44 protein-coding genes and 1 tRNA gene (1 of these 45 cut by a window edge) are annotated in these 55,367 nt (G+C 64.4%); 35 read left to right on the top strand and 10 right to left on the bottom strand.

The genetic code is table 11. From position 1 onward, the window contains the following. The first annotated feature begins 234 nt into the window (after positions 1 to 234). The gene (locus MPN20_RS01670; protein WP_242778663.1) at positions 235 to 1,323 is read left to right on the top strand and encodes a GNAT family N-acetyltransferase; all 1,089 of its coding nucleotides are present in this window, start codon (positions 235 to 237) and stop codon (positions 1,321 to 1,323) included. A gap of 13 nt (positions 1,324 to 1,336) precedes the next feature. Here MPN20_RS01670 and MPN20_RS01665 read toward each other — a convergent pair whose 3' ends face one another. Together MPN20_RS01665 and MPN20_RS01660 are read right to left on the bottom strand one after the other, a co-directional pair. Continuing rightward, the gene (locus MPN20_RS01665) at positions 1,337 to 1,843 is read right to left on the bottom strand and encodes a GNAT family N-acetyltransferase (protein WP_242778661.1); all 507 of its coding nucleotides are present in this window, start codon (positions 1,841 to 1,843) and stop codon (positions 1,337 to 1,339) included. A gap of 82 nt (positions 1,844 to 1,925) precedes the next feature. Then, complete coding sequence (locus tag MPN20_RS01660; protein WP_242778659.1) at positions 1,926 to 2,681, bottom strand: lipoate--protein ligase family protein; 756 nt, start codon at positions 2,679 to 2,681, stop codon at positions 1,926 to 1,928. Positions 2,682 to 2,774: 93 nt separating this feature from the next. On the opposite strand from MPN20_RS01660, the gene tmk reads away from it, so the two are divergent. Continuing rightward, the gene (gene tmk, locus MPN20_RS01655) at positions 2,775 to 5,531 is read left to right on the top strand and encodes a dTMP kinase (protein ID WP_242778680.1); all 2,757 of its coding nucleotides are present in this window, start codon (positions 2,775 to 2,777) and stop codon (positions 5,529 to 5,531) included. Continuing rightward, positions 5,532 to 6,689 carry a DNA polymerase III subunit delta' gene (locus MPN20_RS01650; protein ID WP_242778656.1) on the top strand — a complete coding sequence of 386 codons (1,158 nt, stop codon included), beginning with the start codon at positions 5,532 to 5,534 and terminating at the stop codon, positions 6,687 to 6,689. A 53-nt stretch (positions 6,690 to 6,742) separates the two neighbouring features. Here the strand turns inward: MPN20_RS01650 and MPN20_RS01645 are convergent, their stop codons facing one another. Together MPN20_RS01645 and MPN20_RS01640 are read right to left on the bottom strand one after the other, a co-directional pair. Then, positions 6,743 to 7,834, bottom strand: a complete 1,092-nt coding sequence (locus tag MPN20_RS01645) for a M20/M25/M40 family metallo-hydrolase (protein WP_242778653.1) — start codon at positions 7,832 to 7,834, stop codon at positions 6,743 to 6,745. Positions 7,835 to 7,946: 112 nt separating this feature from the next. Continuing rightward, the gene (locus tag MPN20_RS01640; protein ID WP_242778650.1) at positions 7,947 to 8,837 is read right to left on the bottom strand and encodes a GNAT family N-acetyltransferase; all 891 of its coding nucleotides are present in this window, start codon (positions 8,835 to 8,837) and stop codon (positions 7,947 to 7,949) included. Between the two features lie 126 nt (positions 8,838 to 8,963). On the opposite strand from MPN20_RS01640, the gene MPN20_RS01635 reads away from it, so the two are divergent. Next, positions 8,964 to 9,036, top strand: a tRNA-Thr gene (locus tag MPN20_RS01635). A 219-nt stretch (positions 9,037 to 9,255) separates the two neighbouring features. Here the strand turns inward: MPN20_RS01635 and MPN20_RS01630 are convergent. Further along, complete coding sequence (locus tag MPN20_RS01630) at positions 9,256 to 9,675, bottom strand: hypothetical protein (RefSeq protein WP_242778647.1); 420 nt, start codon at positions 9,673 to 9,675, stop codon at positions 9,256 to 9,258. 332 nt (positions 9,676 to 10,007) lie between these two features. Between MPN20_RS01630 and MPN20_RS01625 the strand changes: the two genes are divergently transcribed. From MPN20_RS01625 to MPN20_RS01615, 3 genes are all read left to right on the top strand, one after another. Continuing rightward, complete coding sequence (locus MPN20_RS01625; RefSeq protein ID WP_242778644.1) at positions 10,008 to 11,216, top strand: acetyl-CoA C-acetyltransferase; 1,209 nt, start codon at positions 10,008 to 10,010, stop codon at positions 11,214 to 11,216. 1 nt (position 11,217) lies between these two features. Continuing rightward, the gene (locus tag MPN20_RS01620) at positions 11,218 to 13,383 is read left to right on the top strand and encodes a 3-hydroxyacyl-CoA dehydrogenase NAD-binding domain-containing protein (protein ID WP_242778639.1); all 2,166 of its coding nucleotides are present in this window, start codon (positions 11,218 to 11,220) and stop codon (positions 13,381 to 13,383) included. Between the two features lie 188 nt (positions 13,384 to 13,571). Continuing rightward, positions 13,572 to 14,492, top strand: coding sequence for an NADP-dependent oxidoreductase (locus MPN20_RS01615; RefSeq protein WP_242778636.1), 921 nt, complete (start codon positions 13,572 to 13,574; stop codon positions 14,490 to 14,492). Positions 14,493 to 14,544: 52 nt separating this feature from the next. On the opposite strand, the gene MPN20_RS01610 is transcribed toward MPN20_RS01615, so the two are convergent. Further along, positions 14,545 to 15,183 carry a TetR/AcrR family transcriptional regulator gene (locus MPN20_RS01610; RefSeq protein ID WP_242778678.1) on the bottom strand — a complete coding sequence of 213 codons (639 nt, stop codon included), beginning with the start codon at positions 15,181 to 15,183 and terminating at the stop codon, positions 14,545 to 14,547. Between the two features lie 166 nt (positions 15,184 to 15,349). Between MPN20_RS01610 and MPN20_RS01605 the strand changes: the two genes are divergently transcribed. The 4 genes from MPN20_RS01605 to cls all read left to right on the top strand — a co-directional run bounded on the left by MPN20_RS01605 (position 15,350) and on the right by cls (position 21,890). Next, positions 15,350 to 16,963, top strand: a complete 1,614-nt coding sequence (locus MPN20_RS01605; RefSeq protein ID WP_242778633.1) for a carboxyl transferase domain-containing protein — start codon at positions 15,350 to 15,352, stop codon at positions 16,961 to 16,963. 8 nt (positions 16,964 to 16,971) lie between these two features. Beyond that, positions 16,972 to 19,002 (top strand): acetyl-CoA carboxylase biotin carboxylase subunit, encoded by a 2,031-nt coding sequence (locus tag MPN20_RS01600; protein ID WP_242778630.1) that lies wholly within the window; start codon positions 16,972 to 16,974, stop codon positions 19,000 to 19,002. A 60-nt stretch (positions 19,003 to 19,062) separates the two neighbouring features. Next, entirely contained in the window at positions 19,063 to 20,235 is a 1,173-nt protein-coding gene (locus tag MPN20_RS01595; RefSeq protein WP_242778627.1) for an acyl-CoA dehydrogenase family protein, read from the top strand. 182 nt (positions 20,236 to 20,417) lie between these two features. Further along, positions 20,418 to 21,890: a cardiolipin synthase gene (gene cls, locus MPN20_RS01590; protein WP_242778624.1), complete on the top strand. Its 1,473-nt coding sequence runs from the start codon at positions 20,418 to 20,420 to the stop codon at positions 21,888 to 21,890. A gap of 6 nt (positions 21,891 to 21,896) precedes the next feature. Here the strand turns inward: cls and MPN20_RS01585 are convergent, their stop codons facing one another. Further along, positions 21,897 to 22,718, bottom strand: coding sequence for an HAD-IIA family hydrolase (locus MPN20_RS01585; RefSeq protein WP_242778621.1), 822 nt, complete (start codon positions 22,716 to 22,718; stop codon positions 21,897 to 21,899). A 251-nt stretch (positions 22,719 to 22,969) separates the two neighbouring features. Here MPN20_RS01585 and MPN20_RS01580 point away from each other — a divergent pair, with 251 nt between their 5' ends. From MPN20_RS01580 to MPN20_RS01535, 10 genes are all read left to right on the top strand, one after another. Beyond that, complete coding sequence (locus tag MPN20_RS01580) at positions 22,970 to 23,539, top strand: MaoC family dehydratase (protein WP_242778618.1); 570 nt, start codon at positions 22,970 to 22,972, stop codon at positions 23,537 to 23,539. 8 nt (positions 23,540 to 23,547) lie between these two features. Next, a complete protein-coding gene (locus MPN20_RS01575; protein WP_242778615.1) occupies positions 23,548 to 24,351 on the top strand; it encodes a CoA ester lyase in 804 nt (267 codons plus the stop codon). A gap of 13 nt (positions 24,352 to 24,364) precedes the next feature. Next, positions 24,365 to 25,030 (top strand): peptide deformylase, encoded by a 666-nt coding sequence (locus MPN20_RS01570; protein WP_242778612.1) that lies wholly within the window; start codon positions 24,365 to 24,367, stop codon positions 25,028 to 25,030. Positions 25,031 to 25,041: 11 nt separating this feature from the next. Next, complete coding sequence (locus MPN20_RS01565; RefSeq protein ID WP_242778609.1) at positions 25,042 to 26,163, top strand: hypothetical protein; 1,122 nt, start codon at positions 25,042 to 25,044, stop codon at positions 26,161 to 26,163. Between the two features lie 27 nt (positions 26,164 to 26,190). Then, the gene (gene msrA, locus MPN20_RS01560; RefSeq protein WP_242778606.1) at positions 26,191 to 26,721 is read left to right on the top strand and encodes a peptide-methionine (S)-S-oxide reductase MsrA; all 531 of its coding nucleotides are present in this window, start codon (positions 26,191 to 26,193) and stop codon (positions 26,719 to 26,721) included. Further along, positions 26,722 to 27,597 (top strand): nitroreductase family protein, encoded by an 876-nt coding sequence (locus MPN20_RS01555; protein WP_242778604.1) that lies wholly within the window; start codon positions 26,722 to 26,724, stop codon positions 27,595 to 27,597. A gap of 14 nt (positions 27,598 to 27,611) precedes the next feature. Beyond that, a complete protein-coding gene (locus tag MPN20_RS01550) occupies positions 27,612 to 28,946 on the top strand; it encodes an MFS transporter (protein ID WP_242778601.1) in 1,335 nt (444 codons plus the stop codon). Positions 28,947 to 29,078: 132 nt separating this feature from the next. Continuing rightward, positions 29,079 to 32,855, top strand: coding sequence for an efflux RND transporter permease subunit (locus MPN20_RS01545; protein WP_242778598.1), 3,777 nt, complete (start codon positions 29,079 to 29,081; stop codon positions 32,853 to 32,855). A 24-nt stretch (positions 32,856 to 32,879) separates the two neighbouring features. Then, complete coding sequence (locus MPN20_RS01540; RefSeq protein WP_242778595.1) at positions 32,880 to 33,641, top strand: type II CAAX endopeptidase family protein; 762 nt, start codon at positions 32,880 to 32,882, stop codon at positions 33,639 to 33,641. 124 nt (positions 33,642 to 33,765) lie between these two features. Further along, the gene (locus MPN20_RS01535; protein ID WP_347566785.1) at positions 33,766 to 36,312 is read left to right on the top strand and encodes a PhoX family phosphatase; all 2,547 of its coding nucleotides are present in this window, start codon (positions 33,766 to 33,768) and stop codon (positions 36,310 to 36,312) included. 383 nt (positions 36,313 to 36,695) lie between these two features. Here the strand turns inward: MPN20_RS01535 and MPN20_RS01530 are convergent, their stop codons facing one another. Beyond that, positions 36,696 to 37,340, bottom strand: coding sequence for a VOC family protein (locus MPN20_RS01530; RefSeq protein WP_242778592.1), 645 nt, complete (start codon positions 37,338 to 37,340; stop codon positions 36,696 to 36,698). A gap of 106 nt (positions 37,341 to 37,446) precedes the next feature. On the opposite strand from MPN20_RS01530, the gene lysX reads away from it, so the two are divergent. Together lysX and MPN20_RS01520 are read left to right on the top strand one after the other, a co-directional pair. Further along, a complete protein-coding gene (lysX, locus tag MPN20_RS01525) occupies positions 37,447 to 40,686 on the top strand; it encodes a bifunctional lysylphosphatidylglycerol synthetase/lysine--tRNA ligase LysX (protein WP_242778589.1) in 3,240 nt (1,079 codons plus the stop codon). 1 nt (position 40,687) lies between these two features. Beyond that, positions 40,688 to 41,572: an alpha/beta fold hydrolase gene (locus MPN20_RS01520; protein ID WP_242778586.1), complete on the top strand. Its 885-nt coding sequence runs from the start codon at positions 40,688 to 40,690 to the stop codon at positions 41,570 to 41,572. A 32-nt stretch (positions 41,573 to 41,604) separates the two neighbouring features. Here the strand turns inward: MPN20_RS01520 and MPN20_RS01515 are convergent, their stop codons facing one another. Continuing rightward, positions 41,605 to 42,090 carry an inorganic diphosphatase gene (locus MPN20_RS01515; protein WP_242778583.1) on the bottom strand — a complete coding sequence of 162 codons (486 nt, stop codon included), beginning with the start codon at positions 42,088 to 42,090 and terminating at the stop codon, positions 41,605 to 41,607. A 202-nt stretch (positions 42,091 to 42,292) separates the two neighbouring features. On the opposite strand from MPN20_RS01515, the gene dacB reads away from it, so the two are divergent. The 3 genes from dacB to tilS are packed head-to-tail and all read left to right on the top strand — an operon-like array spanning position 42,293 to position 45,886. Continuing rightward, positions 42,293 to 43,777, top strand: coding sequence for a D-alanyl-D-alanine carboxypeptidase/D-alanyl-D-alanine-endopeptidase (gene dacB / locus MPN20_RS01510; RefSeq protein ID WP_242778580.1), 1,485 nt, complete (start codon positions 42,293 to 42,295; stop codon positions 43,775 to 43,777). Then, complete coding sequence (locus MPN20_RS01505) at positions 43,774 to 44,790, top strand: zinc-dependent metalloprotease (protein ID WP_242778577.1); 1,017 nt, start codon at positions 43,774 to 43,776, stop codon at positions 44,788 to 44,790. The genes dacB and MPN20_RS01505 overlap by 4 nt, the downstream gene beginning before the upstream one ends. Beyond that, on the top strand, positions 44,783 to 45,886 hold the full coding sequence (gene tilS, locus MPN20_RS01500; RefSeq protein ID WP_242778574.1) for a tRNA lysidine(34) synthetase TilS: 1,104 nt from the start codon (positions 44,783 to 44,785) through the stop codon (positions 45,884 to 45,886). Before MPN20_RS01505 ends, tilS begins: the two co-directional genes overlap by 8 nt. A 57-nt stretch (positions 45,887 to 45,943) precedes the next feature. On the opposite strand, the gene MPN20_RS01495 is transcribed toward tilS, so the two are convergent. Next, a complete protein-coding gene (locus MPN20_RS01495; RefSeq protein WP_242778571.1) occupies positions 45,944 to 47,263 on the bottom strand; it encodes an amidohydrolase family protein in 1,320 nt (439 codons plus the stop codon). Between the two features lie 153 nt (positions 47,264 to 47,416). Between MPN20_RS01495 and MPN20_RS01490 the strand changes: the two genes are divergently transcribed. The 9 genes from MPN20_RS01490 to MPN20_RS01450 form a co-directional block, all read left to right on the top strand. Beyond that, on the top strand, positions 47,417 to 48,688 hold the full coding sequence (locus MPN20_RS01490; RefSeq protein WP_242778568.1) for an MFS transporter: 1,272 nt from the start codon (positions 47,417 to 47,419) through the stop codon (positions 48,686 to 48,688). Positions 48,689 to 48,902: 214 nt separating this feature from the next. Next, positions 48,903 to 49,454 (top strand): hypoxanthine phosphoribosyltransferase, encoded by a 552-nt coding sequence (gene hpt / locus MPN20_RS01485; protein ID WP_242778565.1) that lies wholly within the window; start codon positions 48,903 to 48,905, stop codon positions 49,452 to 49,454. Positions 49,455 to 49,741: 287 nt separating this feature from the next. Next, complete coding sequence (gene ftsH / locus MPN20_RS01480) at positions 49,742 to 51,865, top strand: ATP-dependent zinc metalloprotease FtsH (RefSeq protein WP_242778562.1); 2,124 nt, start codon at positions 49,742 to 49,744, stop codon at positions 51,863 to 51,865. Further along, on the top strand, positions 51,865 to 52,488 hold the full coding sequence (gene folE / locus MPN20_RS01475) for a GTP cyclohydrolase I FolE (RefSeq protein WP_242778559.1): 624 nt from the start codon (positions 51,865 to 51,867) through the stop codon (positions 52,486 to 52,488). The genes ftsH and folE overlap by 1 nt, the downstream gene beginning before the upstream one ends. A gap of 25 nt (positions 52,489 to 52,513) precedes the next feature. Further along, entirely contained in the window at positions 52,514 to 53,389 is an 876-nt protein-coding gene (gene folP, locus MPN20_RS01470) for a dihydropteroate synthase (protein WP_242778556.1), read from the top strand. After that, positions 53,386 to 54,315, top strand: a complete 930-nt coding sequence (folK, locus tag MPN20_RS01465) for a 2-amino-4-hydroxy-6-hydroxymethyldihydropteridine diphosphokinase (RefSeq protein WP_242778554.1) — start codon at positions 53,386 to 53,388, stop codon at positions 54,313 to 54,315. Before folP ends, folK begins: the two co-directional genes overlap by 4 nt. Before the next feature lie 28 nt (positions 54,316 to 54,343). Next, on the top strand, positions 54,344 to 54,805 hold the full coding sequence (locus MPN20_RS01460) for a DUF3180 domain-containing protein (RefSeq protein ID WP_242778551.1): 462 nt from the start codon (positions 54,344 to 54,346) through the stop codon (positions 54,803 to 54,805). Beyond that, positions 54,802 to 55,302, top strand: coding sequence for a PH domain-containing protein (locus MPN20_RS01455; RefSeq protein WP_242778548.1), 501 nt, complete (start codon positions 54,802 to 54,804; stop codon positions 55,300 to 55,302). Before MPN20_RS01460 ends, MPN20_RS01455 begins: the two co-directional genes overlap by 4 nt. A 2-nt stretch (positions 55,303 to 55,304) precedes the next feature. Then, positions 55,305 to 55,367: the start of a PH domain-containing protein gene (locus MPN20_RS01450; protein WP_242778545.1), read on the top strand. The gene runs 1,716 nt beyond the window's last position; only the first 63 of its 1,779 coding nucleotides appear in the window; the start codon lies at positions 55,305 to 55,307; its stop codon lies beyond the right edge, outside the window.

The raw sequence follows: 55,367 nt of genomic DNA, 5'->3' as shown, positions 1-55,367 counted from the left end.
TTTCCCATTCGGGATCAGCCCAAAATGACCACCTAAGCCGCGTTCGACTGGGTTGCAGGCGTTCCAACGGCCGATCCCGACCCGGCGCGCGGGTCCCAGCCGATAGACGTTAGACGTCCGACGGTCGACCTTAGACGTCAGACCCAGACCGCAGTCGTCCGACCACAGACGTCAGACCCAGACCTTAGACATCAGACCGCAACCGTCAGATCGCAGACAATGGAGTCCGAACTCATGGCAGTTACCCCGTCGATCAGGATCCACCTCAACGACCCGGCCGACGACGATGCGTTCCGTGCGTGGCATGAGGTGTTCGCTGCAGCGAGTTCCCACGATCGCGGTCCGGATGCTCCGGTGTGGACCGAAGTCGAGTTGGGCGCACAGCTGCGCGCCCAGCGCAGCTCGTCGACGACTGAGCTCTACCTTGTTCACAGCCCGATAGAGGAACACAGCGGGGCGTCCACCCCGGCGATCGGTGCGATGTCGCTGGCGTTTCCGCTCAGCGACAACCGCCACCGGGTCGACCTCGGACTCTATGTCGAACCCGGATCCCGGCGCCGAGGTATCGGTTCCGCAATGCTCGAATTCGTTCGTTCCCGAACACGGGAGTGGGGACGACGGGTGATCGCCTCAGAGGTCTGCCGCCCCTACGGCGGTGGCGGGACAGGCATGGGAGCTGCGAAAATTGCAGATGCTGAGGCTTCGGTGCCAGGCATCGCGTTCGCTGAACACCACGGGTTCGCCATCGCCATCGGAGACCTGCGCAGCGAGTGTCCTCTGCCGTTGGATTCCGAGCTCATTCGCGCGATCGCCGATGAGGCACGACCCTCCCACGAAGAGTTCGAGCTGCATTCCTGGACCGGAGATGTGCCGGAGGAGTTCGTCGACCGGTGGGCTCTCATGGAGGGCCTCCTCGAGACCGAAGCACCGACTGGTGAGCGGGAGATCGAGCCTGAGGCCACCTCGGCCGCTGATATCCGCGAACAGGAGGCCATCTTCGTCGAGCAGGGCAGGACCAGCTTCGCAGCGATCGCACTCGCCCCGTCAGGCGACATCGCGGCCTACACTCAACTGATCCACTCGTCGGTCGAATCCATGGTCTATCAGTGGGGCACCCTCGTCCGAGGCGAGCATCGGGGCCATCGGCTCGGGGCGGCGATGAAAGCCGCCGCCGCGATAGAGTTCGCCCAGTCGGGGTTGGAGGCGCGAGCGATCGTCACCTATAACGCCGAGGAGAACGAGCACATGCTCGCAATCAATCGGCGTTTGGGGTTCCGCCCGGTCGAACGGCTCGAAGAGGTCGAACTCAACCTCGACGCGTGAGGCCCGGAAACAGTCAGCCGCGCGACGCGTTCGCAGCCGACTCGGCGGCGAACGACTGCAGAGCCTGACCATCCAGGCGGTAGGTCTCCCAATCGTCCTGTGCTGCGGCGCCCAGCGAGCGGTAGAACCCGATCGAAGGTTCGTTCCACTTGAGGACGCACCATTCGAGTCGAGTCAGTCCCCGTTCCTGGCAAAGCTGAGCCAGACGGCCGAGGAGCGCCTTGCCGGCGCCGCCGCCTCGGTGATCGGGGTGGACGAAGAGGTCTTCGAGCCAGATTCCGTTCTTACCGGTCCATGTCGAGAATGAGTGGAACCAGATGGCGATTCCGATGATCTCACCATCCGCCTCGGCGACGTGCCCGTACGTGTTCGCATGACCGTCGTCGGGGAACATCACCGCGGCAAAATCATCCTCGGTCGCCTCGACTGCGTCGGGTTCGCGCTCGTACTCGGCCAGGCCGCGCACCAGCCGCAGAATGTCGGGCAGGTCTGCTTTCGTCGCTTCACGTACTTTCGTCACGTCATCGACTCCATTTCTCGTCATTGAGCTTCAGCGTCGGGACTTTCGCCGTCAGAAACCTGGGGAGGAACCTGGAGACGTCTCACAGGACGTGCTTGGCGATCTGCTCGGGAAGGGCCTCGAGCTCCTCGGGGGTGGGTGAATCGGGCGTGAGCGGATGGGAACGTTCGTAATAGGCGGCGAACGCCTCGGCGACGGTGTCAGTGGTCATCTCGGGATGAACTTCACTGATCGAACCGCCGGTGGCCGGGTCCCATTCGACGCCCAGGGCCGCTTCGACGTCGGTGAGAACGGAGCGGATGGGGTCGGGATCCTCGACGATGACCGACGACGAGAACAGCCAGGCTCCGGACACGACGCGCTGCGCGGTGCCGATCGCCTTGATCCTGCCCGCCACGTTCACGCTGTGCTCGCCCGGGCAGTACTCACCGGGGATCTCGCCGAGGCGGGCGTCGATTCCGATGCCCCTGAGCACCTCGACATAGTCCTGGCCGAAACCGGTGAACCGGGCCGTCGTATCTTTGATGAATGCGTCGCTGGGCTCGATGTGATCGATGACAAGTGACCCAGGGTGGTAAGCGGCAGCACGACCGCCGAGGCTGCGCAGAGCCGGCGTGAAGCCGTGCTCCCGTGCGGCCTCGATCGCGGCAGGGAAACCGGGCAGGAACCGGTCCCTGGCCCCGAACGCGACTGTTGGAGCGGGACGGTAGATCCGCAGTGTCGCACCGCGTCTGCCGTGTTTGACGGACTCGAGCAGAACCCGGGCGAAGGCGAGTTCTCCGATCGGACTCAGCCCTATGGTCTCGACCGATGTCATCGCCGAAGTCGTTGTGTGCACGGAATCAAGAGTAGAGGATCTCAGACGGTTCCAAGAGAAGTGGTCTGTTCCAAGAGATATGTCAGTCGCGACCGATATTGTGGTCCTGTGAGTATGTTGACGACTACAGGACATCGACTTCCCGGAGCCCCTGGCCGGTTGGTCACCGAAACGGCAGCCTGGGGCGCTCTGATCGTTCTGGCTGCGATCAGCTACGTCATCGCGGGCACCAGTGGATTCTTCGCCACGGTAGGCGGACGAGCCTTCGTGGCGACCGCTGATTCCCTGGCCGCAGGAGGCTTAGACAATCAGCAGGGGAGTCTCTCCCTCCTCATCGTCTTCGTCCTGGCCGGTGCCGGGCTGTTCATCCCCAGCCGCGTCTTCGCGACCAAGGGGCCGGCGGTTCGCAAGACCGCTCTGAGCATCGCTGCCGTCGCCGAGGCGGCACTGCTCATCGTCCTCAGCCTCGCGCCGAGCGCATGGCTGACCTGGGTCACCGCTCTGTTCCTCGGTGCGGTCGTGGGCCTGCTCATGAGCATCAACCCCTTCACGAACGAGAAGCCGTGGCGGCGCGTCGGCATCCCCGCGGCCGTCCTCGTCTTCATCTCCTGCGCCTTCCAGATCGTCGGCGGTGCCGCCGCCGGAACTCGGGCACTGGGCTGGATGAGCCTTCTGGTCGGGATCGGCATGGCCGTCGGCGCCGTCATCATCTTCCTCACCCCCGAACGTGCACTGCACGCTGAGTCAGCGACGACCGGGGCGTTTCCCTCCATCAAGGCTCGGGTGGCCAGGCCGCCGGCGAATATCCCCAACCCGTGGGTATGCATCGCCCTGTTCGCGGTGCTGGGTGCGACCTTCATCCTGGCCCAGCCGACAGCCGTCGAGCACAGCTTCGGCCAGGCAGGGTACTCACTCTTCATCGCGTGTGTGCTGGTCGGATGGGCCATCGGCTTCGAGATGGGGCCAACCTTCGCCCCCGGAATGTCGCGGCCTCGTGTCTCCGCCTTCGCTCTGCTCGTCTCCGGTGTTCTGCTGGTGGCCACGGGCGCCATCAACGAACTCTCGGGCAAGGTCGTGCTGTCTGCCGCCATCGCCTTCCTCGTCGGAATCGGCGTTCGGTCGCAGCCCTATGACTTCTCCCGTCGCATCGGCGCCGTCGGCGGTGCCGTTGTGGCTCTGGTCATCAACGCCATCGACTTCGGTGTGGCCGTCCCGCTCGGCACAGCCGCCGAATGGCTGCTCACGCCGAGCGACCTGGCATTCGTCATCGTGGGTCTGGCCGCCCTCGCCGGTGGAATCGTTGGACTCTTCATCTTCGATCCGCACGGGATGCAGGGGCTCTCTGTTGACATCGTGCACGGATTCCGGCCGCCCAGCACCACGGAAAGCGGCGGCATCGGTGTATCGGCCGAGCGCCTCGGCGCCGGTTTCTTCATCGCCATCGAAGGCGGAGACGGTTCGGGCAAGAGCACGCAGATCAAGCGGATCTCCCGGGCCCTGGCCGACGACGGTTACAACGTCGAGGCCACGCGGGAACCGGGCGGCACAGAGCTTGGTCGCCAGATCCGGTCGGTGCTCTTCGACTCCGAACCGCCGAGCCCGCGCACGGAAGCGCTGCTCTTCGCCGCCGACCGCGCCCACCACGTCGCGTCACTCGTCGATCCGAGCCTTGAGGCCGGCAACATCGTCATCACCGACAGGTACATCGACTCGACGATCGCTTACCAGGCCGCGGGCCGCAGCTTCGACCCGACGACCATCCTGGCGCTGAGCAAGTGGGCGACTCAGGGACTTGTTCCCCACCTGACGATCGTGCTCGACATCGACCCCGAGACCGCCGCGACGCGGATGGGCGAACGGGGAGAGAACAACTACCTCGACGAGGAGAGCCAACAGTTCCACCAGCGCGTGCGCCAAACCTACCTGTCCCGTGCGCACAAGGAACCTGATCGTTACGTCGTTCTTGATGCCGCAGTCTCGGCTGACGAGCTGACCGCAGAGATCCTCACGGCCATCCGTCACCGCCTGCCGCGAAATCTGGGCAGCACGGCTCTGCCCGCCTCGGCTTCTGCCGGGTCTGTCGAGGAAGCTGGATCTGCTGAGTCTGTCGAGGAAGCCGGGTCTGCCGGGTCTGTCGAGGAAGGTGGGCCTGCTGAGAAGAATCGACCCACCATCGCCGAGGCGGGGGAGAGCCCCTCGTCAGACGTGGACCGATCAAGCGGACGAGATTCACACCCGGACGCGTCGGACTCAGCGCGAGACTCAGCCCCGGTGTCTGTCTCCGAAGCAGCCGATGATGCCACACCCGAGCCGGGAGTCCGGTTCATTCCTGTGGGAGACGAGCGTGTCCGGCCGACGTCCGGACACGGAAGCGACGTCGATGACGACGCGATCGAGACCGACCGCATCGACCTTGGAGCGGATCTGCACCGTGATGAGGACGCGGACGATGCCGGCTACCCGGATCGGGCTGACGAGGCAGAGACGACCGTGCTGCCAGCCCAAAGATTCACACCCAGCGCCCCGCTGCGTGATGAAGGTGACGACGAGGACGAGGATAGCGTGCCTACGAACGTCATCGAGACGCAGGCCGCAGAGGAAGCAGAAACCCGCGTCGTGCGACCGGCCGATTCCCGGAATGCGGGCGCGGCTTCTGAGACGGGTTCGGCCCCACCGGGTCCGGTGCCAGCTGGAGACGACAACTCCAACGACGATGACGCAGCCACGACCGTTCTGCCTGTGCGCAGTCCGCGTCAGATGAGTCGTGAGCGGCTCCAGGCTCAGGCCGAGATCGAACGTCAGGCCCGGGAGCGACTGCGCAGGCAGCGGGAACGCAACCAACAGCGCTTCAACAATCCGGAGGGATCCTGAGTGAGCGTCTTCGATGAGCTCGTCGGTCAAGATGATGTCGTCACCCAGTTGGAGTACGCGCTGCGTTCTCCAGGAGCGATGACACATGCGTGGATGTTCACGGGCCCTCCCGGCTCAGGCCGATCGAATGCGGCGCGTGCCTTTGCCGCGGCCCTGATCTCTGGTGGGGAGGACGAGAACGATGTGACCGCGCGGGTCCTCAAGGGCCACCACGAGTCGCTGACGATCATGTCGACGCAGAAGTCGGTCATCGCCATCGATGAGGTGCGTGAGCTGGTGACGAGGGCCCAGTCGGCGCCGGTCAACTCGGCGTGGCGAGTCGTCATCATCGAGGATGCGGACCGCATGACCGAACGCACGGCCAACGTTCTGCTCAAGGCCATTGAGGAGCCGCCTCCGGCAACGGTATGGCTGCTCTGCGCTCCGAGCCCCATCGATGTTCTCACCACAATCCGGTCCCGGTGCCGTCCCGTCCGTCTGCGCATCCCCTCGCGTGACGCTGTGGCGAAGCTGCTCATCGAACGCGACCACGTGGACGAGGATCGGGCACATTGGGCGGCAGCGGTGGCACAGAACCACATCGGTCGGGCCAAATACATGGCTCTGAACAAATCCGCTGGCGAAGAACGCAAACAGATTCTCGCGATCCCCGGCAAACTGACCTCGGTCGGGGCGACGATCCGCCTCGCCGGACGCATCGTCGATGAAGCTGCCGAGACTGCGAAATCGCGTGTCGAAGAGCGCAATGCGGCCGAGCGCACTGAGTTGATGACAACTCTGGGCCTCGAGGGGGAGAAGACGATTCCACCCTCGGCACGGTCACAGATCAGAAAGCTCGAAGAGGAACAGAAGCGACGATCGGTACGTGCCCGCAACGACGAACTCGACAGGATCTTCCTCGAGCTCATGAGCCTCTACCGTGACATCCTCATGTATCAGCTGGGGATCCGCGACGGATGGATCAATGCCGGCGAGGTCGATCTCATCTCGGAACAGGCGAACCGGGATGGTCCGGATACGACTCTCCTGCGCATCGATGCGATCACCGAGGCGAGGCGACGGCTGCAGACGAACATGTCGCCTGTACTCATCGTCGAATCGGCCTTCGTGTTGCTGTCGAACCCGTGGCTGCTCGACGACAGGTCCGGAGCGCTCTGAGCTTCAGCGGTCTGTCGGCAGCGGCCCAGCGCTGATCGGGAGTGGTCCGAGTCTTAGTCCTCGGCGAGGAGCTCGCCGACCAACGCTGTGGTCAATTCCACTCGCCGGGGAATCCACAGCTGCAGGGCATGCTCGGTGCGGGCATGTGAGCCGCCGCCCACAGTGCCGAGTCCGTCGAGGGTCGGGGTTCCGACACCGGCGGTGAAGTTGCCGTCCGAGCCGCCGCCGACGGCTACGGACCGCAGCGGAGGGTGGCCGAGGTTTGCGCTCAGGCGCTGCGCGCGGGCATAGAGGCCCATCGCCATCTTCTCTTCCAGCGGGGCCCTGTTGATCGCCCCTTTGAGTTCGATCTTCGCGCCGGGCAGGATGGGCGTGAGTGACTTCAGGGCCGTGTCGATGCGCTCCTGCTCCTCCGCCGAGGCGGCCCGGGAGTCGATCCCGACGACGGCCTTGGCCGGCACAGTGTTCGTCGTCGAACCGCTGTGCATGACGGTCGGCACGACCGAGGTTCCCACGGACGGGTCATGCAATGCGGCGATCTTCACGACCTGGCTGGCCACTTCGATTGTGGCGTTGATGCCCTTTTCAGGTTCGACTCCGGCATGGGCGGCAAGGCCTGTGACCTCAAGGGAGTAGATCGCGACACCCTTGCGGGCGATCTTCACTGAACCGTCTGACGCTCCGCTTTCGAACACAAGGGCGGCCTTGGCGCCACGGGCTTCGTCTTCGATGATCTGTCGTGAGCCGGGGGAGCCCAGTTCCTCGTCTCCGGTGATGAGGATGCTGACGCCGTCGAGATCGCCACGTTCAGCGCGCAGGCGGGCCATCGCATAGAGGGCGATGAGCAGTCCGCCTTTCATGTCATCGGCACCGGGACCCCGAACGACTCCGCCCGCTTCGGTGAACGGGAAGTCGGCGAGTGTACCTGTCGGCCAGACGGTGTCGTGATGGCCGATGAGCACGACTTTGCGGGGGCCGGAGCCGAATCGCCACAAAACATGCGGGTGGGAGTCTGTCTCGATGATGTGGGGTGCCGCACCCAGCAGTCCCGTCCCGATACGGGAGACGAGTTGGGCGCTGCGGGCCAATGACTCGGGGTCCTGGGAGAACGACTCACATTCGATGAGCGTCTGGAAATCACTCATGAAGTCCTTTGAGTCGAACTCGACCACGTGTGTCACCCTTTTCTCTTGTGGAATGTCTGTCTCCACCAGGTTAACTGGTGAGCTGCCGCAGAGTCGTGAGGGCGGCGAGGCTTCAACTGTCTCGGCGAAGATCCCTCACCTGAGTGCGGGGAGCGTAGCCAGCAGACGAATACGCGGCGACCGCGCCTTTGTTCGAACTCTCCGCGCAAACTGATGCTAACGACGACCCCAGCTGCTGCAGGCTTCTTGCCGCGGCGATCGCCATGGCCTTTCCATAGCCATGACCTTGGTGGTCTCGGTGAACGGCCAGCGGCTCGATCAGCCCAGGACGGTTCGGACCTGCGGACCACACTGTCGTCACGGCGACGGGCACGCCGGTGCTGTCATACCCCAGCAGGGACTGTGCTCGAGAGGAGAAGGGGCCAGACATCATCTCGTTCCACCGACTGACGAATCGTTGCCTGTCGTCAGCGGTGTAGGGCACCCCGCGAAACGCCGACCAGTGAATGGCCGTCCAGGTCTCAGCAGCGTCCGGCTCGGCAGCCTCCACCCGAATGCCGGGTTCCTCTACGGGCAGACTCAGGTCACGTTTGAGTGGGGTCCACGGCTCGTCTGCGCTCCATCCCCGCGCTTTCAGCCGATCGCAGAGGCGAGTTGCTCCCCGAGCTTCGACGATTGCCGGCCCCGTCCCGAAGACGAGGCCGTTCGATGAGTCGATGTCGGACTCGATCTGTTGCGACAGAGAATCGTCGTGGCTGAAGTCCGGGTCGACGGACAGCCGCAGAAGGTCTTCACCGTCAAGCAGCCCGATTGCTCGGATAGTGTCTCCGCAGCGCCAGATCCGCAGGGCCTGCGCCGTTGCTTCTGCACCTTTAAGCGAATACCAGCCCAGATCTCCAGTGTGGAGGTGGAGAGGGCCGGCATCGGACTGCCAACGATCAAGCACGGCGCCGATAGCGGGAAGTTCCGCGACTCGCGGGGCAGTCAGCGCCGAGGTGCTCATGTGTCTCCTGGGGTGCTGTGGGAATGCATGGAGGCATCCAGCATATGTGAGCTGCGTAACGGACTCAGGTTTCGGCTGGACTGCTTTTGACCAGGACTCCTGGTTTTGGCTAGAGTTAGCTCGGTTGCCGCCTTAGCTCAGTCGGTAGAGCGATTCACTCGTAATGAATAGGTCGCGAGTTCGATTCTCGCAGGCGGCTCGGCAACAGGCTCTCTGCTCATCAGGAATGGTGAGCAGAGAGCCTTTCTGTTGTCTGCAGGGCTTGTGGTTCGTCGCAGCGTTCCGGTCGTGGGGCGCGCCGTGCGCCCGTGGTGGTCTCGCTGAAACCGCAACAGGCCGGATGCTTCAGCATCCGGCCTGTTGTCGTATTGGAAACGCTCGAATCTCAAGCGCCTATTCAGTCAGCGCTTCAGGGTTGTCACTTCTTCTTCGGCTTGAACGATGTCGAGCACTTCCAGGTCGTCTTGCCCTTCTTGGCCACCACGGTCACCTTGACCGTCTTGCCCGGTGTTGCGCCGGAGATGTAGTACCACACGTTCGCTGCACCCTTCTTCGAGGCAGTCGCCTTGTGCGTGGTTTTCGTCGTCTTGTAATGGGCTGTCGTCGTGATTTTGGCCTTCGCCCCGACCTTCGAGACGTTGACCCAGGTGTTCGAGTACTGACGGGGCTTCGAGTTCGACATCTTCACCGCGCACTTCTTCGTGGCGGCTTCGGCCGGCGGAGCGTCGAGGACGATGGGTCCGGCAAGCAGACCGGCAGCCAAGGTCATCGCGAGGAACTTCGAACCCATGCGAGTGCGAATAGCTGAACCCATGCGGGCAGGGGCAGTCGAGGACATGTTTCTCCAAAGGGGTGAGAGTGAATCTGTGACGGTTAGGTGATCTGATTTTAATCACGGCCGTTGTGAATAGACTAATGCGCGAAAACGGCGAGTGCGGAGAGCTTCGTCACATTCCGGAGAGGACGCTCTCCGTGTCGACGCGACTGGCCGCTCACTGGGGCCCTCGCTCGGTTTCCGTGTGTTGACCATCACAGGAATCTGGTATTCAATGGATCGTGTGAACGTTACTGAACGATCGATCAGCAACGGCGGATCCCATCATCTATGTCAGGGGCGAGCGAGATCATGACCATGATGCTCGACCGCTCTCCTAGGACTGTGAGGAACACATGAGCGAAGCGTATATCTACGACGCAGTGCGCACACCACGCGGTAAGAACCGCGGCGGTGCACTCCACAGCGTCAAACCCGTCGATCTCGTCACCGGGCTCATTGACGCCCTGCGAGAGCGCAACCCCGAACTCGACGACAAGGCGATCGACGACCTCGTCCTCGGCGTCGTCTCACCCGTGGGTGAACAGGGCGGCGACATCGCCCGGACCGCGGCGCTGGTGGCCGGTCTCGACGAATCCGTTCCCGGTGTGCAGGTCAACCGCTTCTGCGCCTCAGGCCTCGAAGCGGTCAACATTGCAGCGCAGAAGGTCGCCAGCGGATTCGAGAACCTCGTCGTCGCCGGCGGCGTCGAATCGATGTCGCGCATCCCGCTCGGCTCCGACGGCGGTGCCCAGGCACAGGACCCGACGACGAACTACGACACCTACTTCGCCCCACAGGGCATCGGTGCCGACCTCATCGCCACGACGCAGGGATTCTCCCGCGAAGATGTCGATGCCTATGCCGCCGAATCCCAGAAGCGTGCGGACAACGCCTGGAAGAACGGCTACTTCTCGAACTCGATCGTCCCGGTCAAGGACATCAACGGCGTCACGCTCCTCGACCACGACGAGCACATGCGCCCGGGCTCAACCGTCGAATCGCTGTCGAAGCTGCCCCCGGCCTTCACGAAGCTTGCCGCGCAGACCGGCTTCGATGAAGTCGCGCTGCAGAAATACCACTGGGTCGAGGAGATCGACCACGTCCACACCGCCGCGAACTCCTCGGGAATCGTCGACGGCGCCGGACTCGTCATCATCGGCGACGCCGAGGTGGGGCAGACGATGGGCATGAAGCCCCGCGCCCGCATCATCTCCACCGCCGTCACCGGTTCCGAACCGACGATCATGCTCACCGGTCCGACCCCGGCAACCCAGAAAGCCCTCGACAAGGCCGGCCTGACCGTCGACGACATCGACCTGTTCGAGCTCAACGAAGCCTTCGCAGCGGTCGTCCTCAGGTGGATGAAGGACCTCGACATCCCGCATGAGAAGGTCAACGTCAACGGCGGCGCGATCGCCATGGGCCACCCGCTGGGGGCCACCGGCGCCATGATCCTCGGCACCGTCCTGGACGAACTCGAGCGCCGCGACCTCAAGCGTGGCCTCATCACCCTGTGCATCGGTTCGGGCATGGGCATTGCGACGATCATCGAAAGGGTCTGACATGACGAACACGCAGTACACCCGCACCACCGACGCGGACGGAATCGTCACCGTCGTTCTCGACGACCCGAACGCCAAAGTCAACACGATGAACGACTTCTTCAAAGAGGCATTCGAGGAAACAGTCGACTGGCTCGAAGCCAACGTCGACGACATCGCCGGCGTCGTCATCACCTCGGCGAAGAAGACCTTCTTCGCCGGCGGAGACCTCAACAAGCTGCGCGCAGCCGACCCGGCCAACGCCGAGGCCGAAGTCGCCCAGACCAACCACATAAAGTCGCTGATGCGCCGGCTGGAGACCCTGGGCAAGCCAGTCGTTGCGGCCATCAACGGAGCGGCACTCGGCGGAGGTCTTGAAGTCGCCCTCGCCACCCATCACCGCATCGCCGCCGAGGATGTCTCGAGCCTGCGGGTCGGATTCCCCGAAGTCTCTCTGGGCCTCCTTCCCGGTGGCGGCGGAGTCGCCCGCGCCGTGCGCATGCTCGGCCTCCAGGATGCTCTCCAGAAGGCGATTCTTCCGTCGACGAAGTTCAAGGCAGCAGACGCCAAGGAGCTCGGTCTCGTCGATGAACTCGCACCCGTGGCTGACCTCGAGGCCCGTGCGAAGGCCTGGATCAAGGACAACCCCGATGCCGTCCAGCCTTGGGACGTCAAAGGCTTCAAGATCCCCGGCGGAGCTCCCACCTCCCCGAAGATCGGAGCCATGCTCCCTGCGCTGCCCGCGCTTCTGCGTCGGCAGACCAAGGGCGCACCGATGCCGGCGCCACGTGCCGCGATGGCTGCCGCCGTCGAAGGCGCCTACGTCGACATCGACACGGCAACCGCAGTCGAGACTCGCTACTTCGTCAACCTCACCCACACCCCGGTGGCGAAGAACATGATCAAGGCGTTCTTCTTCGACCTCGGCCACATCAACTCCGGCGGTTCGCGCCCCGATGGCTTCGAACCGCGTCAGGTGAAGAAGCTCGGTGTCCTCGGCGCCGGAATGATGGGCGCTGCCATCGCCTATACCGCTGCCAAGTCCGGCATCGAGGTCGTCCTCAAGGACGTCAAGCTCGAGGCTGCTGAAAAGGGCAAGGCGTATGCGGCCAAGCGCGAGGAGTCGGCCCTGGCGAAGGGGAAGACAACCGCAGAGAAGAGCAAAGCCGTCCTCGATCGGATTACGCCGAGTGCGTCGGCCGATGACTTTGCCGGAGTCGACTTCGTCATCGAAGCGGTCTTCGAATCGGTGCCCCTCAAGCAGCAGGTGTTCCAGGAGATCCAGGACGTCGTCGCCCCCGACGCGGTGCTCGGATCGAACACTTCGACCCTGCCGATCACGGATCTGGCCACCGGCGTCAAGCGCGATTCCGACTTCATCGGAGTCCACTTCTTCTCGCCCGCTGACAAGATGCCCCTGGTCGAGATCATCCGCGGTGAGAACACCTCGGATGAGACCCTGGCGCGCACCTTCGACCTCGTGCAGCAGATCAAGAAGACCCCGATCGTCGTCACCGACTCCCGTGGGTTCTTCACATCCCGTGTGATCGGAACATTCATCGCCGAGGCGGTCGCCGCCGTCGGTGAAGGCGTTGAGCCGGCATCGGTGGAGCAGGCCGCACTGCAGGCCGGTTACCCGACCGGCGCACTGCAGCTGCTCGACGAACTGACTCTGACGCTGTCGCAGAAGATCCGCTCCGAATCGAGGGCCGCAACCGAAGCCGAAGGCGGAACCTGGGTCAGCCATCCGTCCGATGCGGTATTCGACTGGATGGTCGAGGAAGCAGGTCGCACAGGACGTAAGGACGGCGCTGGTTTCTACGAGTACGACGAGAACGGCAAGCGCGGCAAACTGTGGCCGGGCCTGCGCGAGAAGTTCAACTCCGGTTCAGCGACTCCACCCTTCTCCGACCTGCAGGAACGGATGCTCTTCGCCGAGGCGATCGAAACGATCAAATGCCTCGACGAGGGAGTGCTCACCTCGGTGCCGGATGCGAATATCGGTTCGATCTTCGGAATCGGATTCCCCGCGTGGACCGGCGGTGTGCTCCAGTACGTCAATCAGTACGAGGGCGGCCTGGGCGGTTTCGCCGAGCGCGCGAAGGAACTCGCAGCCACCTACGGTGACCGGTTCACTCCGCCGGCTTCGCTCGTCGAACGGGCGCAGACGAACAACACGTACGAGTAGGCAGCACCTCTGAATGCCATTCGTCTGCAGCTTCTGAGGAACTGCAGACGGTGACCATTGCGGGCCGGGTCGGATCATACCGACCCGGCCCGAGTGCGTTCTGGAATGACGAGGCAGGAATAGCACCAACGGCGCACGTGTTGGGCAGATGTACACAAGCACGAACAATCGTCCGAAGGGTTTCTCCCATGCGCGCTGCAGTCTACGACCAGTACACCGACAATTTCGACGACATCAATGTTCGCGATGTCGACGATCCCAAGGTGCCGCCGGCATCCGTCCTCATCGAAGTCCGCGCAGCGGGTGTGAACCCCGTCGACTGGAAGCTCGTCGGCGGTCACCTCGACGCGATCATGCCCGTCCAGTTCCCCGTGACCCCGGGCTGGGATGTTGCTGGAGTCGTCATCGGACTCGGCGCCGACGTCCCCGAATTCGAAATCGGCGACGAAGTCATCGCCTACGCCCGCAAGGATGTCCTGGGTGCCGGAACCTTCGCCGAGAAGGTCGCCGTGCCCGTCCATGCGGTCGCGAAGAAGCCTGCCTCCCTGACCTGGGAACAGGCCGGCGGACTGCCGCTGGCCGGCAGCACCGCGCTGCGCACACTTGAGTCCCTCGGCGACATCTCCGGCAAGACCGTCCTCGTCCACGGTGCGGCCGGGGGAGTGGGCGGCTTTGCCGTACAGATCGCCAAAGCGTTCGGCGCCAAGGTCATCGGCACCGCGTCGGAGAAGAACCACGACTACCTGCGTGAACTCGGTGCAGAGCCCGTCACCTATGGCGACGGCGTCGTCGAGCGAGTGCTCGAAGCAGCCGGTGGCCGAGTCGATGGCGTCGTCGACTTCGTCGGCGAGCAGCTCGAGACGACTCTGGCCGTATTGGCTGAAGGTGGACCGCACGCCTCGGTCGCCGATCCCACCGTCACCGAACACGGCGGACGCTACATCTGGGTGCGCCCCGAAGGTTCGCAGGCCGCACGTCTGGGCGAGTTGATTGAGGCGGGCAAGCTCTCCGTCGAGGTCGCCGAGACCTTCGGGCTCGACCAGGTGCCCGAGGCCTTCCAGGCAAGCGCCACCGGACATACCCGCGGAAAGATCGTCATCGTCCCCTGATGCGGGAGGCTGACTCCTCGCCTGACTTCGTTCCCGTCACCAGGGAGTGAAGTCAGGCGATACCTAGCGCCGCGCATGCGGCGGCGCGCAATTCGACCCCGACCACCTCGGCGCTTGAGCGTCGAGCCTGGTACGGGGTCGAATTGATCATGCCGAAGACCGCGTGCACCCGCACCGTAGCGGCATCCAGCGACCACTCCGGGTGGAGTGCCGCCACGACCTCGGCCCACCGACTGACATAGCTTCGCTGCAGGCGACGGACCGTGCGCCGTGAAGCCTCAGGCAGCGCCGCAAGGTCGCGGTCCTGAATGCGGATGAGCTCAGGCTCGCTCATCGCGAAGTCGACGTGGAAGTCGATGAGCTCAATGAGCGCCGAGGCGGCCTCATCGGTCTCGTGCCGGAGGACGATCGTATCCCCGCCTGAGTTCAGATATTCGGAGATCCCGACGAGCAGCTCTTCGAGGACTGCTTCCTTCGAATCGAAATGGCGATAGACCGCCGGGGCGGAGATCCCCGCACCCTTGCCCAGATCATCGAGGCGCACACCATGGAACCCGTGCCGCGCGTAGAGGGTCTTCGCGACCGAGAGAAGCTGTTCTCGGCGGGCAGCCTTCGCCGCTGCGCGTGTGGTCCGCGCGGTACCTGACACTGCCGTCGTCGTCGTCGACGTCGTCGAAAGCTTCGGCTCCATATCCGTCACCTCATCTCCCTCGCTCGTACTCTGCACTCGAACCCTGCACGCGCACCCTGCACTCGAACCCTGCACGAAGGCTGCTCGATCGTGCGCATTGTCACAATGGCCTTTCAGCAGTATCATAGCAGTCAGTTAACAAATATTAACTGAAATGGGGATTGGAATGAGAGCAGTGGGAACTGCGGTCAGTCCGGCAACGGGGCAGGCGAATGCCGATGCACATGCCGAACTCATCGCTGAACTCCGGGAACGCATTCGGGCCACAGCCCTGGGCGGACCCGAGAAATCCAGGCAGCGCCACATCGACCGCGGCAAGCTGCTTCCCCGTGATCGGGTCGAGCACCTCCTCGATCCCGGCACCCCGTTCCTCGAACTCTCACCCCTGGCCGCGAACGGCATGTACGACGATGCGAGTCCCGCCGCCGGAATCATCACCGGCATCGGCCGGGTCAACGGCCGCGAATGCGTCATCGTCGCCAACGACGCCACCGCCAAGGGCGGCACCTACTACCCGGTCACGGTGAAGAAGCACCTGCGGGCCCAGGAGATCGCGAAGGAGAACAACCTTCCGTGCATCTACCTCGTCGACTCGGGAGGGGCGAACCTGCCCAACCAGGACGACGTATTCCCTGACCGTGAGCACTTCGGCCGGATCTTCTACAACCAGGCCACACTCTCAGCCGCAGGCATCCCGCAGCTGGCAGCAGTGCTGGGCTCCTGCACCGCTGGCGGCGCCTACGTCCCGGCTATGGCAGACGAATCGATCATCGTCAGCGAACAGGGCACGATCTTCCTCGGTGGCCCACCCCTGGTCAAAGCCGCCACCGGTGAGGAAGTCACCGCTGAGGAGCTCGGCGGTGGGGCACTGCACTCCCGCGTTTCCGGAGTCACCGACCACCTCGCTGCCAATGATTCCCATGCACTTGAGATCATGCGCGACATCGTCTCAACGCTGGGACCGAAGTCCCTGGCGAACTGGGACGTCGTCGAGCCGCGCGAACCTCTTCACCCGGCCGAGGAACTCACCTCGGTGGTACCTGTCGACTCGAAGATCCCCTACGATGTCCACGAAGTCATCGCCCGCCTCGTCGACGGTTCCGAATTCCACGAATTCAAGGCCGAATACGGCACCAGCCTCATCACCGGCTTCGCCCACCTCGATGGACACCCGGTCGGAATCGTCGCGAACAACGGCATCCTCTTCGGCGAATCCGCACAGAAGGGTGCCCACTTCATCGAACTCTGCGACCAGCGCAGCGTGCCGCTGATCTTCCTGCAGAACATCTCCGGCTTCATGGTCGGCCGCGACTACGAAGCCGGCGGCATCGCCAAACACGGAGCGAAGATGGTCAACGCCGTGGCCACCGCTCGCGTGCCGAAGTTCACCGTCGTCATCGGCGGCTCCTTCGGCGCCGGAAACTACTCGATGTGCGGTCGCGCATACTCGCCTCGCTTCCTGTGGATGTGGCCCAACGCCCGCATCTCCGTGATGGGCGGCGAACAGGCAGCCAGCGTCCTCTCGACGGTCAAGCGCGACCAGATCGAAGGCCGCGGCGAGACCTGGAGCGCCGAGGACGAAGACACGTTCAAGCAGCCCGTCCGCGACCAGTACGAAGCTCAGGGCAACCCGTACTACTCGACGGCCCGGCTATGGGACGACGGAATCATCGAACCAGCCGACACCCGCCAGGTGCTGTCCCTGGCCCTCGAACTCGCCCGTTTCGGACCAATGGAACGCCCGCTGAATGCCAGCGGCTACGGCGTTTTCAGAATGTGAGCTCATCCATGTTCAATACCGTACTCATCGCCAACCGTGGCGAAATTGCTCTCCGTGTCATCCGGACCTGCCGCCGCCTGGGCATCAGGACCGTTGCCGTCTATTCCGATGCCGACGCGCACGCCGCCCACGTCAAGGCTGCCGACACCGCTGTCCACCTGGGACCTGCCCAGGCCTCCGAGTCCTACCTGCGCATCGACAAGGTCATCGCCGCAGCTCAGGCCACCGGCTCGCAAGCGATCCACCCCGGCTACGGGTTCCTGTCTGAGAACGCCGAGTTCTCGGCTGCCTGTGACGACGCCGGCATCGTCTTCCTCGGGCCTGGTGCCGATGCGATCCGGACCATGGGCGACAAGATCACCGCGAAGAACGCCGTGTCCCAGCGCGGAGTGCCGCTGGTGCCCGGCACCAAGGACGCCGCAATGAGCAACGAGGCGCTCGTGACTGCGGCAGAAGCCATCGGCTTCCCGGTGCTCATCAAACCCTCCGCCGGTGGTGGCGGCAAGGGCATGCACGCTGTCTTCGAACCCTCCGAGCTGGCTGCCGCGTTGGACACCGCTCGCCGCGAAGCCGCGAGTTCATTCGGCGACGACACGCTGTTCCTCGAGCGTCTCGTCGCGACCCCTCGCCACATCGAAGTCCAGGTCATGGCCGATGCGCACGGCAACGTCATCCACCTCGGCGAGCGTGAGTGCTCCCTGCAGCGCCGCCACCAGAAAGTCATCGAGGAGGCTCCTTCGGCTTTGCTCGACGAGGCGACCCGTGCGCGGATCGGTCAGGCAGCCTGCGAGACCGCGAAGTCCGTGGGCTACCGAGGTGCCGGCACCGTCGAATTCATCGTCGGCGCTGACCGCCCCGACGAGTTCTTCTTCATGGAGATGAACACTCGTCTGCAGGTCGAGCACCCGGTCACCGAAGAGGTCACCGGAGTCGACCTCGTCGAACTGCAGCTGCGTGTGGGGGCCGGTGAGGAACTGCCTCTGGCCCAGGACGACATCACGATGACCGGGCACTCGATTGAGGCCCGCATCTACGCTGAGGATCCCTCGCGTGGATTCCTGCCCACCGGCGGACGCGCCCTCGACGTCGTCTTCCCCGAAGGCGAAGGCATCCGCGTCGACTCCGGCCTCGACGCCGGGCAGACGATCGCTTCGGACTATGATCCGATGATCGCCAAACTCATCGTCCACGCATCCGACCGGGCAGCAGCACTCGCTCGCCTCGACGCGGCACTTGCCGCGTCGGCCGTGCCGGGGATTGTCACGAACATCGACTTCCTGCGCACACTCATCAACCTCGACGCGGTGGTCTCCGGCGACCTGGACACCTCACTCATCGACAACCTCAGTGAGGACCAGCTGGCGCACGCACCGAGCGATCTCGACGCTCAGCTTGCCGTTGCCGCCGTGCTCGTCACCGGGGGCAAGGCCGGAACCGAACTGACCGGAGCGATCACGGCGGCACAGCTGACGCAGAACTTCAGGGCCGCCTCGGCGTGGGGAAGGCCCTCTGCCTGGCGGACCTCACGTCCGGGCTTCCGCCCCGCCGTGGCGTTGAGCTCCGGGGGAGAGGTCTCCACGGTCGAAGCCGTGGCCGACGATGTCACGATCGATGAGGGCGGCCTCTGGCATGTGCTCGTCGACGGCATCCAACACACGGCTCGCGTGTTCTCCGATGCCGGGAGCCGCTCGATCTGGGTCAGCAGCGATCGCGGGGTCTACGCGTTCACCCGGCCCCAGGCCGACACGTCCCTGACTCCGGGACTCGACGGCGCCGAGGTGCTCGCCCCGATGCCCGGATCCGTCGTCGCGATCCGGGTCGAGTCCGGCGCGCACGTCGAACAGGGCGATCCGGTCGTCGTCGTCGAGGCGATGAAGATGGAGCACGTGCTCACCGCCCCGGCCACGGGCATCGTCACCGTCACCACCGCCGAGGGTGCCCAGGTGGCCCTCGACGAGGTGCTCGCCACTGTCGTCGACGAGGCCGTACTCGAGGAAGCCGAATCTGCTGAGGATTCAGCTCCTGCGCCGACGAACTGACAGCCAAAAGAAGTTGACCATAGCAAACTCACTGACCACGCATACAGCGGGGAGGAAATCATGACTGCTTTCGTTCCGGGCATGCTGCCCGAAGAATACGAAGACCTGCGCCAAGGCGTCGCGAAGTTCGCCGACGAAGAGGTCGCACCGGTCTCCGCCGAACTCGATGCCAAGCACGAGTTCCCCTACGAACTTGTGAAGAAAATGGGCGAGATGGGTCTCTTCGGCCTGCCCTTCGACGAAGAGTACGGCGGCATGGGCGGCGACTATTTCGCCCTGACCCTGGCCATCGAAGAGATCGCCCGCGTCAACCAGTCGCTGGCCATCACCCTTGAGGCCGGAGTCTCTCTGGGGGCAATGCCGATCTACCGCTTCGGCACCGAGGAGCAGAAGCGCGAATGGCTGCCCAAACTCACCGACGCCTCCGGGCTGGCTGCCTTCGGCCTGACCGAACCGGAAGCCGGATCCGATGCCGGCGGCACGCGGACCAAGGCCACGTTGGAGAACGGCACGTGGACGGTCAACGGCGGCAAGTGCTTCATCACGAACTCGGGCACCGACATCACCCGCCTCGTCACGGCCACCGCCGTCACCGGAACCCGAACGTCGAAGTCCGGTCGTGAGGTTCCCGAGATCTCGACGATCATGATCCCGACGGGCACCCCCGGCTTCACCGCCGAGCTGGCGTATGACAAGGTCGGCTGGAACTCCTCTGACACGCACCCGCTGACCTTCGACAACGTGCAGGTGCCCGAAGAGAACCTGCTGGGCGAGCGGGGTCGTGGGTACGCGAACTTCCTGCGCATCCTCGATGAGGGTCGCATCGCCGTGGGCGCACTGTCCGTGGGCGCTGCCCAGGGCTGCGTGGACGAATCTGTGAAGTACGCGAAGGAACGTCAGGCGTTCGGCAAGCCGATCGCGGACTTCCAGGGCATCTCGTTCAAGATCGCCCGCATGGAGGCTCGCGTCGTCGCAGCCCGCTCTGCCTACTATCTCGCGGCCTCGCGCATGATGGCCGGCCTTCCGTTCAAGAAGGAAGCCGCAATCGCGAAGATGGTCGCCGGCGAGGCAGCGATGGACAACGCTCGTGACGCCACACAGATCCACGGCGGCTACGGCTTCATGAACGAATACCTCGTCGCTCGCCACTACCGCGACTCGAAGATCCTCGAAGTCGGCGAAGGCACCACCGAGGTCCAGCTCATGCTCATCGCCCGCGAACTCGGCATCTGAGCCTCAGCACCACGACACCGCCCGCCGAGGTGGCCCGACGTTGCGTACGAACGTTCGGGCCGCCTCGGCGGGCGGTGTTCTCTATCGGGAACCGATAGTCTGGGGCGGAAGCAGTTGCGAGCCGCGCGCCCGCACGATCACGGGCATCGTGCCCGCTGAAGCGATGGGCAAGGAGTGTGATCATGGATCTCAGCGTCCTGACGTCGGTTCTGACTGTGAGTCTGATCGTCATCGAATACGTGGTGAAGATCCTCGCCATCGGTGTCGTTCCTGAAAACCGCAGGCCCTCGTCTTCATCGGCCTGGCTGCTGCTGATCCTGTTCGTGCCGATCGTCGGAATTCCACTCTTCCTCATGCTCGGCAGCCCCTATATCAATCAGCGTCGAGCGCGGATCCAAGCCGACGCGAACGAACTCATGCACGAAGGCGCCGACGACCTGCCCGATGTGCCGCCGTCTCTGGACGCGCCACGGGACTTCGTGTCGATCGCTGCGCTCGGGCGTTCACTCACGTCGCTGCCCATGGTCACCGGAAACAGCCATGGCGTGATCTCGGATTATGAGGCCAGCATTGCCAGAATGGCCGAGCTCGTCGATGAGGCTCGGGACTATGCGCACGTCGAGATCTACATCATGGCGTGGGATTCCACGACCGATATCTTTTTTCAGGCGCTTGAGCGCGCGGCTGCGCGTGGTGTGCGGGTCAGGGTGCTCTTCGACCACCTCGGCTCCCGCAAGTATCCGGGCTTCCACCGGTTGGGCAAACGCCTGACCAAGGTCGGTATCGAATGGCACCTGATGCTGCCGTTCATCCCGTGGCGCGGCAAGGCCAGGCGCATCGATCTGCGCAATCACCGTAAGCTCCTCGTCGTCGACGGAACCAGAGCGATGATGGGCTCGCAGAACATGATCGACTCGAGCTACCTGCAGAAGAAGAACATCGCGATCGGCCGGGCCTGGCACGACATCATGGTCGAAATCAGCGGCCCGATCGTGGCCGCAGTCGAGGCAGTATTCTCCACCGATTGGTACTCCGAGTGTGGTGAGGCCCTGGGTATCAGACCCTACGAAAGCGACGGGAACGAACCGGACATCGGTGGAGCGACGAGTGCCATGCAGCTCATCCCTTCGGGGCCCGGCTTCAAGACCGAGCCCAACCTGAAGGTGTTCACCTCGATGATGTATCTCGCTCAGGAACGGCTGGCGATCGTCAGCCCGTACTTCGTGCCCGACGAATCCCTGTTGTCAGCCGTGACGACGGCTGCTCGCCGTGGGGTCGACGTCGAACTCTATGTCAGCGAACAGGCCGACCAATATATGGTCGATCGCGCCCAATCTTCCTACTACCGGTCCCTGCTGGAGGCCGGGGTGAGGATCTTCCTGTACCCCAAACCGGAGGTGCTGCACTCGAAGTGTTTCGTCGTCGACGACAAGTACGCGGTGATGGGGTCGTCGAACATGGACATGCGGTCGTTTGGCCTCAACTACGAGATCAGCCTGCTGACTACCGGGGGAGACCTCGTCGGTGACATCACCGAGGTGATCGCCGGCTACCAGCAGGACAGTCGGGAACTGACCCTGGAAGAGTGGGAGAAGCGCCCGCTGATCAGGCGCTACATGGAATCTGTGATGAGGCTGACCTCGGCCCTGCAGTAGAAGTTCTCAGGCGGAGCCGGTGACATCAGGGCCGAGTGCCTCGCGCTGATCGAGTGGCACGTCGAGGAGTTCGTGGACCCCATCGACGATCTCGTTGGGGCGGAACGGGAAACGGCGGACATCCTCGGCGGTGGAAATTCCAGATAGCACGAGGATCGTGTGCATGCCGGCTTCCATCCCGGCGATGATGTCGGTGTCCATCCGGTCGCCGATCATGGCGGTGCCATTGGAGTGCGCGCCGATCTTGTTCAGCGCCGAGCGGAACATCATCGGGTTCGGCTTGCCCACGACGTAGGGGTCGCGGTTCGTGGCCTTCGTGATCAGCGCGGCGATGGCACCCGTGGCAGGGAGGATCCCCTCGGGGCTGGGGCCGGTGGCATCGGGGTTGGTGACGATGAAGCGGGAGCCAGCTTCGATGAGGCGGATGGCCTTCGTGATCGCTTCGAACGAGTACGAATGGGTCTCGCCGACGACGACGAAGTCCGGGTCGTTCTCGGTCATGATGAAACCGGCTTCGTGAATGGCTGTGGTCAGGCCGGCCTCACCGACGACGTAGGCGGTGCCGTGTTCGACCTGGTTGGCGAGGAAGTCGGCGGTGGCCATGGCCGAGGTCCAGATGTGGGTCTCGGGGACGTCGAGGCCGTTCGAGCGCAGCCGGGCGGAGAGGTCGCGGGCGGTGTAGATCGAGTTGTTCGTCAGGACGAGGAACGGAGTGCCAGCCTGTCGCCATTGGGCGAGGAGCTCAGATGCGCCGGGCAGCGGATTGTTCTCTCTGACCAGGACGCCGTCCATGTCGGTCAGCCAGCAGTCGATCGAATCGCGATCCATGTCTCTCCTCGAGCTCGGGGTGGGCCGAAGCGGCTGTCTCCAGTTTAGTCGCGTTCACGTGGCAGGTCTTGACAGGTCCCCGGTTCGGCGTCCTGGCCGATCCGACTCGACGGGCGACGTCGACGACTCACCTCGGGAGACTCATCGTGAGCACCCGGGTTACCTGCTGTTCGGGCACAGGCGATAAGCTCAAATCACGAACAGCGGCAGTGACGCACACGGTCATCAGCAGTGACACAGGGGAGTGACACATGAGTGAGAACAAGGTCATCGAGCAGCGCGGTCTGTGGCTCGACGAGATGGAAGTCGGTGCGATCTACAAGCACGCACCCGGTCGGACCATCACCGAGGCGGATAACACCTGGTTCACCGCCGTGACGATGAATACGCAGGCCCTCCACCTCGATGCGGCGTTCGCTGCGACCGAGCCGTTCGGCCAGCGCCTCGTCAACTCGATGTTCACACTCGCCACGCTCATCGGCCTGTCCGTGACTCAGCTGACGCAGGGCACGATCGTCGGCAACCTCGGCTTCTCCGAAGTCAGCTTCCCGGCCCCGCTCTTCCATGGTGACACCCTCTACGCCGAGACCACCATCGTCGACAAGCGCGAGTCGAAGTCGCGCCCCGGACAGGGCATCGTGACCCTCGAGCACCGCGGCTACAACCAGGACGGAACGCTTGTGGCCAAGGCCGTGCGCCAGACCATGATGTTCATGTCCAGCCACGCCGACGAGGCTGCAGCGCGCGCCGCCCAGCAGACCTCTGCACAGCAGACCGATCCCACGCAGACCGACCCTACTCAGACCGAATCAGGAAAGTGAGCACTTCGATGGCACTGGATTTCAAGCCCGCCTGGCTCTTCGTCCCCGGCGACCGACCCGACCGCTACACGAAGGCGGCCGAACGCTCCGACATCGTCATCCTGGACCTCGAAGACGCCGTCAACGATGGTGACAAGGCTGCCGCCCGCGAAGCGATCATCGACTACCCGCTCGACCCCACGCGCACGGTCGTGCGCATCAACGCCCGCGACTCGGAGCACCTCGGCGAGGATCTGGCCATGCTCGCGAAGACCGACTACACAGCCGTGATGCTGCCGAAGTCCGAGCACGCCTCCGACCTCACCGTCCTCGGTGGCTACCAGGTCATCGCGCTCATCGAAACCGCGCTCGGTGCCGTCAACGTCGCAGAGATCGCCTCGGCACCCAACGCCTATGCGCTCATGTGGGGCTCCGAAGATCTCATCGCCGACCTCGGCGGGGGATCGTCTCGAACCGCCGACGGAGGCTACCGCGACGTCGCCAAGCACGTCCGCAACTCCACTCTCCTGGCCGCCCGCGCCCACGGCAAATACGCCCTCGACTCGATTTGGGCAGACATCCCGAACCTCGAGGGCCTGGCTGAGGAAGCCGAGGACGCCGTGCAGTCCGGCTTCAGCGGCAAGGTCTCCATCCACCCCAACCACGTCCCCGTCGTTCGCGACGCGTTCCGCCCCAGCGCAGAACAGCTGACCTGGGCGAAGGCTGTGCTCGATCTCGCGAAGACCGAGAAGGGCGCGTTCGCCTACGAAGGCAAGATGATCGACGCTCCGCTGCTCAAGCACGCGGCCCTCATCGTCGCCCGCGACGTCTGAGGAGGACCAGACCGTGAACGCAGCCGATGAACTCATCGCCTCCCAGATCCGCACAGTGATGACCGCCGCCGAGGCGAACAACGGCATCGCTCCCATCGTCGAAGCCGGTGACCCGATCCTGCGATCGGAGACCCGTGACTTCGACGGGCAGGTCGATGATGCGGAACTGGCGCAGCTCGCCGAGGTGATGCGCGCAACCATGCTCGCCGCCCCCGGCGTCGGGCTCGCCGGCCCGCAGGTGGGCATCGGACTGTCGATGTTCGTCGCCGAGGACCCCGGCAGTCTTGACCCGGAGACCGCGAAGGTCCGTGAGCGTGCCCCAATGCCGCTGCGGGTCGTCCTCAACGCCGGTTACGAGCCCGCCACCTCGGAGAACGTCGCGTTCTTCGAAGGCTGCCTGTCGATCCCCGGCTATCAGGCCGTCGTCGCTCGGCCACGTTCGGTCGAGCTCACGGGCGTGAATCTCGACGGCACACCCATCGCCGAGGTGGTCTCCGGCTGGTCGGCACGCATCGTCGCACACGAAACCGATCACCTCGACGGGATCCTGTTCCTCGACAAGGCCGAGATGCGGTCGCTGGCGACGAACACCTCAGTCGCGCAGTTCTGGAACCAGCCGTCTACGCAGAAGGCCGCCGCCGAGCTCGGGTTCGCACTGCCCAGCGGCATGCTCCTGTGAGCCTCGGCTCCATGCGCCTTCCGGACATTCCCGAGCCTCACCGCCGTCTCGTGCGCAGCATCGTCACTGTAGGGACGAGCGCACTCGCCCTCGTCCGCCGGCGTGACTTCACCCCTGAACACGAAACAGCCGCCAGGTTCGGCAATGCCCTCGCCTCGGCCGGTGTGGCCTGGCTTGCCGGTACACAGGCCTTTGCAGGCGAGGTGGGGGACGATTTCGACCTGGGTGCGGCGTTCGGTCCGTTCAGCCCAGGCGCTGGCCAACCGGTCCGCTATTCGACCGACGACCACGTCGCAGACGAGGACACGGCGGCGAGAACTCAGACGGTTCTCAACGCCGCCACGGCAGCAGCCTCTGGGCTGGTCAGCTGGGCGCTGTGGGACTCAACCCAGACCATCTCCGATTACATCGATGCGCGATTGCCTGCCGGAGTCGGACGAGGATTGGGCGCCATCGCCAGCGGATCGATCGTTGCGCTCTCTGCAGCCGTCATCGATAGACTCGAAGCCGCGAGCAATCTGGAAGAGATGGACTTCGCGCCGGTGGAGATCGAACTGCCGGAGCATATCCGTGCCGCCGTCGAACGGTTGCTGTCCCAACCACACCCAGTCTCCGCGGACACCGCTGAGGCGGTGCGAGAGCAGTTCGCCTCGGCCCGGTTCTTCGTCTGGGTCACATACTCGAGTGACCTGCACTCAGGCAACGGTCCGGTTCGCCTCGAGCCGGAACAGCTCGTACAGCTGCTCGCCGACGAAGAGATCACCTGCATCGAGGTCTACCCAGAGTCAACGTGCACGCGTGTGATTCCGGCAGCGCAGACTTACCCGATCATCGGGCTGAGCACCGAGCCTCCACCACCGCCGAGGGAGCTGAGCCTCGACATCGTCGACGGGCACCTCAGACGCCTCGACTTCGACGTGTCGGAGTCCGACCCGGCCCCGACTCATGCGGAGGACCTGCCGCGCGATTCCGCGCCCGGAACACTTCACCCGGACGGCCTCGACCCCGCGAACGGATTGTTCGGAGAGTTCAGCGGCTTCGGTGCCGGCGATGACGATTGTGATGAGGAGCACCTCACTCTTAGTCGATGGCCGGGGCCCGAGGAACTGACATTCCGGACCGACCGGGAATAACTCGGTCACCGCGTGGTTGTAGGAAATATGAGTGAACTTCGCACACTGACCTTGGGCGCCGGCTGCTTCTGGTGCCTCGACGCCGTCTATCAGCGGACGAAGGGCGTCACCTCGGTGATCTCCGGATACACCGGCGGCCACACCCCGAACCCGCACTACCGTGAGGTCTGCTCCGGCACCACAGGCCACGCCGAGGCTCTGCAGGTCACCTTCGATCCCGAAATCGTGCCAGAGAGCGTCATCCTGGGACTCTTCTTCACCGGTCACGACCCGACGAGCCTCAACGCTCAGGGCTACGACGTGGGAACTCAGTACCGCTCGGCCATGTTCTACACCGATGATGAGGAGAAGGCGCGCTTCGCCGCCGCCATCGCCGAGGCGCAGGAGATCTTCGACCGCCCGATCGTCACGACGCTCGAACCGCAGGGGATCTTCCACACCGCCGAGGCTGTCCACCAGGACTTCTACACCGAGAACCCGACCAACGGGTACTGCCGTGTCATCATTGATCCGAAGCTGTCCCACGCGCGGGAGGCATTTGCGGAATGGGTGAGCTGAATGTCGAAGCACAAGAACTCGAAGCGGAAGTCTGACTGTCCCTCGAAGAAGAAGTCGCAGGCGAAGAGGAAGTCGCCGGAGAGCGCATGCGATGTGACGAAGGATCGCGTACGCGCTCACTTCCTCGACGGCGAGACCGGCCCCTGGGCGAAGAGGCTTGCCGAGCAGGCCTCGGCGGCAGACGAGGTGGCTGCCGCTGAGAGTGAGGCAGCAGCCACGGCGGATAGTGCAGCCACGGCCGAGACAGCTGCTGCCCAGGCATTGTCAGCTCGGCGACGGGGCCCCGACTACTCCGTGCCGTCCTCGATCGACATCGTCGCCGATCCCGTCCTCCACGCGATCTCCACACGGCGTTCGATCTCGAAAGTCGAATCCGAGACCCCGAACGACTCGGACCTGCGCGAGATCATCCGCACGATCTCTTCGGTCGCCGACCACAAGGGACTGCGGCCCTGGCGATTCATCATCATCCGCGGAGACGACAGGCACCGCCTCGGCGCTGCCCTTGACGAGGCGGCCGGAGTGACACGGAAACCGGGCGAGATCAACGAGAAGCCGCTGCGGGCAGAACTGCTCCTGGCCCTGGTTGCCTCCCCGAGCAGCAATCCGAAAGTGCCCGAATGGGAGCAGCACGCCACTGCAGCCGGTGCCGGGCACCTGCTCGAGCTTGCGCTCTGGCAGGCCGGATGGGGTGTGATGTGGCGCAGTGGAACCCTGGCCAACGAACCCGCCGTCCGCAGGCTCCACCGCCTTGAAGCCGATGAACTCCTCATGGGCTGGTTCTACATCGGTGCAGTCCCCGAACGTTTCCGGGAGCGCATGGCTCACAGCACCAGGCCGCTGCCCGACCCCGACCAATTCCTCGACACACTGTGACCGACTGAGACGATGTGACTGACAAAGACGACGCACCCGACGGCTACGACGCGACGAACCCCGGCGCTGCGACCAACGACGACCTGACGAAAGAGGAGATCGCAGCAGCCACAGCGCAGTCGCGCCGGCTGCCCAAGGAGATCTACGTCCTCGTCGCGGCTGCCTTCATCGTGGCCCTCGGCTACGGCATCATCGCTCCTGTCCTCCCGCAGTTCGCGGCCAGCTTCAACTTCGGCGTCACAGCGGCCACGATCGTCGTGTCCTCGTTCGCCTTCTTCCGGTTCGTCTTCTCGCCGACCTCTGGCCGCCTCGTCGACTCCTTTGGGGAACGCCGCATCTACATCACCGGGCTCCTCGTCGTCGCCGCCTCCACAGCGGCTGTCGCCTTCGCCCAGAACTACTGGCAGCTGTTGATCTTCCGGGGCCTCGGCGGAATCGGCTCGACGATGTTCAGCGTCTCCGCGATGGCCCTGATCATCCGACTCGCTCCCATCGATGCGCGGGCCAAAGCCTCGAGCACCTATGCCACTGCCTTCCTGGTCGGCAACATCGCCGGCCCTGTCCTCGGCGGGGCGATGGCCGGGTGGGGCATGCGTATCCCGTTCATCATCTACGCCGTCGGTCTGCTGATCGCGGCCATCGTCGTGCGGGTCTTCCTCGCCTCCACTGCCGAGGCAGGCTCCTCCACGAAACTCGGACGTGCCCGCCTCGAAGCGGCCAAAGGCGACCCGCAGCAGGAAGTCATGACCTTCCGACAGGCATGGCAGGACTCCGCCTTTCGGAGCGCGATGCTCTCGGCTTTCGTCCAGGGCTGGTCCGCGATGGGCATCCGCGTGGCCATCTACCCGCTCTTCGCCATCCAGGCACTTAAAGCCGACACTGCTGTGGCCGGACTGGCACTGACGATGTTCGCGATCGGCAATGCCTCGGCTGTCACCGTCGTCGGGAGGTTCGCGGACACCTACGGACGCAAACCCTTCATCCAGTGGGGACTGCTGGTCCTGGGCCTGACCACTGCGGCGTTGGCTTTCACTGATTCGATCTGGCTGTTCTTCGTCTTCTCCATCGTTGCCGGCATCGGGTCGGGACTCTCAAACCCAGCACAGCAGGCCACAGTGGCTGACGTCATCGGCCGTGAGCGCAAAGGCGGTCGAGTTCTGTCCCGCTACCAGATGGCGCTCGACGGCGGAGCCATCGTCGGCCCGATCATCGCCGGAGCCATCGTCGATCGTTTCGACTATTCGTGGGCGTTCCTGCTCACGGGGCTCCTCAGCGTCCTGGCCGCAGCCTTCTGGTTCACCGGCCGTGAGACCCGACCACGCGTCGTGCGCGAGCCCGACGCCGCGTAAGAGAACCCTGTGGAGCGCCTGCTCAGGACCCACTCATGTGTTGCTGAGAACTTAACTCACTAGGATGGGGCACCGAAGCACTTTTCCTGCAGGCGATCCCTGCGCATGCGCCATCGAAGAGAAAGTCCCCACATGAGTTTTCTGACCCGCCTGAGCCTGAGAAACCGCGCACTGATCGCGCTCATCTCCGTCGTCGCCGTCATCTTCGGAGTCATCGGAGCCGGATCCCTCAAACAGGAGCTGTTCCCCTCTCTCGAGAACCCGCAGGCCACGGTCACTGCCTCCTACGACGGTGCAACCCCCGAGGCTGTTGAGCAGGAGGTCACCGACCCGCTTGAAGGTGCGCTGACGGCTCTTCCCGAGGTCGAGGACATGACCTCGACATCCTCGGCGGGCAGTTCATCGATCACCGTGAGCACGAAGTACGGGGAAGACTCCGACGATGTCGTCAAGTCTCTCCAGCGCGCGGTATCCCAGGTCCAGGCAACCCTGCCCAATGGAGTCGAGCCTACGGTGAACACCATGGGCACCGACGACATCCCGGTGCTGGCGCTGTCAGTGACCTCGGACGCGGACGCAGACAAACTCGCCGCCAACCTCGACGACATTGCTGAACCCGAGCTCAAGAAGGTCGATGGCGTCTCGCAGGTCATGATCTCCGGTGCGAAGACCAAACAGGTCGAGGTCACCATCCGCCGCGACGACCTCGAAGACGAGGGTGCGAGCATCGACGAGATCGCCGGCATCCTCCAGTCCAACGGCGTTCCCACCTCGGCGGGCGAGCTCAAGGGCGACGGCGGAACCGCCCCTGTCGAGGTCGGCACCCGCATCCGCTCGGTCGACGCGATCAAGGACCTCGTCGTCACCGGCAAGGACGGCCCGATCAAGCTCTCCGACGTCGCCGATGTGAAGATCGAGAACGCTCCGGTCGACTCGATCTCCCGCACGAACGGCAAGCCGTCGCTGTCGGTGTCGATCATGAAGGAATCCGACGCGAACACCGTCGACGTCTCCCACGCCGTCGCCGACAAACTGCCCGGACTCGAGAAGTCCATGGGCGATGATACGACGTTCGTCTCGGCCTTCGACCAGGCGCCGTTCATCGAGCAGTCCATCCACGACCTGCTCAACGAGGGCGGACTCGGCCTGATCTTCGCCGTCCTCGTCATCCTCGTGTTCCTGCTGTCCGTGCGGGCCACGATCATCACCGCGATCTCGATCCCGCTCTCCCTCCTCATCGCCATGGTCGGCCTGTGGATGGGCGGCGAGACGCTGAATATGCTCACCCTGGGAGCGCTGACGATCTCCATCGGCCGCGTCGTCGACGACTCGATCGTCGTGATCGAAGCGATCCGACGACGGCATGCTTCAGGCGGTGAGAAGTTCTCCAACATCCTGGCCGCGGTGTCGGAGGTCTCCGGTGCCGTCACGGCCTCTACCCTGACAACGGTCGCGGTCTTCTTGCCCCTCGCATTCGTCAGTGGTCAGACAGGGGAGATGTTCCGTCCCTTCGCGCTGACTGCCACCATCGCTCTGCTCTCGAGCCTGTTCGTGGCGCTGACCATCGTGCCCGTGCTCGCCTACTGGTTCCTGCGTCAGCGTGAGTCGAAGGTCAAGCTCACTCGGGCGGACAAGAGAGAGATCCGCAGCAACCGAAAGGGCATGCTCTCCGACTGGCGCAAAGAGACCAAGGCCGCAAAGAAGGAGTCGAAGAAGCACAACATCCTCTCCACCGGTCGCCATGACGATACCGGTGCTGGCGCAAGCGCAAGCGCTGGCGCTGGCGCAGGCGCAGGCGCTGGCGCTGGCGCTGGCGCAGGCGCAGGCGCAGGCGCTGGCGCTGGCGCCGCGCACGACGGCACGTCCACATCGACAGCAGCAACGTCGACCGGTCCGCGCTACGGCGTGGCCGACGAGGAAGCCGGAGAGGTCGATGAACTCGCCGGCATGCACTCGCCGGTGACACGACTGCAGAAGACCTACATGCCGGTCATCGGGTTCTCGACCAAGCACCCGGTCATCATGATCCTCGCGGCTGTCATCATTCTGGTGGGCACCGGAGCAATGGTGCCGCAGCTGAAGACCGAGCTCTTCGGCGACACCGGCCAGGACAGCCTGCAGATCGCGCAGACCTTCGACCCGGGCACCGATCTCGACGAAGCGTCGAAGCAGGCTGAGCCGGTCGAGAAGATCCTCAAGGACAACAAGGACGTCGAGTCCTATCAGCTCTCCGTCGGCGGAACGACCTTCGGCTTCACCGGTGATTCGTCCATCACCGGCACTTACATCGTCAACTCGAAATCGGGTGTCTCGGCGCAGTCGATCTCCGATGAGCTGCAGAAGGACTTCGACGGCCTCAAGGGTGTCGGCGACGTTGAAGTGCAGAGCCAGAGCTCGATGCCCGGTGCGCAGACCATCGACGTCACGCTGTCGGCATCCGACGCGAAGGAACTCGACGATGCTACAAAGGCTGTCACGGACAAGCTCGAAGGCATCTCCGGAACCCAGTCGGTGACCAGCGACCTCGAAGCGGTCCAGCCCGTCATCGAAGTCAAAGTCGATCATAAGAAGGCCGCCGAGGAGAACCTCACCGAGGCCTCGATCGGTCAGTACGTCCAGCGAGCGATGCACGGACAGAACATCGGCGAAGTCGTCATCGACAACGTCTCGCATTCGGTCCTGCTCTACGACCGCAACGCGGACACCGTGAAAGAGCTCAAGGACCTCAAGATCCCCGGCAAGCCCAAGGAGACGACTCCCGCCGCCGGAGACGCAGGGGCAGCAGGTGCCGGTGCTGCCGGAGCAGCGGACACCGGCGGTGCCGGTGGTGCTGGTGGTGCTGCGGGTGCTGCCGGTGGCGCGGGCGGAGACGCTGGTGCAGCCGGTGCGGCCGGTGCAGCCGGTGACCCGGGCGCGCAGGCTGGTGCCCCGGCCCCGACATCCAAGCCACGGTTCATCAAGCTCGACGACGTCGCAGAGGTCAAGGAAGTCAAGACCGCCCCGACGATCCGGCACACGGACTCGCAGCGCTCGACTACGGTCTCGGTCACGCCGGCAGGCGACGACCTGGGAACGGTCTCCGCCGACGTGCAGAGCGCCCTCGACGACGTCGACCTGCCGGACTCCGTGACAGTCGACACAGGTGGTGCCACACAGGAGCAGAACGACGCGTTCTCTCAGCTGGGCCTTGCGATGCTCGCCGCGATCCTCATCGTGTTCATCATCATGGTCGCGACGTTCAAGTCGCTGCTGCAGCCGCTGATTCTGCTGGTCTCGATCCCGTTCGCGGCCACCGGGTCCATCGCGCTGTCGCTGATCACGGACACACCTCTGGGCCTGACATCGATGATCGGCCTGCTCATGCTCATCGGAATCGTCGTCACGAACGCGATCGTGCTCATCGACCTCATCAACCACTTCAGAGCTCGAGGGGTCGAACTGCGAGCAGCTATCGTCCACGGCGCCCGGCTGCGTTATCGGCCGATCCTGATGACCGCGTCAGCGACGATCTTCGCGCTCGTCCCGATGGCCCTGGGCCTGACCGGAGGAGGCGTGTTCATCTCGAAGCCGCTGGCGATCGTCGTCATCGGCGGCCTGGTCAGCTCGACGGTGCTGACGCTGATCCTCGTGCCCGTCCTCTACCTCCTGCTCGAAGGGGCGAAGGAACGTCGGGCCGAGAAGAAGTACGTCAAGAACATGGCCCGTGGTCGGGTCCTCGATGACGCCGAGGCGCGCGCCGCGAAGGGGACGGATGCTCCGGACACTCCGGACACTCCGGTTGCTCCGGAGGTTTCGGATGGCACGGCGACCGGCACACGTGCACACGCTGACCCGAGTGCTGGGTCCGTCGGGGGAAGTGCTGAGACTGCTCCCGGTGGTCCAGACGGGGACGATGCGCCGAAGCACTGATCCAGTCCGGTTACAGTAGGAGCCATGACGACCGAGCTCGAACCACAGGAAAAGAAGCGCCTGTGGTTCGAGCTCGGTCTCGTTGCGGCACTGTCCCTGGGACAATCGGCGATCTATGCGATCGTGCGCCTAGCCGACATCGCCACCCGAGGGCCGATCAGTCAGGCCCAGGCGAAGCTCAACACGTCGATGTCACCACGGCCGGGCTTCGACCTCGTCTACCAGCTGCTCGATATCGGGTTCGCCCTCGTCCCGGTCCTTCTCGCCCTCTACCTGCTCAGCCGTGACCGTGACGCACCACCTCTGCGCACACGTCTGGGGGTGACTGGACACGGCGTTCGGGACTTCGGCCGCGGTACGCTCATCTTCGCGATCATCGGCATCGGCACCCTGGCCGTCTATGCCGGCGGCAGGGCACTGGGGATCACGGCGGAGATCCAGCCGTCCAACCTCGGCGATCATTGGTGGACGATTCCCGTGCTCATCCTCTCGGCGGCGAAGAACGGGATCCTCGAAGAGGTCCTCATCTTCGGATTCGGAGCCGAACGATTTCAGCGTCTGAAATATGGGCCCTGGACGATCATCATCGGGCTCGCAGTGTTCCGTGCGAGCTATCACCTGTACCAGGGCATCGGACCGTTCATCGGCAACGTCGCCATGGGCATCATCTTCGGCTGGTACTTCATGCGAAGAGGCAGGCTCATGCCGCTGGTCTGGGCACATGTCATCATCGATGCGGTCGGTTTCCTGGCACCTGGGATCCTCAGCCTCGTCGACATCGGCTGACCAGGTTCACATCCCGTTCACCGAACGGTGGTTCCTGAGACAACTGACCTTGGCAGTCTCGATCTGGTGAGCCCGAATCCGCTGTGTGGGGAGGGCCGATACAACTGAACCGAGGAGAGAACCGATGTCACCTCTGCGTGAACTACTGCCCATGGCCGGCCACGTCCGTGGCAAGCGAAGCCCCGTCACCTGCGCACTCAAATGCGACAATGCGTGCAGCAAGGCGATCTGCAACACGTCGTCGAACAGCTACTTCCGCGACATCGTCGGGGCGCAGCTGTCACGGCGAGCGATGCTGGGGGCATCGGCAGCAGGAGCGCTGGCGGTTGCCGTCACCTCGGCGCCCAGCCCGACCGCGAGCAGCGCGGCGGCCGCAACAGCCGCAGGCGGCAGCCTCGACTTCACCGCGATCGATCCGGTTCAGTTCGAAGTCGATGAGTTCATCGTCCCCGAAGGCTATTCCTGGCACCCGATCGTGCGCTGGGGCGACCCGCTCTTCCCTGATGCACCGAAGTTCGACCCTGAGAACCAGAGTGTCGAGTCGCAGCGGCGCCAGTTCGGCTACAACAACGACTTCCTCCAGATCCAGGTCGACGAGAGCGGAGACGGCAACCGTGCCCTGCTGTTCTCAAACCAGGAGTACACGAACGACGCGATCATGTACCCCGACAGCATGGACAAAGCCACGCAGCGCGCCATCAGCCGCGACGCCCATGGGCTGACCGTGGCCGAGCTGACGCGGACGAATGAGAAGACTCCGTGGAAGGTCGACGTCAACGGAGCGAACAACCGTCGCTTCCTCATCGACACCGAATACGAGTTCACCGGTCCTGCTGCCGGATCCGATCTGCTGCGCACGAAGGACTACCCGGGCGGCGACAAGGCCCAGGGCACTTTGGGCAACTGCTCGGGCGGACTGACCCCGTGGGGAACTTTGGTCTCGGGGGAGGAGAACTTCAACTCGTACTTCAAAGCACAGGGCACCTCGGCGGCGGACAAGCGCTACGGCCTGACCAACGATGCCTCCGCTTACGGGTGGGAAGCCGATCTTGACCGCTTCGACACGAACAACCCCGGCTACGCCAACGAAGCCAACCGATTCGGCTGGATCGTCGAAGTCGACCCGCGTAATCCCGAATCGACGCCGCTCAAGCACACCAACTTGGGCCGCCTCAAGCACGAGGGTGCGAACATCACGATCGCCGACTCGGGTCAGGCCGTTGCCTACATGGGCGATGATGAGAAGTTCGACTACCTCTACAAGTTCATCTCCAAGGGCAAGTACGTCGAAGGCGACCTCGACCACAATCTCACCCTGCTCACCGAGGGCGACCTGTACGTAGCGAAGTTCACCGGCAACTCGCCGAAGGGCGAGATCGACGGTACGGGTGCGGTTCCTGGCGACGGCGAGTTCGACGGCAGCGGCCAGTGGCTCCCGCTGATCAAGGGCGGCAAGTCGCAGGTGTCGGGAATGTCGATCGACGAAGTGCTCGTCCACACGCGGCTGGCTGCCGACAAGGTCGGCCCGACGAAGATGGACCGCTGCGAGGACGTCGAGCCGAACCCGGTCAATGGCAAGATCTACGTGGCTTGCACGAACAACTCCGACCGTGGTGTCGGGGGCAAGGCAGCCGCCGACGAGGCGAACCCGCGGACCGAGAACCGCGATGGACACATCGTCGAACTCACCGAACGCGGCGGCGACCACACCAGCACGGAGTTCGATTGGACTCTGCTGATGGTGTGCGGTGACCCGAAGCAAGGTGACACAACGTACTTCTCAGGGTTCCCCGTCGACCAGGTCTCGCCGATCTCGTGCCCCGACAACGTTACCTTCGATACGGCCGGCAATCTGTGGATCTCGACTGACGGCGCCCCAGACGGCATCGGCTACTGCGACGGCCTGTTCAAGGTCACGATCGACGGCGACCAGCGCGGACGCGTCGAGCAGTTCCTCTCGGTTCCGCGTGAGGCCGAAGTCTGCGGACCGCTCGTCCATGATGCCTATGCGTCGGCGTTCGTCGCGGTGCAGCACCCCGGTGAGGACGGCAAATGGTCGGATCAGCACTCGCAGTTCCCCGACTATGTCGATGAGACGAACGTCGACGAGGGTGTGGCGGCCATTCCGCGACCGACGGTTGTGCAGGTCATCAAGGGCAGCGGCGAAGAGCCGACCGATCCGCCGACCGAGAACCCGAAGGACGCAGACGCCGATGCTGATGGCTCCGACGGCAAGGACGGTTCGGACAACGGCTCCGATGGCAAGGACGGTTCGGACAACGGCTCCGCGGCTGACAGTTCGGGATCGACGAGCGGTTCGCAGGATGGCGCGAAGGATGCCGGTGCAGCCGGCGCTGCCGGAGCGGCGAGCGATTCGGGTGGAAGCTCGAACGGCGGTTCGGGTTCAGGCGGTTCCGGGTCGAACGGGGGAGGCTCGAACGGCGGATCAGGCTCGGGCGGTTCCGGGTCGAACGGGGGAGGTTCGAACGGCTCCGGTGGTTCGGGTGGAGGCGATCTGCCGCGGACAGGCAGCGACGCAACTCTGCCCCTCCTCGGCGGCGGTGCCGGACTCCTGGCAGCCGGCGGCGCGTTGGCCACTGCGGCACACATGCGCAAGAAGAAGGCGACCGAGGGCGCTGAGGACTTCCCGGAGGATGCCGCGGAGGTCTGATCTGACGAAGAGCCAGGCTTGAGTGGACGTTTTGGACTGAAAACATCTAGAGCCCTCAGCACAAAACGTCCACCTCAGGCTTGGTGCTGCTGTGTGCCTCTACTGACGCCACTTGGCGCGGGACCTCAGGCAAGCACAGCGAGTTGAGGAATTCTGCGGCCGCAAACGGAAACGGACGCAGCCGGAGACGCAGACGGACACTGCAGACACAGACGGAGGCCATCACACCGATTCGGTGTGAAGGCCTCCGTTGTGTGTTCGACCGCAGTGTGTTCGACCGCCGGTTCGAGGAAGCAGACCAGCCCGTGGACCGAGGCTGCGAAATCACGCAACCGACGCGTCCCCAGTTGTGCACAGACGCATCCCCAGCTGTGCGCCGACACTCAGATGGTGACGAGACCGTTCTTCGCGGTCTCGAAGCTGACCGACATGATGCCGGGTGTGCCATGGGGTGCCGACCAGTCGATGTGGATCTCCGGAATCGGCTTAGGATCCTGGGTCCCCAGCCAATCGCGCAGACGGTCGCGATCCCCGGCGATCTGCAAGGTGTCGATGGCAACCTCGTCGTTGGTCTTGTAGGACGATGGATGCTGGGACGAATCAGCGGACCACTTGATGAAGAACGGAAGCTGGGGATCGGCGATGAGCCCCTTGATTCCGATCTGCAGCCACTTGAGCTCCATCCCTGACTCCGGAGTGCGGTTGCCGTCGACGGCCTTGCGCTCGAGACGGGTTTCCACCTCGGCGAGGTCAGCGACCGAAACGCACCAGCCCATCCAGCCGCCGCCGAGCTCTGAGCGAGCCCGAACTGCCTGGCCGAAAGGAGTGGAGAGAGCAGCCGGGTGCTCCAAGGCTTCGACGACCTCGAGGTAGTGGCCGTTGGCGAGGGGGAAGATCAGATTCCTGGTGCCGAAGCGAGGATGGACACCGCCGTTGTAGGGAACCACACCGAGCTTCTCCGAGATTCTCTCGGCAGTCGCTTGATAACCGTCTGGTTCGCTGGCGAAGGACACGTGATCGAGTTTCATGACTCGACGATGGCATAACCTAGCTCACACTGCCCATTAGGCTTACCTAAGAAGATGAAGAGGGGCGTCCGGGGAATCACTCAGACTTGTGTGTGATCATTCCGACATGCCCACTGCGAAGACTCAGATGACCGGCCGTCCTCCCGCGTTCGTGCGATGGCTGCCGCGGATGCTGAGCATTCTCGCGGTCCTCATGCTCATTCAGGTCATCGCTCCTACCGGCGGCGACCTCAGCGAGGACCTCGAAGTTCTGTGGACCTGGGCGATCCCGGCGAACCCGGTCGACTTCGTGTCCTCGGTGGTCCTGCTCATCCTCGCCGGAGCATTGAGCATCCGCAAACGTGCAGCATGGTGGGTTCTCGTCCTCTTCCTGCTGTTCATCATCTTCGCCAACGGGGCACTGGCCGCACTGCTGGCGGCCTTCGGATCCCGGCTGCTGACCTGGGATCTTGCGACCAGCTCGATCATCCCGCTGGCGACGCTGATTGCACTGTTCGCCTACCGCCGGCACTACACGGCGAAGACCCAACCCCGCGGACTCCTCAAAGCTGTCGTGGTCCTCGTCGTCGGGCTCGTGCTCACGATCGTCATCGTTCTCACCGTGCAGTCCTTCATCGGCGGACTGACGATGGTCGAGGCCCGAGCGATCATCGCCGAGCTCTTCGGCTTCCGCACCAACACCGAGGCGAGCTGGATGCTCTCGGTCTTCGGCTTCGGCGCCGGGGCGAGCATCATCCTCGCCTTCTGGACCATGCTGGCCTCACAACGCAACGCCGAACGCATCGACATCGACCAGGAGAGAAAAATTCGGCAGTCGCTGGCCGACTATCCCTCCGATTCGCTCGGCTATTTCAGCACCCGCCGTGACCGCTCCGTGCTCTTCGCCGGGGACTGCGCTCTCACCTACCGTGTCGAGCGCGGGGTCTGCCTCGTCGCCGGAGATCCGATCGGGCCGCGGGAGCAGTGGACGGCTGCCGCACGGGACTTTGTCGTCCATGCCGAGTCCTTCGGGTGGGTGCCGGCGGTCCTCGCCGCCTCCAGACAGGGGGCCCAAGCCTACAGCGACGCCGGATTGAAGATCCTCCACGTCGGCGATGAAGCAGTCCTGAGCTCCGGTGACTTCTCGCTGTCCGCGATGCCGGAGGTCAGTCGGGCCGTGACCAGGCTGAGGGGACTCGGGTATGCGGTGCGCATCCGGCACCAGTCCGAGATGTCCGACGCCGAACTCGACAGCCTGGCCGCCTTCGCCGACGAGTGGCGTGACGGCGACACCGAGCGCGGGTTCTCAATGGCGTTGGGCCGCTTCGGTGATCCCGCCGACGGGCGCTGCCTGCACGTTGAAGCGCTCTTCCCTCCGGGCGAAGAACAGCACGCCGCCCAGACCGCCGGACTGCTCAGCTTCGTCCCCTGGGGTGCCAACGGCGTCTCCCTCGACGTCATGCGCCGGCACCCCCTGGCTGAGAACGGCATCACCGAATTCATGGTCGCCGAGCTTATGCGCGAGTCGCCCGACCTGGGACTGGCTTCGGTGTCGCTGAACTTCGCGGTATTCCGCGCGGCCTTCGAACAGGGCAAGGAGCTGGGAGCAGGCCCCGTCAAGAGACTGTGGCGCAACATCCTCCTCTACGCCTCACGCTTCTGGCAGATCGAATCCCTGTACCGCTCCAATGAGAAGTACCTCCCGGAATGGGTGCCGCGGATGCTGTGCTATCCCGATGGTTCGGAGCTCGCCCGGATCGGCCTGGCCGTGAGCATCGCCGAGGGGTTCCTGTCCCCGCCGAAGTTCCTCGGCTCCCGGAACGACGCACAGCCGATCTACACCCGCGAACAGGCAGCCCCGCTGCTCGACATCGTCCCGGCTCCCGCTCCGGACACGCAGGCTCCGCGCGTGCCCGATCAGGTCAGGCACCGCCTCGGCGTGCGGGAACGGATGCTTGAGGCAGGGGTCGAACCCTACCCCGCCGAGGCGGTCCTGCCGACCGATGCGACGACGGCGTCTGCTGTGGCCCAGCCTGCCCGCGAGCGACTCGACGGACGCGTCCTTAGCATCCGCGACCACGGTGGGGTGGTCTTCCTCGACCTGCGCAGCGAGGGCCTGGACACACAGCTGGTGTGCGAGGCGTCGGCGATCGATGCCGAGCCCTTCGCACGGCTGCGGGCATGGACCTCTCGCGGTGATCGGATCTCCGTCCACGGTCGGCGGGGCACCTCGCGCAATGGGACGCCGTCGCTCCTCGTCGATTCGTGGACGATGTCGGCGAAGTCTCTGCGACCGTGGCCCAGCCTGGCCCAGGGGCTGAGCGACCCTGAGGCGAAGGTGCGCAGACGCTACCTCGACTTCACCCTCAACACCTCTCAGCGCGACCTCATGATCGCGCGGTCCTCGGTGTTCCGTTCGATCAGGGAGTCGCTGCAGTCCCGGGCGTTCCTCGAGGTCGAGACGCCGATCCTCCAGACGATCCACGGGGGCGCCAACGCCCGGCCGTTCCGGACTCACATCAACGCCTACAACATGGACCTCTACCTGCGCATCGCCCCGGAGCTCTACCTCAAACGGCTGCTCGTCGGAGGCTTCGACAGGGTCTTCGAGATTGGTCGCAACTTCCGCAACGAAGGTGTCGATGCCAACCACAATCCTGAGTTCTCCATGCTCGAGGCCTATCAGGCCGGCGGCGACTACATGACGATGCGTGATCTCACGCGCACGATGATCATCACAGCCGCACAGGCGAGCCTGGGTACGACGATCGTGCGCGGGCAGGTCAACGGCGTCGATCACGAGATCGATCTCGCCGAGCCGTGGCGGACGGTGTCTCTGACCGACATCGTCTCGGAGAAGCTCGGCGAGGAGGTCACCACCGACACATCAATCGAAACGCTGCGCAGGCTGGCGGTACGGGCGGGGGTCGAGGCCCAGCCGAAATGGGAGTGGGGCACTCTGCTGCAGGAGATCTACGAAGAGGTCGCCGAATCGCAGACCGTCGCTCCGACCTTCTATACGGATTTCCCGGCTGCGACATCACCGCTGACCCGTCAGCATCGGAGTGATCCGCGGTTGGCGGAGAAGTGGGACCTCATCGTCTTCGGCACCGAGATCGGCACTGCCTATTCGGAGCTCGTCGATCCCGTGCTGCAGCGTCAGCGTCTGAGCGCGCAGTCGTTGGCTGCCGCTGGGGGAGACCCGGAGGCGATGGAACTCGACGAGGACTTCCTGCTCGCTCTTGAACACGGCATGCCGCCGGCAGGAGGCATGGGGATGGGCCTCGACCGGCTCGTCATGCTCCTGACCAACCAGACGATCAGATCGACGATCACCTTCCCTCTGGCACGACCCAAAGGATACTGAGATGGCGAACTTCGAGAATCCTCTGGAATCGTGGGCGACGGAGATCGTCGACGGGTTCACCTTCTACCATCGTGCAGCAGGCCCTACAGGCCGGGCTACCGGCGGGGATGGCGGCGAGGCTGCCGGCGGCGCAGGGTCTCTGCCCCCGGTGCTGCTGCTCAACGGGTGTGCGATGGCTGCTGCCTCGTGGCTGCCGGTCATCGAACGACTGCCCGGCCGTGAGGTCCTCGCTCTGGACCGGCCGGGATTCGCCGGAACGGACTGGACCGGCCGCGTGCCCGACCTCGCCTCGGAGGTTGCCATTGTGCAGCGCATTGTCACTCGTCCCGTGGTCGTTGTGGCACATTCGATGGCGTCATTCCGCGCCGAGGCACTGGCTCGGCTGAGGCCCGAGCTCGTAGCTGGCCTCGTCCTCGTCGATCCGTCGATCGAGGGTCATTCTCATCGCGGGCTTGCGAGCACGTTCGGTTCGGCGAGCTGGCTGCGGTCGCTGGACGCGGTCACGAGCCCGGCGGAAATCCGCACATTGGCCGCGCACGTCTCCCATCGGGGATTCCTGCGTCAGACCACTTCAGCCCGGGCACTCGACTGGGATGTCTTCAAGGACCCCTACGCGCAGCCCGAGACGCTCAAGGCAACGGTGGCCGAGTGGCTGAGCTACCGACAGCAGGCTGCGGACCTGACTGCGCTGCGACGATCGACGATGCGGGTGGCGGCGACCACCTCGGCGATGTTCGCCTCACCGTTTCCCAACCGCAGGCGGGCAGCGATCCTCGATCGCAGCTTCGCGCGCCTGCAGCGCATCGACCTGGACGATTCGGGTCACCTGATGATGATCGACCGCCCGGACGAAATCGTCCGAGCGGTCGAAGATCACAGCGTCTGAGGCTGTTCGGCCATCAGGCTGAGTGACTGGTTTCAGTGAGACTCTTTGAAGCGAGCGATCGATGCTTCGACCTCGGCCTCGGCCTCAGCGCGTCCGACCCAGGTTGAGCCCTTGACGAACTTGCCCGGCTCGAGGTCCTTGTAGCGGGTGAAGAAGTGCTCGATCGAGTCGAGCGTGAACTTGTCCACATCGCCGATGTCCTGGTAGCTCTCCCAGCGGGGATCGCCAGCGGTGACTGCGAGGACCTTGTCGTCGCCGCCCGCTTCGTCTTCCATCTTGAACATGCCGATGGGGCGCACGTCGATGAGCACGCCCGGGAAGAGAGGCTCGGGCAGCAGCACGAGGACGTCGAGGGGGTCGCCGTCGTTGCCGAGGGTGTCCTCGAAGAAGCCGTAGTCGGCGGGGTACTGCATCGAGGTGTAGAGGTAGCGGTCGAGTTTGACGCGACCGGTCTCGTGGTCGACCTCGTACTTGTTGCGTGATCCGCGCGGGATCTCGATTGTGGCCAAGAGTTCCATAGTGCTCCTTCAAGCTAGGGTTGCATCACTAGGATAGAGCTTACAAGTCCCCACGAAAGACAACCACAGGCACGGTCACAGCAGGCGCGGTCACAGCCGGCACGCTCAATGAGCACGGTCATCACAGACACGGTCACAGCCGGCACGGTGACTTCGGCGAGGACGACAGAGACGAGGGGACAACGAGAATGGGAGCTCGCGGGTGAACGACATCCCCACTGAGGGCAGACGCAGCGACCGCAGGCGCGGTCGGAAGCGCTCGAAGAAGGCAGCCGTCGGCATCACCGCCGGAGCTGTGGCGATCGTGCTGGCCGGATACGCCGTCGTCGACGCCTATGACGTCGTCCCCGGCCTCCCCGGAATCCTCACCACGGATCCGGCCATCGAGGTCCAAGCCCTGCCCTCGCCGACTGCCGCGGGCAAGGATGTGCCCGCCCCCGCCTCGGCGGTGGACGATACCGCCCCCGTCCCCACGAAGATCCCTGACGAGGTCAAGCGCATCCTCTCCGACGCTAAGGTCAAGGACTTCGGGATCGAAGTGCGCGACGGACTCAGCGACGACGTCCTCTATTCGAAAGATCAGAACGACCCGCGCACGCCCGCGTCCGTGACCAAGGTATTCACCGCCTCGGCCGCGCTGCTGTCGATCGGCGGGCAGAAGCGCCTGAGCACAACGACGGAATTCGACCCGTCGACTTCGACGGTGACCCTGACCGGCGGCGGTGACTCGTTGCTGGGGGCGGGGGAGTCTCAGCCCGGTGCCGTCAACGGCCACGCGGGACTGAAGACCCTGGCCCAGGAGACCGCACAGTCGCTGAAGAGCAAAGATATCGCCGAGGTGGCTCTGAAGTTGGACATGTCACGGTACTCGGGTGAGGACTTCAGCTCCGGCTGGGACCGGGCCGACATCGCCAAGGGCGTAATCACTCCGATCCAGCCGCTGATGATCGACACGGGTTACGTCGGCAGCAAGGACAAAGAATGGCGGGGCCGCAGCGAGCACCCAGGGAAGGACGCCTTCTCCACATTCGCGAAGGAGCTGAAGGCGGCCGGGATCACGGTCACCGATGCTCCACCGGGCCCGGCCGGCGATTCTGGTAGTTCCGGCGAGTCCGGCGAGTCCGGCGATTCCCTGGCCAGCGTCGAATCGGCGACGATCTCCGAGATCGTCGAGTACGCTCTCGTGCACAGTGACAACGTCGTCGCCGAGGTGCTCGGCAATGAGGTCGCCATCGCCGAGGGCCAGCCCGGCAGTCTCGAGAACGGACCCAAGGCTGTCCTGTCGGCGCTGTCTGACTCGCTGGATATTGGGCAGACCAAACTGGTCGACACCTCAGGACTGTCGTATGACAACCAGATCAGCCCGCATGACCTGACCACAGTTCTGCAGGCCTCGGTCGTCGCCGACGATTCGCTCTCGAGCCTCATCTCCTATTTCCCGGTCGGCGGTCTGACGGGAACCCTGACCGACAGATTCACCCAGGACGGAAATGCCACCGGAACAGTGCACGCGAAGACGGGGACTCTGTCGACCGTGACCTCGCTGGCCGGAGGCGTGCTGGACGCGGACGGACGCTATCTCGTCTTCGCCCTGCAGATCGACGACGTGGACAAGGACAAGATTTTGGAAGCACGAAAGACCGTCGATGACATCGTCACAGCTCTGGCAGGCTGTGGTTGCCGATGATCGTCGATGAGAAGTTCGCCGCCCGCACCGCCAAGGAGCTCGTCTCGGCCGCCCGGGTGCCCGATCCCGCTGAACTCGACGAACTGGTCGCCGGGATGAAGGACAACGCGCTGACCGCGCAGGAGCTCGTCCTCGACTCGTTCCTGCTCGATCCGGCTCATGCCGACGATGTGCGCAGGCGCCTGGCCAAGGGAACGGTGCTCGTCCTCGACCAGGTCAGTTGGGTCAAGGCCAACGCCCAGTCGCTCAACGGCATGGTCGATGCCGAGTCTCTGCCCGTAGCTCCCGGCCCCGGTACGGCCAAGGCCGCTGCGGTGGAAGTCGCGGGCGTGCTCTCGCTGCTCTCGACGCGGGTGCTCGGACAGTTCGACCCGTTCGCAGTGGAGACGGGGCGGCTGATGTTCGTCGCTCCTGCGGTCCTCATCGCCGAAGAGGCCATGAACGTCTCACCGCGCGACTTCCGTATGTGGGTGGCCCTGCACGAGGCAACGCATCAGGTCCAGTTCGCAACCGCTCCCTGGCTGCGCGAGCACATGCGCTCGCTGCTCTCCCAGGTCGTCGCGACTCCGCTCAAAGCCCCCGGATTCAGCGGCGTCGCCGATGTCTTCGCGACACTGGGTCGAATCGTCAAGGGAGAAGCGAGCATGGTCGACCTGATTCAGGATGACGGTATGCGCAGTGCCCTCGACGAAGCATCGGGCATCCTCAGCCTGCTCGAAGGCCATGCCGACGTCGTCATGGACGAAGTCGGCATCGAGGTGATCCCGAGCGTGCGGAAGCTGCGGCGCAAGTTCGAGGCTCGCCGAGACGCCGGTCAGGGCGGGTTCCTGTCGAACCTGCTGGGCATGAATCTCAAACTCGCACAGTATCGCGACGGCGCAAAGTTCGTGCGGGCGATCCGCAGCGAGGTCGGCCAGACCGGCTTCTCCGTCATCTACTCTTCGCCCGAGAATCTTCCGACGAGCGAGGAGATCCTCACACCGCAGCTGTGGCTCGACCGTGTCCATGGCTGAGGGCGATACCGGCACGGAGTCCGGCACGGGCAGCGGCAGCCGGCGACAGCCGCAGCGCCCGAGCCTGGATCCGGCCAGCGCTGCGATCCGCACCGCGCTCCGACAGCAGATGGCGTCGATCGCAGCTGCGCCCTCGTCAGAGACCTCTCGTGTCATCGTGGCGGTCTCCGGGGGAGCGGACTCGATGGCGCTGCTGCACGCGTGCGCATTCCTCCACCGTCGCGGCGAGGTCGATGCACGAGCAGTGACCGTCGACCACGGGCTGCAGGAGGCGTCACCCCAGGTGGCCGCCAGGGTCGTGTCCATCGCCGAGTCCTGGGGTGTTCCCGCCGAAGTCGCCGCCATCACGGTCTCGGCCGGCGACGAAGGCATCGAAGCTGCCGCCCGAGATGCTCGCTATGCTGCGCTGGAATCCGCCAGAATCGTCCACGGCGCAGACTGGATCCTCACCGCACACACGCAGAGCGACCAGGCTGAGACCGTGCTGTTGGGGCTGATGAGAGGCTCGGGGACCCGGTCATTGGCAGGGATGTCGCCGGTCACGGGCAGGGTGGTGCGGCCGCTGCTCGGGCTCGAGCGGGCGATGACGGCAGCCTCGTGCCGGGCGCAAGGTGTCGAGGTCTGGCACGACCCGATGAATGCCAACGGCGCATTCGCCCGGGTTCGTGCCCGGAGACTCCTGGCCACCCTCGAGACCGATCTGGGCCAGCCCATCACCGCGAACCTCGCCCGCACCGCCGATCTGTGCCGAGCCGACGCGGACTTCCTCGAACGGTCCGCCGAGGCGGTTGCTGTCGAGGTTCGCGGCCGCACCGACATAGCGCTGGAATCGCTGCTCGACTTGGATGACGCCATCCTCTCTCGCGTCGTGCGAGAGTGGCTCGTCTCGGTCGGCGTCCCCGCGCAGAACGTCGGCGCAGCGCGCGTCGCCGAACTGTGCGCGCTCATCCGCGCTCAGGCGGGATCAGCCGGCGGGGCCTCGGATCGTGGGGACTCGGGTCGTGGGGCTCGCGAACGGCTGTCGCTGCCCGGTGACACCGAGGCGGTCGTGGGGCGCGGGCGCCTGCTGTTCCAGCTCGCGGCCAAGGCCCGCTGACGCCGGCTTGCTGACGCCCGCTTGCTGACGCCGGCTCGGGGCTGAAGGCCACTTGCCTCAGCGCATTCCGCCGATGAGTTCACCGTGGGAGGCCACCAGTCGTCCCGCCTTGAACACATCGCGGCCGGCGGGGCAGTCCATGATCGCCGAGGTGACCGTGTCGGCCTCGAGCAGCACGAAGTCCGCAGGCGCCCCGACACCGAGGCCGAAGCGGGCGTCCTGTTTCAGCGAGGTTCCATCGGGGCGAGCTCCGGCCATCACCCTGGCACCGCCGCGGGAGGCGATGTCCAGGCAGTCTGCGATGTCCGCGTCGCGGCGGAAGCCGTTCGTGAAGGCCAGCTGCCAGGTCCGCCGCAGCAGGTCGCCGTCGCCGTAGGGGCTCCAATAGTCGCGCTGTCCGTCCTCGCCGAGTCCGAGTGTGACCTCGCGATCGGCGAGGACCCGCTGCGGCAGGACTCCGTTCTGCGGTGCCACCGTTGTCAGGGAGATCCCCGCCTCGGCGATGAGGTCGGCCATCCGCTCGACCTCTGCGTCCGGGTTCGAGCTCAGTGCGAAGGCATGCGAGATCGTGACTCGCCCCTCCATGCCGTGCGCCTTCGTCCGGGCAGCGATCTCCTCGAAGGAGAAGACTCCTGCAGTGCCGCGTTCGTGGAGATGGATGTCGATGCCTTTACCGTGCTTCTCAGCGAGTCCGAAGACGACATCGAGGTGAGCGACCGGATCCCGGTCGTACTGGAGCGGATCGAGCCCGCCGACGAGATCGGCACCCTCGCTCAACGCCGCATCGAGGAGGTCTCTGACCTCGGACTCGCGGACGATTCCCGCCTGTGGGAAGGCCACGATCTGCGAGTCGAGAACATCGGCGTGAGCAGCCAGCGCATCGCGGACGCCGGTGAATCGTTCGAGCCCGCAGTCGGCATCGATCTGCGCATGCGAGCGGATCCGTGTGCCGCCCGAAGCGATGATCACAGCGGTGGCGAACGCCGCCTGGTCTCTCACGCTGCGCTCGCCGTCGCGCCAATTGGCGCGGTCGTTCATGATCAGACCGTGCAGGCTCCCGTCCGCGGTGTGCGGGCGGAACGTCTGACCCATCCGATTGGAGTCGAGATGGGCATGGACATCGCCGAGGCTGGGCAGCAGTACCCGACCGGCCCCGTCGATCACGTCTGGTTGGGACCCGACCGACCCTGCCGCTGCCGAACCTGCCGCCTTCGACTCAACCCGTGCTGGGTCTGTCTGCGTTGAATCGGCCTGCGTTGGACCAGTCTGGGGCACGGTCGGCGTGAACCGAGTGAAGCGGCCGTTCTCGATCTCGACGTCGGCTGCTGGATCGTCGTGGCGGGTGGGAGCAAGTCGCACATTGCGGAGAATGGTCATCATCGTCCTCGGTTCTCAGTTGTCGGCTTTGTGTGCATCGCGATTCGAGTCGAAGCACGTCCGCCTCAAACGGTATACCGTTAGCGAGGCCGCATGCACGAGTCGACCCGACCAGATGCCGACGGCTGAACACCCGTCTGACAGGATGAAGCCATGAGTTCCCAGCCCGAGAGCGCACTCCCTGCTGAACAGAGGCCCAACGCCCTGCCAGGACATCGCACCGGCAGAGGTCTCGATGTGCTCGCACTCATCTGCCTCATCCTCATCGCCTCCTCGCTGCGTCCGGCGGCATCGTCGCTCGGGCCCGTCCTCTCGGAACTCAAGACCGCGTACTCACTCCTCGAGTGGCAGACCGGTCTGCTTACCGCGCTTCCGGGCATGGTCTTCGCGATCTGCGGATTCATCGCTGTGCCCGTGCTCAGACGCGTGGGACTGTTCGCCTCCCTTGTCATCGCCTGTTCATTCGTCATCGTCGGAGTCGGTGGGCGTGTGCTCACTGATCAGTGGCTCGGCTTCGCCGGTCTGACCGTGGTCGCCTTGGCAGGCATGTCGATCGGCAACGTCATCCTGCCTGTCTATGTGAAGACACGCTTCCCCGACCGGCCAAGTCTCGGGGCGACAGCCTTCACCGTCTCTCTGGGTCTGGGCGCGATGTTCCCTGCCCTGCTCACAGCTCCGATCGCCGGTCATTTCGATGACTGGCGCATCGGCCTCGGCGTCTGGGCGCTCGTTCCCGTCGGGGCACTCGTGACCTGGATCGTGCTGAGATTGGCTGGATCGGTTCCCAACCTGCGCCAGCGTGCACCCGAGTCGCACGAGGTGGCACCGCCTCGGCGGCATATCTTCACCTCACGCAAGGCCATGTACATGGCCATGTTCTTCGGCCTGCAGTCCGCCAACGCCTACGTGCAGTTCGGTTGGTTGCCGCAGGTCTACCGGGATGCCGGTCTCGACCCGGTGCTGGCCGGCCTCATGCTCACGATCGTCACCCTCGGTGGCCTGCCCGGCGGATTCCTCGCCCCGCAGATCATCATGCGCAGCATTCTGCCCCGATTCTTCCTGGTCACGTTCGCAGTCAGTGCTGTTCTGGGCTATCTCGGGCTTCTCTTGGCTCCCGCTGCGACCCCAGTGCTCTGGGCGATCCTGCTGTCCTACGGCGGGTTCGCCTTCCCCGCCGCGCTCGCCCTTATCACCGGACGCACGCGCGACGTCTCTGTCACCGCGCGGACCTCGGCGTTCGTTCAGTCCTCGGGGTATGTGCTGGCCGCAATCGGGCCGTTGGCTGTCGGTGGACTGCTCGGGTTCAGCGGGGGATGGTCAGTCCCGCTGTCGCTCATGGTCGGGGTCTCGGCGCTCATGGGCGTGACCGGATTCCTCGCCGCCTCGCCGGGAACGGTCGACGAGGAGCTGGCCGAACACCGGTGACTTTGAGCCCCGGTGACCTCGAGTCCTGACAACCTCGAACCTCGGTGACCTCGAGCTCTGGTGTTCACGCAGGTTGAACCGGGCCGCGGAGGACGCGGTCAAGTCCGGCGAATGACGTTGACTTCGGCTGTCGAGACGTTCGCAGTGGCACCTCAGGTCGATAGTGAACCATAATGGGAGCACACCCCACCCCAAGCGAGGAGAACCGACACCTGTGGACATCAACGATCTCGGCAATGACATCGAAAAAGTACTCGTCTCGGAAGAACAGATAGCCGCACGACTCGTTGAACTGGCAGCCGCCATCGATGAAGACTACAAGGGCAAGGACATCCTGCTCGTCGGTGTCCTCAAGGGTGCCGTCATGGTCATGGCCGACCTGGCGCGCGCACTGCACTCGCCGGTGACGATGGACTGGATGGCCGTCTCCTCGTACGGTTCCGGAACCAAGTCCTCTGGAGTCGTGCGCATCCTCAAGGACCTCGACACCGACCTCTCCGACCGTCATGTGCTCATCGTCGAAGACATCATCGACTCGGGACTCACCCTGTCCTGGCTGGTCCAGAACCTGCGCTCCCGCGGCGCCGCCACCGTCGAAATCTGCACGATGCTGCGTAAGCCGGAGGCCGTCAAGGTCGACATCGACGTCAAATACGTCGGCTTCGACGTGCCCAACGAATTCGTCATCGGCTACGGACTCGACTACGCGGAGAAGTACCGCAACGTTCCGTTCGTCGCGACACTCGCGCAGCACGTCTACAGCTGACGCTGTCCGTTGACAGCTGACGCAGCACGTCTACAGCTGACGCTGTCCGTTGACAGCTGACGCAGCACGTCTGCAGCTGGCGCTGTCCGTTTACAGCTGACGCAGTCCGTCTGCAGCTGAGGATTGTGCCCGAGCGTCCCTCGCATTTCCTGACACCTTGCGCAGGTCGGGAACAAAACCGGACGCATTCGAGCTATGTCAGTGCGAGGTACTAGGCTGTGGGGGATGTTCCCAGGCAGCCTCGGTAGCCTGGACAGGTTACCCACATCTTTTTCCTGAGAGGACTTATGGCCGAGTCGAATAAGCGTCGCCCACTGCTCAACAAGGCGACGAAAGGCCCCCTGATCTGGATCGTGATGGCACTGCTCGTAGTGTCCATCGGCGCTCTTCTCTTCAGCCGCACCGGATTCAGCCAGATCGACACGGAGCAGGGTCTCAAACTGCTGAATGACAAGCAGGTCGAGCAGGCCAAGATCGTCGACACCGACCAGCGCGTCGATCTGACCCTGAAGAAGGATCTGAAGATCGAGGGCAAGGACTTCGGCAAGAAGGTCCAGTTCTACTACGTCGAGCAGCGCGGCGACCAGATCGTCAAGGCTGTCGACACCGCGAAGCCCAGCCAGGGATTCACCGATGAGGTGCCCAAGCAGAGCTGGCTGATGTCACTGCTGGGCACGCTGATCCCGTTCGTCATCATCTTCGTTGTGTTCTGGTTCCTCATCTCGCAGATGTCCGGCGGGAAGATGATGAACTTCGGCAAATCGAAGGCGAAGCTCGTCAACAAAGAAAACCCCGACATCACGTTCAAGGATGTCGCCGGCGTCGACGAGGCACTCGAAGAGCTCGAGGAGATCAAGGAATTCCTGGCCGAACCGGAGAAGTTCAAGGCCGTGGGAGCGAAGATCCCCAAGGGCGTTCTGCTCTACGGTCAGCCCGGTACAGGTAAGACCCTGCTGGCAAAGGCCGTGGCCGGCGAGGCCGGCGTGCCCTTCTACTCCATCTCGGGCTCGGACTTCGTCGAGATGTACGTCGGCGTCGGTGCGTCCCGTGTGCGCGACCTGTTCGAGCAGGCCAAGACCAACGCTCCCTGCATCATCTTCATCGACGAGATCGACGCTGTCGGCCGTCAGCGCGGCGCAGGCATGGGCGGCGGTCACGATGAGCGCGAACAGACGCTCAACCAGCTCCTCGTTGAGATGGACGGCTTCGATGTCAAGACCAACGTCATCCTCATCGCCGCGACCAACCGTCCCGACGTACTCGATCCGGCGCTTCTGCGCCCTGGCCGCTTCGACCGGCAGATCCCTGTCGAGGCCCCGGACATGAAGGGTCGCCAGCACATCCTTCAGGTTCACGCCGAAGGCAAGCCGTTTGCCCCCGACGTCGATCTGGGACAGGTCGCCAAGCGCACCCCGGGCTTCTCGGGCGCGGACCTGGCCAACGTCCTCAACGAGGCAGCCCTGCTGACCGCACGTGAGAACTCGAAGGTCATCGACAACCGCATCCTCGACGAGGCGATCGACCGAGTCATCGCAGGACCGCAGAAGCGGACCCGCCTGATGAACGACAAGGAACGCCTCATCACCGCATACCACGAAGGTGGGCACGCGCTGGTCGCAGCGGCTATGAACCAGACCGACCCGGTCACGAAGGTCACCATTCTTCCCCGCGGTCGGGCACTGGGCTACACCATGGTGTTGCCCAGCGAGGACAAGTACTCGACGACCCGCAACGAACTGCTCGACCAGTTGGCCTACGCCATGGGCGGTCGTGTAGCCGAGGAAGTCGTCTTCCACGATCCCACCACCGGCGCCAGCAACGACATCGAGAAGGCGACGAACATCGCACGGAAGATGGTCACCCAGTACGGCATGAGCGAGAAGCTGGGCATGGTCAAGATCGGCGACGACCAGTCCGAGCCGTTCGCCGGTCGCGGCTACGGCGGCGGCGACGAGTACGGCGATTCGACCCTGTCGTCGATCGACCGTGAGGTTCGCAATATCATCGATGCCGCCCATGCCGATGCCTATTGGGCACTGACTCACAACCGCGACGTCCTCGACAACCTGGCCTATCAGCTGCTCGAGCGGGAGACCCTCGACCAGGCGGCACTGGCTGTGATCTTCGAACCTATCGTCAAACGCCCCACCCGCGATGTGTGGCTGGCCAACGACGAACGCCCTGTCTCCGAGCGTGGTCCCATCGATCCTCCGGCTCCACTCAGCGGTGACCGCGGCGGCTACGGCCAGGGACATTCGGGAGTCGACACGACTGACATCCCGGGTGCAGGTCCGACAGGGTCCAACGGCCCTCAGGTCCCGCACAACCCGACAGGACCCATCGACCCCAACGGTCCGACAGGACCGAGTGGGCCCCAGAATCCCGATGACGGGAGAGGAAACGGATACTGATGTCCGAAATCGACAATGTGTCTGCAGTACTCGGAGAGGCCCCTGAAGGCACCGGGAACCTGGTCGATCAGCCGCGGATCGCAGCAGCGATTCGTGAGATCCTCATCGCCGTCGGCGAGGATCCTGACCGCGAAGGCTTGGTGGAGACACCGGCCAGAGTCGCCCGCGCCTATGAAGAGGTCTTCGCCGGACTCCATCGGGATCCGGCTGACGTCCTCGGCGTGACCTTCGACATCAGCCACGAGGAGATGGTCCTCGTGCGTGACATCGACCTGTATTCGATGTGCGAGCACCACCTTGTGCCCTTCCACGGAGTCGCTCACGTCGGCTACATCCCCAGTAAGACCGGCAAAGTCACGGGTCTGTCCAAGTTGGCTCGACTCGTCGAGATCTACGCTCGGAGGCCACAGGTTCAGGAGCGGCTGACGACGCAGATCGCCGATGCGCTCGTCGAACATCTCGAACCACGCGGCGTTATCGTCGTCGTCGAGGCCGAGCACCTGTGCATGACCATGCGAGGTGTGCGCAAACCTGGTGCCTCGACCATCACGTCGGCGGTCCGCGGTCAACTGCGCGAAACTGCCTCCCGGGCCGAGGCCATGAGCCTGATCATGCGGGGCTGAGAGGCCAGCCATGTCTGAACCAGCCATGTCTGAACCAGCCATGTCGAAACCAGCGAAGGCGAATCCAGAGCGTATGAAGATCATGGGCGTCCTCAACGTCACCCCTGACTCGTTCTCCGACGGAGGGCGCTACTTCGACCATGGCCGGGCCGTGGCGCATGGTCTCGAACTCCTGGCCGCTGGCGCTGACATCATCGACGTCGGCGGGGAATCGACCCGTCCGGGATCGGTACGCGTCGACGAAGCGGAGGAACTGCGCCGAGTCGTGCCCGTCGTCCGAGAGTTGGCCGCCGCCAATGCTGTGATCAGCGTCGACACGATGCGTGCCCGAGTTGCTGAGGCATCGTTGGCCGCCGGCGCCCACATCATCAACGACGTCTCGGCAGGGCTGTCGGATCCGTCGATGCTCACCGTGGCAGCGGAATCCGGTGCTCCCGTCGTCCTCATGCACTGGCGTGGATACCTCGACCGGGCTTCGGCCACCTTCCACTACGACGACGTCGTCGCCGAGGTGATCTCCGAGCTGAAGACGCGCATCGACGAAGCGATCACCGTCGGTGTCGAGCCGAAGAACATCATCCTCGACCCGGGGCTGGGGTTCTCGAAGAACGCTGAGCACAACTGGCAGATCCTTGCCGCCCTCGATGAGTTCGTGAGCCTCGACCATCGACTGCTCGTGGCCGCCAGTCGCAAGCGCTTCATCTCGACGCTGCTCTCGCCGGAGGATCCGAACCTCGCCGAGGAGGCAGCGAAGGATCAGGCGACCGCTGCCATCTCGGGGCTCTCGGCTCAGGCCGGGGCCTGGGCCGTGCGCGTGCACGATCCGGCGACGTCGGTGATCGCCTGCAAGGTCATCGGCGCCGTCACGGCTCATACTCCAGGACTCGAGGGCCGAGCATGATGGGCGCTAACGCTGAGCCTTCGGCTCGACCCACTGGCACCCCTCAGACGCATCCCGATCGCATCGAGCTGCGCGGGCTGACAGTCCGCGGCAACCACGGTGTCTTCGACTTCGAGAAGCGAGAGGGCCAGGACTTCGTCATCGACGTCGTCCTCCACACCTCGGTCGCTCGGGCCGCGGCATCGGATGCCATCGCGGACACCATTCACTACGGTGAACTGGCCGAAGCTGTCGCCCACATCGTCGAAGACAATACGTTCGACCTCATCGAGACTCTCGCCGAGCACATCGCCGACCACTGCCTGACCGTGGCCGACCTTGCCGAAGTCGTCGTGCACAAGCCCGGTGCTCCGATCCAACGCAGCTTCAACGACGTCAGCGTCGGTGTCGTACGCTCCCGGGCGCAACCCGAGCCGACGGAAACCGAGGCGTACCTCAATCTGGGGGCCAACCTCGGCGAGGCCAAGGACACCCTCGACCAAGCGGTCGAGGCGCTCGATCGGCATCCCCGGATCACCGTGGCCAAGCGGTCATCGTTCTATCGCACTGCGCCCTGGGGCGGGGTCGAGCAGAACGACTTCCTCAACCTGGGACTCATCGTGTCCACGAGTCTGCCGGCCAACGAGCTGCTGGCCGTGGCACAGGGCATCGAGGTCGCCTGTGGCCGGACCCGTGAGCTGCGCTGGGGGCCGCGGACTCTCGACATCGACCTCATCCGCTTCGGTACCGGATCCGACGAACTGGTCTGTGACTCACCGACACTGACCCTGCCGCATCCGCGAGCCCATGAGCGTGCCTTCGTGCTCGCACCCTGGGCCGAGCTCGTCGGCGACACGGAAATCCTCACCCCAACTGGTCGACGATCGCTGACTGCGGCACTCGCCGAAGTCGACGACCAGGAAATCAGGCGAATCACGGCACCATAGGTGCCTGTGATTTGAGAGACTGGGAGCTATGCAGCGAACCGCGTCGGGCACTCTCGTCATCTGGGCCGTCATCGGTGCCGTACTGGCACCGGTGGTCAATGTGCTGCTCGAAAGCCAGGGATTCTCCTTACCGGGTCTGCCGTGGTTCGCCATCATCGGAATGCTCGTGCTCGCAGCGATTCTGCTGGTGCTCGGCTGGCCGATCAAACGCTGGAACGACGGGGACCGCACGAAGGAGATCGACCCGCTCCAGGCGGCCCGCGTGGCCGTCATGGCCAAGGCAAGTGCTCTGACCGGAGCCGGATTGGCGGGTTGGTACCTGGGCAACGCAGGCTACTACTTCCTGTCCGCTCCCGGCTTCCGCAACGATTTGGCCGCTGGCATGCTCTTCGCGGTAATCTCGGCCGCGGCCCTGATGATCGTCGGACTCATCGTCGAAGGGTTCTGTGTCCTCCCTCCCCAAGATCCTCCAGGAGCCGAAACAGCATGAGCCATGATTTCAACTACCTGAACGGAATGGACGCGGACTTCAACAGGGTCAGTCCTAAATACGGCCTCAAGGAGACCATCGCCTCGCTGACGATCCTTGTTCCGATGATCGTCGTGGCCCTGGTCTTCGCGATCATCTACACAGCCGAGCTGCCGTGGCTGCACGCGATCTGGGCAGCTCTCGTCGCGTTCAGTGTCGTCCTCATCGTCATCATCCTGCGCCAGGCCAGAGCCATCGGCTACGCGGAGAGGGAAGACGACCTCCTCGTCCGTCGCGGAATCATGTTCCACAAGGCCACGGTCGTTCCCTACGGACGACTGCAGTTCGTCGACGTCGACGCGGGTCCCATCGACCGCATGTTCGGCCTCGCCACGGTCAAACTCCACACTGCTTCGGCATCGACCGATGCCACGATTCCCGGACTGCCGCGCGCCGAGGCCGACCGTCTGCGCGACAGCCTCGCCGGGCTGGGCCAGGCGAACCTGGCAGGCCTGTGACCATGGCGGATGAGAAACTCAGCGATCCCTCGGCGCCCGAGGTCTGGCATCGTGTCCACCCTCTG

The sequence above is a fragment of the Brevibacterium sp. ZH18 genome, assembly GCF_022748595.1.
Classification (GTDB): domain Bacteria; phylum Actinomycetota; class Actinomycetes; order Actinomycetales; family Brevibacteriaceae; genus Brevibacterium.
Note: the sequence above shows the minus strand (reverse complement) of the source record. Positions and strands in the feature narration are given on the sequence as shown.

Bases quoted from the DNA above. Each gene is read 5' to 3' on its own strand.
- MPN20_RS01630 (WP_242778647.1), bottom strand. From the start codon at position 9,675: ATGTCCTCGACTGCCCCTGCCCGCATGGGTTCAGCTATTCGCACTCGC.
- MPN20_RS01505 (WP_242778577.1), top strand. From the start codon at position 43,774: ATGATCGTCGATGAGAAGTTCGCCGCCCGCACCGCCAAGGAGCTCGTC.
- MPN20_RS01530 (WP_242778592.1), bottom strand. From the start codon at position 37,340: ATGAAACTCGATCACGTGTCCTTCGCCAGCGAACCAGACGGTTATCAA.
- MPN20_RS01565 (WP_242778609.1), top strand. From the start codon at position 25,042: ATGCGCCTTCCGGACATTCCCGAGCCTCACCGCCGTCTCGTGCGCAGC.
- MPN20_RS01610 (WP_242778678.1), bottom strand. From the start codon at position 15,183: ATGGAGCCGAAGCTTTCGACGACGTCGACGACGACGACGGCAGTGTCA.
- cls (WP_242778624.1), top strand. From the start codon at position 20,418: ATGGATCTCAGCGTCCTGACGTCGGTTCTGACTGTGAGTCTGATCGTC.
- MPN20_RS01495 (WP_242778571.1), bottom strand. From the start codon at position 47,263: ATGACCATTCTCCGCAATGTGCGACTTGCTCCCACCCGCCACGACGAT.
- MPN20_RS01490 (WP_242778568.1), top strand. From the start codon at position 47,417: ATGAGTTCCCAGCCCGAGAGCGCACTCCCTGCTGAACAGAGGCCCAAC.
- MPN20_RS01545 (WP_242778598.1), top strand. From the start codon at position 29,079: ATGAGTTTTCTGACCCGCCTGAGCCTGAGAAACCGCGCACTGATCGCG.
- MPN20_RS01670 (WP_242778663.1), top strand. From the start codon at position 235: ATGGCAGTTACCCCGTCGATCAGGATCCACCTCAACGACCCGGCCGAC.
- MPN20_RS01555 (WP_242778604.1), top strand. From the start codon at position 26,722: ATGTCGAAGCACAAGAACTCGAAGCGGAAGTCTGACTGTCCCTCGAAG.
- MPN20_RS01460 (WP_242778551.1), top strand. From the start codon at position 54,344: ATGCAGCGAACCGCGTCGGGCACTCTCGTCATCTGGGCCGTCATCGGT.
- MPN20_RS01585 (WP_242778621.1), bottom strand. From the start codon at position 22,718: ATGGATCGCGATTCGATCGACTGCTGGCTGACCGACATGGACGGCGTC.
- MPN20_RS01540 (WP_242778595.1), top strand. From the start codon at position 32,880: ATGACGACCGAGCTCGAACCACAGGAAAAGAAGCGCCTGTGGTTCGAG.
- MPN20_RS01535 (WP_347566785.1), top strand. From the start codon at position 33,766: ATGTCACCTCTGCGTGAACTACTGCCCATGGCCGGCCACGTCCGTGGC.
- folP (WP_242778556.1), top strand. From the start codon at position 52,514: ATGTCTGAACCAGCCATGTCGAAACCAGCGAAGGCGAATCCAGAGCGT.
- tmk (WP_242778680.1), top strand. From the start codon at position 2,775: ATGTTGACGACTACAGGACATCGACTTCCCGGAGCCCCTGGCCGGTTG.
- MPN20_RS01580 (WP_242778618.1), top strand. From the start codon at position 22,970: ATGAGTGAGAACAAGGTCATCGAGCAGCGCGGTCTGTGGCTCGACGAG.
- MPN20_RS01625 (WP_242778644.1), top strand. From the start codon at position 10,008: ATGAGCGAAGCGTATATCTACGACGCAGTGCGCACACCACGCGGTAAG.
- msrA (WP_242778606.1), top strand. From the start codon at position 26,191: ATGAGTGAACTTCGCACACTGACCTTGGGCGCCGGCTGCTTCTGGTGC.
- MPN20_RS01600 (WP_242778630.1), top strand. From the start codon at position 16,972: ATGTTCAATACCGTACTCATCGCCAACCGTGGCGAAATTGCTCTCCGT.
- MPN20_RS01620 (WP_242778639.1), top strand. From the start codon at position 11,218: ATGACGAACACGCAGTACACCCGCACCACCGACGCGGACGGAATCGTC.
- folE (WP_242778559.1), top strand. From the start codon at position 51,865: ATGTCCGAAATCGACAATGTGTCTGCAGTACTCGGAGAGGCCCCTGAA.
- MPN20_RS01575 (WP_242778615.1), top strand. From the start codon at position 23,548: ATGGCACTGGATTTCAAGCCCGCCTGGCTCTTCGTCCCCGGCGACCGA.
- MPN20_RS01515 (WP_242778583.1), bottom strand. From the start codon at position 42,090: ATGGAACTCTTGGCCACAATCGAGATCCCGCGCGGATCACGCAACAAG.
- MPN20_RS01615 (WP_242778636.1), top strand. From the start codon at position 13,572: ATGCGCGCTGCAGTCTACGACCAGTACACCGACAATTTCGACGACATC.
- lysX (WP_242778589.1), top strand. From the start codon at position 37,447: ATGCCCACTGCGAAGACTCAGATGACCGGCCGTCCTCCCGCGTTCGTG.
- MPN20_RS01520 (WP_242778586.1), top strand. From the start codon at position 40,688: ATGGCGAACTTCGAGAATCCTCTGGAATCGTGGGCGACGGAGATCGTC.
- MPN20_RS01640 (WP_242778650.1), bottom strand. From the start codon at position 8,837: ATGAGCACCTCGGCGCTGACTGCCCCGCGAGTCGCGGAACTTCCCGCT.
- tilS (WP_242778574.1), top strand. From the start codon at position 44,783: ATGGCTGAGGGCGATACCGGCACGGAGTCCGGCACGGGCAGCGGCAGC.
- ftsH (WP_242778562.1), top strand. From the start codon at position 49,742: ATGGCCGAGTCGAATAAGCGTCGCCCACTGCTCAACAAGGCGACGAAA.
- MPN20_RS01455 (WP_242778548.1), top strand. From the start codon at position 54,802: ATGAGCCATGATTTCAACTACCTGAACGGAATGGACGCGGACTTCAAC.
- folK (WP_242778554.1), top strand. From the start codon at position 53,386: ATGATGGGCGCTAACGCTGAGCCTTCGGCTCGACCCACTGGCACCCCT.
- MPN20_RS01645 (WP_242778653.1), bottom strand. From the start codon at position 7,834: ATGAGTGATTTCCAGACGCTCATCGAATGTGAGTCGTTCTCCCAGGAC.
- MPN20_RS01605 (WP_242778633.1), top strand. From the start codon at position 15,350: ATGAGAGCAGTGGGAACTGCGGTCAGTCCGGCAACGGGGCAGGCGAAT.
- MPN20_RS01595 (WP_242778627.1), top strand. From the start codon at position 19,063: ATGACTGCTTTCGTTCCGGGCATGCTGCCCGAAGAATACGAAGACCTG.